This is a genomic window from Streptomyces sp. SudanB182_2057 (genome assembly GCF_964272715.1).
Taxonomy (GTDB): Bacteria; Actinomycetota; Actinomycetes; order Streptomycetales; family Streptomycetaceae; genus Streptomyces; species Streptomyces rubradiris.
This window is the reverse complement of record NZ_OZ186798.1, coordinates 1382839-1438955: the sequence shown is the minus strand read 5'-3', so window position 1 is coordinate 1438955 and position 56117 is coordinate 1382839. Positions and strand designations below refer to the sequence as shown.

At 73.4% G+C, this 56117-nt stretch carries 48 protein-coding genes and 2 pseudogenes (2 of these 50 only partly in view); 24 read left to right on the top strand and 26 right to left on the bottom strand.

Going from position 1 to position 56117, the window contains the following annotated elements; all coding sequences use genetic code 11:
* Positions 1–419 carry the 3' portion of a TetR family transcriptional regulator gene (locus tag ACSURM_RS05905; RefSeq protein ID WP_436953889.1) on the top strand. 163 nt of this gene lie to the left of the window's left edge, so 419 of the gene's 582 nt are visible here — the last part of the coding sequence; the start codon falls outside the window, past its left edge; its stop codon occupies positions 417–419.
* Between the two features lie 170 nt (positions 420–589).
* On the opposite strand, the gene ACSURM_RS05900 is transcribed toward ACSURM_RS05905, so the two are convergent.
* The 4 genes and pseudogenes from ACSURM_RS05900 to ACSURM_RS05885 form a co-directional block, all read right to left on the bottom strand.
* Complete coding sequence (locus ACSURM_RS05900) at positions 590–1147, bottom strand: MarR family winged helix-turn-helix transcriptional regulator (RefSeq protein WP_436953888.1); 558 nt, start codon at positions 1145–1147, stop codon at positions 590–592.
* A gap of 335 nt (positions 1148–1482) precedes the next feature.
* A pseudogene (locus tag ACSURM_RS05895) lies at positions 1483–1653 on the bottom strand (PIG-L family deacetylase); the annotation flags it as partial.
* Positions 1654–1701: 48 nt separating this feature from the next.
* Positions 1702–2355, bottom strand: coding sequence for a GntR family transcriptional regulator (locus ACSURM_RS05890; RefSeq protein ID WP_436953887.1), 654 nt, complete (start codon positions 2353–2355; stop codon positions 1702–1704).
* 319 nt (positions 2356–2674) lie between these two features.
* Positions 2675–3730 (bottom strand): YncE family protein, encoded by a 1056-nt coding sequence (locus tag ACSURM_RS05885; RefSeq protein WP_436953886.1) that lies wholly within the window; start codon positions 3728–3730, stop codon positions 2675–2677.
* A 212-nt stretch (positions 3731–3942) separates the two neighbouring features.
* Here ACSURM_RS05885 and fes (ACSURM_RS05880) point away from each other — a divergent pair, with 212 nt between their 5' ends.
* The gene (fes, locus tag ACSURM_RS05880; protein WP_436960943.1) at positions 3943–5214 is read left to right on the top strand and encodes an enterochelin esterase; all 1272 of its coding nucleotides are present in this window, start codon (positions 3943–3945) and stop codon (positions 5212–5214) included.
* Here fes (ACSURM_RS05880) and ACSURM_RS05875 read toward each other — a convergent pair.
* From ACSURM_RS05875 to fes (ACSURM_RS05830), 10 genes are all read right to left on the bottom strand, one after another.
* A complete protein-coding gene (locus ACSURM_RS05875) occupies positions 5141–5899 on the bottom strand; it encodes a 4'-phosphopantetheinyl transferase family protein (protein WP_436953885.1) in 759 nt (252 codons plus the stop codon). The genes fes (ACSURM_RS05880) and ACSURM_RS05875 overlap by 74 nt on opposite strands.
* Complete coding sequence (locus ACSURM_RS05870; RefSeq protein ID WP_436953884.1) at positions 5896–6090, bottom strand: MbtH family NRPS accessory protein; 195 nt, start codon at positions 6088–6090, stop codon at positions 5896–5898. Before ACSURM_RS05870 ends, ACSURM_RS05875 begins: the two co-directional genes overlap by 4 nt.
* Entirely contained in the window at positions 6087–9965 is a 3879-nt protein-coding gene (locus ACSURM_RS05865) for an amino acid adenylation domain-containing protein (RefSeq protein WP_436953883.1), read from the bottom strand. Before ACSURM_RS05865 ends, ACSURM_RS05870 begins: the two co-directional genes overlap by 4 nt.
* Entirely contained in the window at positions 9962–10189 is a 228-nt protein-coding gene (locus tag ACSURM_RS05860; protein WP_359042740.1) for a phosphopantetheine-binding protein, read from the bottom strand. Before ACSURM_RS05860 ends, ACSURM_RS05865 begins: the two co-directional genes overlap by 4 nt.
* 3 nt (positions 10190–10192) lie before the next feature.
* Entirely contained in the window at positions 10193–10825 is a 633-nt protein-coding gene (locus tag ACSURM_RS05855; RefSeq protein ID WP_436953882.1) for an isochorismatase family protein, read from the bottom strand.
* Between the two features lie 19 nt (positions 10826–10844).
* The gene (locus ACSURM_RS05850) at positions 10845–12473 is read right to left on the bottom strand and encodes a (2,3-dihydroxybenzoyl)adenylate synthase (RefSeq protein ID WP_436953881.1); all 1629 of its coding nucleotides are present in this window, start codon (positions 12471–12473) and stop codon (positions 10845–10847) included.
* On the bottom strand, positions 12470–13669 hold the full coding sequence (locus ACSURM_RS05845) for an isochorismate synthase (RefSeq protein WP_436953880.1): 1200 nt from the start codon (positions 13667–13669) through the stop codon (positions 12470–12472). The genes ACSURM_RS05850 and ACSURM_RS05845 overlap by 4 nt, the downstream gene beginning before the upstream one ends.
* 39 nt (positions 13670–13708) lie before the next feature.
* Positions 13709–14482: a 2,3-dihydro-2,3-dihydroxybenzoate dehydrogenase gene (locus ACSURM_RS05840; protein ID WP_436953879.1), complete on the bottom strand. Its 774-nt coding sequence runs from the start codon at positions 14480–14482 to the stop codon at positions 13709–13711.
* Positions 14479–15462, bottom strand: a complete 984-nt coding sequence (locus ACSURM_RS05835; protein ID WP_436953878.1) for an ABC transporter substrate-binding protein — start codon at positions 15460–15462, stop codon at positions 14479–14481. The genes ACSURM_RS05840 and ACSURM_RS05835 overlap by 4 nt, the downstream gene beginning before the upstream one ends.
* 95 nt (positions 15463–15557) lie before the next feature.
* Complete coding sequence (gene fes / locus ACSURM_RS05830; RefSeq protein WP_436953877.1) at positions 15558–16874, bottom strand: enterochelin esterase; 1317 nt, start codon at positions 16872–16874, stop codon at positions 15558–15560.
* A 188-nt stretch (positions 16875–17062) separates the two neighbouring features.
* Here fes (ACSURM_RS05830) and ACSURM_RS05825 point away from each other — a divergent pair, with 188 nt between their 5' ends.
* Complete coding sequence (locus ACSURM_RS05825) at positions 17063–18130, top strand: FecCD family ABC transporter permease (RefSeq protein WP_436953876.1); 1068 nt, start codon at positions 17063–17065, stop codon at positions 18128–18130.
* Positions 18127–19203 (top strand): FecCD family ABC transporter permease, encoded by a 1077-nt coding sequence (locus ACSURM_RS05820; RefSeq protein ID WP_436953875.1) that lies wholly within the window; start codon positions 18127–18129, stop codon positions 19201–19203. Before ACSURM_RS05825 ends, ACSURM_RS05820 begins: the two co-directional genes overlap by 4 nt.
* Positions 19204–19364: 161 nt before the next feature.
* Here ACSURM_RS05820 and ACSURM_RS05815 read toward each other — a convergent pair whose 3' ends face one another.
* A complete protein-coding gene (locus ACSURM_RS05815; RefSeq protein ID WP_436953874.1) occupies positions 19365–21140 on the bottom strand; it encodes a lipase family protein in 1776 nt (591 codons plus the stop codon).
* 287 nt (positions 21141–21427) lie between these two features.
* Between ACSURM_RS05815 and ACSURM_RS05810 the strand changes: the two genes are divergently transcribed.
* Positions 21428–23047 (top strand): RICIN domain-containing protein, encoded by a 1620-nt coding sequence (locus ACSURM_RS05810; RefSeq protein ID WP_436960941.1) that lies wholly within the window; start codon positions 21428–21430, stop codon positions 23045–23047.
* A gap of 40 nt (positions 23048–23087) precedes the next feature.
* Here ACSURM_RS05810 and ACSURM_RS05805 read toward each other — a convergent pair whose 3' ends face one another.
* The 4 genes from ACSURM_RS05805 to ACSURM_RS05790 are packed head-to-tail and all read right to left on the bottom strand — an operon-like array spanning position 23088 to position 28194.
* Entirely contained in the window at positions 23088–24905 is a 1818-nt protein-coding gene (locus ACSURM_RS05805) for a glycoside hydrolase family 2 protein (protein WP_436953873.1), read from the bottom strand.
* Positions 24906–24955: 50 nt separating this feature from the next.
* A complete protein-coding gene (locus ACSURM_RS05800; RefSeq protein ID WP_436953872.1) occupies positions 24956–25855 on the bottom strand; it encodes a carbohydrate ABC transporter permease in 900 nt (299 codons plus the stop codon).
* Between the two features lie 2 nt (positions 25856–25857).
* Positions 25858–26808 carry a carbohydrate ABC transporter permease gene (locus tag ACSURM_RS05795; protein ID WP_436953871.1) on the bottom strand — a complete coding sequence of 317 codons (951 nt, stop codon included), beginning with the start codon at positions 26806–26808 and terminating at the stop codon, positions 25858–25860.
* Between the two features lie 21 nt (positions 26809–26829).
* Positions 26830–28194 (bottom strand): extracellular solute-binding protein, encoded by a 1365-nt coding sequence (locus ACSURM_RS05790; protein WP_436953870.1) that lies wholly within the window; start codon positions 28192–28194, stop codon positions 26830–26832.
* Between the two features lie 263 nt (positions 28195–28457).
* Between ACSURM_RS05790 and ACSURM_RS05785 the strand changes: the two genes are divergently transcribed.
* Positions 28458–29543, top strand: coding sequence for a LacI family DNA-binding transcriptional regulator (locus tag ACSURM_RS05785; RefSeq protein WP_436953869.1), 1086 nt, complete (start codon positions 28458–28460; stop codon positions 29541–29543).
* An 89-nt stretch (positions 29544–29632) separates the two neighbouring features.
* Positions 29633–29887: pseudogene (locus ACSURM_RS05780) on the top strand (DUF7019 family protein); the annotation flags it as partial.
* Between the two features lie 174 nt (positions 29888–30061).
* Here the strand turns inward: ACSURM_RS05780 and ACSURM_RS05775 are convergent.
* A complete protein-coding gene (locus ACSURM_RS05775) occupies positions 30062–31465 on the bottom strand; it encodes an MFS transporter (protein WP_436960939.1) in 1404 nt (467 codons plus the stop codon).
* A 220-nt stretch (positions 31466–31685) separates the two neighbouring features.
* Here ACSURM_RS05775 and ACSURM_RS05770 point away from each other — a divergent pair, with 220 nt between their 5' ends.
* From ACSURM_RS05770 to lysA, 3 genes are all read left to right on the top strand, one after another.
* Complete coding sequence (locus ACSURM_RS05770) at positions 31686–32120, top strand: winged helix-turn-helix transcriptional regulator (RefSeq protein ID WP_436953868.1); 435 nt, start codon at positions 31686–31688, stop codon at positions 32118–32120.
* A gap of 226 nt (positions 32121–32346) precedes the next feature.
* Positions 32347–32688, top strand: coding sequence for an SAV_915 family protein (locus ACSURM_RS05765; RefSeq protein WP_436953867.1), 342 nt, complete (start codon positions 32347–32349; stop codon positions 32686–32688).
* A 23-nt stretch (positions 32689–32711) separates the two neighbouring features.
* Positions 32712–34046, top strand: coding sequence for a diaminopimelate decarboxylase (lysA, locus tag ACSURM_RS05760; RefSeq protein WP_436953866.1), 1335 nt, complete (start codon positions 32712–32714; stop codon positions 34044–34046).
* Positions 34047–34175: 129 nt separating this feature from the next.
* Here the strand turns inward: lysA and ACSURM_RS05755 are convergent, their stop codons facing one another.
* The 6 genes from ACSURM_RS05755 to ACSURM_RS05730 all read right to left on the bottom strand — a co-directional run bounded on the left by ACSURM_RS05755 (position 34176) and on the right by ACSURM_RS05730 (position 42056).
* Positions 34176–35609 (bottom strand): endo-1,4-beta-xylanase, encoded by a 1434-nt coding sequence (locus tag ACSURM_RS05755; protein ID WP_436953865.1) that lies wholly within the window; start codon positions 35607–35609, stop codon positions 34176–34178.
* Between the two features lie 265 nt (positions 35610–35874).
* The gene (locus ACSURM_RS05750; RefSeq protein ID WP_436953864.1) at positions 35875–37095 is read right to left on the bottom strand and encodes a metallophosphoesterase; all 1221 of its coding nucleotides are present in this window, start codon (positions 37093–37095) and stop codon (positions 35875–35877) included.
* A gap of 191 nt (positions 37096–37286) precedes the next feature.
* On the bottom strand, positions 37287–38498 hold the full coding sequence (locus ACSURM_RS05745; RefSeq protein ID WP_436953863.1) for a helix-turn-helix domain-containing protein: 1212 nt from the start codon (positions 38496–38498) through the stop codon (positions 37287–37289).
* A 200-nt stretch (positions 38499–38698) separates the two neighbouring features.
* Positions 38699–39640: a hypothetical protein gene (locus tag ACSURM_RS05740; RefSeq protein ID WP_436953862.1), complete on the bottom strand. Its 942-nt coding sequence runs from the start codon at positions 39638–39640 to the stop codon at positions 38699–38701.
* 54 nt (positions 39641–39694) lie between these two features.
* Positions 39695–41296, bottom strand: a complete 1602-nt coding sequence (locus ACSURM_RS05735) for a DUF6801 domain-containing protein (RefSeq protein ID WP_436953861.1) — start codon at positions 41294–41296, stop codon at positions 39695–39697.
* Positions 41297–41420: 124 nt separating this feature from the next.
* Positions 41421–42056: a hypothetical protein gene (locus tag ACSURM_RS05730; protein ID WP_436953860.1), complete on the bottom strand. Its 636-nt coding sequence runs from the start codon at positions 42054–42056 to the stop codon at positions 41421–41423.
* A 651-nt stretch (positions 42057–42707) separates the two neighbouring features.
* On the opposite strand from ACSURM_RS05730, the gene ACSURM_RS05725 reads away from it, so the two are divergent.
* The 14 genes from ACSURM_RS05725 to ACSURM_RS05660 form a co-directional block, all read left to right on the top strand.
* On the top strand, positions 42708–43712 hold the full coding sequence (locus ACSURM_RS05725; RefSeq protein WP_436953859.1) for an ABC transporter ATP-binding protein: 1005 nt from the start codon (positions 42708–42710) through the stop codon (positions 43710–43712).
* Positions 43709–44473 (top strand): MlaE family ABC transporter permease, encoded by a 765-nt coding sequence (locus tag ACSURM_RS05720; RefSeq protein WP_359042763.1) that lies wholly within the window; start codon positions 43709–43711, stop codon positions 44471–44473. The genes ACSURM_RS05725 and ACSURM_RS05720 overlap by 4 nt, the downstream gene beginning before the upstream one ends.
* Before the next feature lie 6 nt (positions 44474–44479).
* The gene (locus ACSURM_RS05715; RefSeq protein ID WP_436953858.1) at positions 44480–45286 is read left to right on the top strand and encodes an MlaE family ABC transporter permease; all 807 of its coding nucleotides are present in this window, start codon (positions 44480–44482) and stop codon (positions 45284–45286) included.
* Between the two features lies 1 nt (position 45287).
* Positions 45288–46541: an MCE family protein gene (locus tag ACSURM_RS05710; RefSeq protein ID WP_436953857.1), complete on the top strand. Its 1254-nt coding sequence runs from the start codon at positions 45288–45290 to the stop codon at positions 46539–46541.
* On the top strand, positions 46538–47596 hold the full coding sequence (locus tag ACSURM_RS05705) for an MCE family protein (protein WP_436953856.1): 1059 nt from the start codon (positions 46538–46540) through the stop codon (positions 47594–47596). The genes ACSURM_RS05710 and ACSURM_RS05705 overlap by 4 nt, the downstream gene beginning before the upstream one ends.
* On the top strand, positions 47593–48681 hold the full coding sequence (locus tag ACSURM_RS05700) for an MCE family protein (protein WP_436953855.1): 1089 nt from the start codon (positions 47593–47595) through the stop codon (positions 48679–48681). The genes ACSURM_RS05705 and ACSURM_RS05700 overlap by 4 nt, the downstream gene beginning before the upstream one ends.
* On the top strand, positions 48678–49700 hold the full coding sequence (locus tag ACSURM_RS05695; protein WP_436953854.1) for an MCE family protein: 1023 nt from the start codon (positions 48678–48680) through the stop codon (positions 49698–49700). Before ACSURM_RS05700 ends, ACSURM_RS05695 begins: the two co-directional genes overlap by 4 nt.
* A complete protein-coding gene (locus ACSURM_RS05690) occupies positions 49697–50968 on the top strand; it encodes an MCE family protein (RefSeq protein WP_436953853.1) in 1272 nt (423 codons plus the stop codon). Before ACSURM_RS05695 ends, ACSURM_RS05690 begins: the two co-directional genes overlap by 4 nt.
* Positions 50965–52242 (top strand): MCE family protein, encoded by a 1278-nt coding sequence (locus ACSURM_RS05685; RefSeq protein WP_436953852.1) that lies wholly within the window; start codon positions 50965–50967, stop codon positions 52240–52242. The genes ACSURM_RS05690 and ACSURM_RS05685 overlap by 4 nt, the downstream gene beginning before the upstream one ends.
* Entirely contained in the window at positions 52239–52751 is a 513-nt protein-coding gene (locus ACSURM_RS05680) for a hypothetical protein (RefSeq protein WP_436953851.1), read from the top strand. The genes ACSURM_RS05685 and ACSURM_RS05680 overlap by 4 nt, the downstream gene beginning before the upstream one ends.
* A gap of 236 nt (positions 52752–52987) precedes the next feature.
* Positions 52988–53659, top strand: coding sequence for a hypothetical protein (locus ACSURM_RS05675; RefSeq protein WP_436960938.1), 672 nt, complete (start codon positions 52988–52990; stop codon positions 53657–53659).
* A gap of 26 nt (positions 53660–53685) precedes the next feature.
* Complete coding sequence (locus ACSURM_RS05670) at positions 53686–54234, top strand: hypothetical protein (protein WP_436953850.1); 549 nt, start codon at positions 53686–53688, stop codon at positions 54232–54234.
* A 44-nt stretch (positions 54235–54278) separates the two neighbouring features.
* Positions 54279–55073 carry a hypothetical protein gene (locus ACSURM_RS05665; protein ID WP_436953849.1) on the top strand — a complete coding sequence of 265 codons (795 nt, stop codon included), beginning with the start codon at positions 54279–54281 and terminating at the stop codon, positions 55071–55073.
* A gap of 109 nt (positions 55074–55182) precedes the next feature.
* Positions 55183–56117, top strand: partial view of a lytic transglycosylase domain-containing protein gene (locus ACSURM_RS05660; protein WP_436953848.1) — the 5' portion only. 481 nt of this gene lie beyond the right edge of the window; only the first 935 of its 1416 coding nucleotides appear in the window; its start codon is at positions 55183–55185; its stop codon lies beyond the right edge, outside the window.

Here is a 56117-nt window from a genome sequence, read left to right as displayed (position 1 = left end):
ATGTGGCCGACGCCGTGGTGGAGCACGCACGCAGCGTGATCGTGTCCGTCCTGGATGATGTGGGCTCGAGCGGCGGTGACGCGCCGCTCGATCACCTGGGCCGGCTGGTCGTCGCACTGGCCCGGACGCTGCACGACAGCGTGGAGGTGCGGGGCGCCGCCCGCCTGGAATACGACCGGCCGGAACACGCCGTCCGCTGGTCGTCCGACTGGTTTCCGGTCATGCGTCACCTCGCGGTCGCGGCGTGCCGCTCGGGTGAGGTGTCGGCGGAGATGTCGGCGGACCGCGTCGCCCGGCTGGCGGCCCTGCTCGTACGGGCCGCCGAGGTCGAGCGGCGGATCGGCGCCGACGGCGACGGATTAACCCCACAGCAGTTCGCCGGGCTGTGGGACGTGGCCGTCCGTGGGATCCGGGCCTGAGGGCTCGGACACGCGAGCCTGTTCGGGGGATCTCGCGGCGCGCGAGGGTGTGACGGACAGCGGCCCTGGGGAGTGCGCGACCCTCACCTTCGCGATCTCGGGCGCGGACACGCGCCCTTCCCGGCAGGGGCCGCGGGGTGGGAGAGAAGGGGGAGCGGCGGTGCGCCGCGTCAGCCCCCCGCGGCGGCCAGCCGCCGCCGCGGGGGACGCCGCTCGCCGGTGGAATCCGCGGCGTACCACGACTCGTCGAGGGCCTGCGCCAGCGCGGCCCGATAGGCGGGGCGCGCGGCTTCGTACAGGGTGCGCCCCTGCTCGGTGGCGCCGGCGTGCACACTGCGCCGGTCGTCGACGCCCGGCTGGCGCACGGCCAGTCCCTCGCGGACCAGACGGTCGACGACCCGGGACGTGGAGGAGGGGCTGAGACGGATCTTCTCGGCCACCTCCGCGATACACAATTCGCCGGCGTTCAGGGCCAGTTGCTCCAGTGCGAGATACATGGATCCGGACAGTCCGAGTCGGGCCAGCTGCTGGGCCATGGCCCGCTCGAAGCGCTCGCGGAGGTTCTCCATCGCCTGCCACCAGGCGACTTCGTGGTCGGACGCGAGACGTGCGCCGAGGTGGTCGAGGTGTCTGCCGGTCACGGCGCCGGCGGCCGGGATGCGGGGTTCGAGACGGCTGAACTCGCGCTGGGCACGGTTGAGCGCGGAAGAAGACGAACGAGGCTCCATGGCCGGGAACGTAGTTGCGTGCGTCCGCGTACTTCAACCAAGGCGGGGGTGGGAAAAGTGGGTCTCCGCCCGGTTCGCGGAGCGGCGATTCTGCCGAGTCGCCGCACCGAGTCCCATGTGACCTGGGCTTTTGCCCCAGGTGCAGCGGGACTTCGCAAAGTATCAGCCAGATGGCGCGGAAGCGATTCTGGCAGGTTCCGCGTGCTGGCCTCGGCGGAGGTGTGGCGGGAGGGGGAGGAGCTTGACGAGATCGTGGCGGTCCGTCGTGCGGAGGCCGAGCGCGCCGCCGCGACACTCGGCGCGGAGGTCCGCTTCTTCGACGCCGGGGACTACCCGCTGGCGCCGCGCTCGCCGAAGGTCAGGCACGCGATGGTGACCTGCTCGCCGCGGGAGGCGGCCAGGGCGATGGCACCGCCCGCCCGCCACACGAAGCCACCGGCGTGTGCGGTGACGACGAGGGTCGATCGGGGCGGGGCGGCGGCGGGTGCGCCGTTGCCGTGGGTCATGCCGCATCTCCTCGGTGACAGGTACCGCACCCGCCCCAGGAGCGCGGTTCAGTCGGCGCGCAGGGCGTCGATCACGCTGCCGAGGTGGGCACGCACGGCCGTCTCGGCCGCTTGCGGATCCCTGGCCCTGATCGCTTCGATCACGGCCAGGTGCTCACCCAGGGACTGCTGCGGACGGCCCGGCCGCAGCGCCAACTGGAAGCGATGACGCACCAGTTGCGCGTTGAGCCGCTCCAGGAGGCCGACGGCCGTGTGCTGGCCGGAGCTGTCCCGGATCAGGGCGTGGAGGTCGTGGTTGAGGCGGGAGTAGGTGACCGGATCGCCGTCGGCGACCGCCTTGGCCATGGCCTCGCCCAGGCCGGTCAGCTCGTCGAGCTGCGCGTCGGTGGCCTCGGTCGCCGCCTTGGCCGCGCACAGCCCTTCGAGCGCCATCCGGCACTCCGTGATCTCCACTGCCTCCTCGACCGTGACCACCCGCACCCGCGAACCGCGGTTGCGGATCCGCTCGACCAGCCCCTCGGAGGTCAGATCCAGCAGCGCGGCACGCATGCTGGCACGCGTGACGCCGTACGTCTCGGCGAGCTCGTTCTCCACCAGCCGCTGGGCCGGCGCCATCTCGCCCCGCAGGATCGCCCCCCTGAGGCGTTCCAGCGCGTACTGCTTTGCCTGCTCTCCGGAGCCTGGACGGGCTTCCATCGGCATCTGCCCTCCCTGAGTGAGTGCCTGTCGACGCCAAATCTAGGCGAACAGAATTGTCAACGATTCTGTTCTCATTTTTCAGGGGGTGGGCGACGGCCGCGGACGGCCGCGCTGGGCTGGTCGGAAAGTCTCGATCACCTGCACTTCGGTGCTCATGCCGGCACGACTGCGGGCGGTGCGCCCGGCTGCGCGGCATCGCCGTCCGGCACCGGGAGGCCGCTGGTCCGGCGAGAACCCGCTGCCGCCGGTCCCGACCCGTGCGCCCGGCACGCGCCGCCGCTTGCCGTGGCGGTGCGTACCGGGCGCCGGTGCCGGGGGAAGGTCAGCGGGCGAGGCGGATCTCGGTGAGGGTGTCCTCGGCCGCGCCGGCGCCCGACTTGTCGACCACGTAGGCGGTGCCGTCGGCGATCTCCACGTGGTTCGGGTTGGCGCCGGTGGTCACGGTCTCCTCGACGACGCCCTTCTTGACGTCGACGCGGGTGACGTCGGCGGCGGTGCGGTTGACGACCAGGACGTCGCCGGAGCGCTCGTCGGTGGCGACCGACAGGGCACCCGCGCCGGTCGCCACCGGCTTGGTGACGACGCCCTTCTTGAGGTCGATCACGGACACGGTGCCCGAGGTCTGGTCGGCGGTGTAGGCGGTCCTGCCGTTCTTCGACAGGGAGACGGAGATCGCGCCGTCCCCGGCCGGGACGAAGACCGGCGCCGTGGAGCCGCGCTTCACCGCGATGAGCCGGTCGTTGGTCATGTCGGCGGCGTAGACCGTGCCGGTCCTCTCGTCGACGGCCAGGCCGGCCGGGCCGGAGCCGTCGACGGTGACGCGCTTCTTCTCCTTGAAGGTCTTGCTGTCGAAGGCGACGAGGCTGCCGTCGCCGAAGGCGCTCGCCCAGACGGTGTCGTGCCGCTCGTCCACGACGATCTCGCGGGCGTGAGCGACGTTCGGCAGGGTGGCGAGGTGCTTGCCGGTGCGCTGGCTGTAGACGGACACCGTGTTGTTACGGGTGTTGGTCGTCCAGACGGTGTTGTGCTCGTCGTCCACGGCGACGCCGTAGACGGCCTCGACGGCACCGGTGGCGGTGTCGGTGACCGGCGGGGTGATGTCCGACTTGACGGTGAGGGTCCTGGGGTCGACCTTCAGCAGGTGCGACTCGGTGACCGGCGGGCGGCCGACGGCGGCGGTGACCCACAGCACGTGGTTCCGCTCGGAGTAGGCCGACTGGTACAGGCCCTTGGTGAGCTTCGCCGTGCTGACGGACGAGCCGCCGGTGTGCGCGGAGGCGGTGCCCGTGAGGGTCAGGGCGCAGCCGGCGGCGACCGCCACGGCGACGGCCGAGGTGATCGCGGTACGGCGGTGGGTGCGGGTGCCGATGTGGGACATGGTGGGAGTACTCCCTTGTCGTGTGGGTTGGCGTCCGGGATGCGGAACCGATCGGGGCAGGCGGGGCGGGCGGGTCGCGGGCCGCGCGGTGCGGCGGCGTCGCGTCCGACGGAGGGGGAAGGCACGTAGAAGGCGGCGAACGGCCGGCCTGCGAAGCGACGTGCGATCAAGTAAGGTAAGGCTAACCTAACTTGAAGATCGTGAGCAGTCAAATGGATTCCCCGCACACCGTTCTCACCGTTCCGCCCCGGCCCACCGCGACCCGCCCGCCCCGCCTGCCCCGGCCGCACCCCGTACCGCGGCTCACCGAGCCGGTCCTCGCGCCGCCCGGGCCGGACGGTGCGGAAGCGTTCTGGAGGGACGTGCGACGCCTGGGCACACCGCTGGTGGGGCCCGATCCACAGGGCGACCCCGAGCACCGGGCGGTGACGTTCCTGTGGCGCGGCACCCCGGCCACCCGGGCCGTCGAGGTGCTGCCGAACAAGCTGGGCGACCCCCGCGACCCGGCGGGCAACCTGATGACACACCTGCCGGGCACGGACGTGTGGCACTGGACCCTGCGGCTCAGGCACGACTGGCGCGGTACGTACGACTTCCACGTCGACGAAGGGGACGTGGAAGCCGCGGACACCGAGGACGGGTACTGGCGCCGGCTGCGGTCCCGGCCCCGCCCCGACCCGTTCAACGACCGCGCCCTGCCGCGCCGCTGGGGCGGCGGGCGGGTGTCGTACGCCGAACTCCCCGCCGCCCCCGACGCGGACGACTGGCGGCCCCGGCCGGACATCGCGCACGGCACCCTCACCGAGCACCGGATGCCGAGCGCCCGGCTGGGCGGAAACCGGCGGGTCTGGCTGTACGCGCCCGCCGGCGAGGCCCCGGCCGACGGGCTCCCGGTGCTGGTGCTGCTGGACGGCGAGCACTGGGGACCCCGGCTCGGCCTCGCCCACCTGCTGGACAACCTCGTCGCCGACGGACGCCTCCCGCCGCTGGCCGCCGTACTGCCGGAGGCCGTGGACGAAGCCACCCGCTGGACGGAACTGAGCTGCCGCCCCGAGTACGTCGCCCACCTCGCGGACGAACTGCTGCCGTGGGCGGCCGGGCACCTGCCCGTCACCGCCGACCCGGCGCGCACCGTCGTCGCCGGGCAGAGCCTGGGCGGGCTCACCGCCGCCTACGCGGCCGCTGCCGCCCCGCACCGCTTCGGCAACGCCCTCGTCCAGTCGGGCTCCTTCTGGTGGCCCGCCGGGGAGGACGCCGAGTGGCTCACCCGGGCGCTCGCCGCCGCGCCCCGGCTGCCGGTGCGGTTCCGGCTCTCCTTCGGCGAGCAGGAGTGGGTGGCGCTGCCCGCCGCCCGCCGGCTGCGCGACACCCTGCGCGAACGGGGGTACCACGACTCCTCCTACCGGGAGTTCAACGGCGGTCACGACTACCTGTGCTGGCGCACCGAGCTGGCCGACGGCCTGGTGGAGCTCCTGGGCCGCTGACCCGGGTCCCCTCGCGCACCGCGCAGGCGGCGGCCCAGCCGGGCGGTACCTCGACGTCGGTGACGCGCAGGCCGGGCAGCGCGGCGGGCCGGGGGCCGGTGCCGAGGTAGCGCCCGCGCAGGGCCTCACCGGAAAGGCCCTCGCCCGTCGCCTTCAGCCACGCCTCCTTGCGGGTCCAGCAGTGCGCGAAGGCGCCGGGGCGGGCCCCCGGCGACAGCCGCGCCAGCTCTTCCCGTTCGGCGCGGTGCAGCGCCCGGGCGGCGTCCTCGGCCGGGCGCGGCCCGGGCACCCGCTCGACGTCGACGCCGACCGGCCGACCGGCCAGGGCCAGCAGGGCGAGGCCGGCGGTGTGCGAGAGGGAGAAGTGCAGGCGGTCACCGGCCGGTCCGGCGACGGCGGGACGGCCGTGCGGCCCGCCGCAGCCGGGGCACGGCAGCCGGGTCAGCGCCACCCCGGCGGGCGGCAGGCCCAGCCGGTCGCCCAGCAGGCGGCGCAGCGTGCCGTGGGCGGCCACGTACAGCGCCCGGTCGGCGGGCCGCCGCAGCGCCGCCGCCCGCCGGCGCTCGACCGGGTCGAGGACGCCCAGGAGGGCGGCGTCCGGCGGTGCGTCCGGGACGGGGACGCGCACCAGCCACAGGGACACGTCTGGCAGCCCGGCCGACCGCACCGCCGTCACCGTGCTCATCCCCGGTCCGCCTCCACCACGCGCAGGCACGCCGCGTGCGGGGCCGGGCCGAACCGGGCCGTCCAGCCGGCCGGCACCGCACGCCAGACCGGCCACAGGGACCGCTGCCCGTCCGCGTTCTCCAGCACCAGATGGCCGTCCGCGCCGTCGTCGCACGGGGCGTCGAAGGGTCCGGTGGTGTCGGCGCTCATGCGTCCAGCTCCTTCAGCCGGGCGGCCAGCACCGCCGCGATGTCGTCGAGGTAGCGGTCCCGCATCAGCTGCGGGTGGGTGCACGGCAGATCCAGGTTGACGATCCGCCCGGTCACGTACGGCCGCCACGCCTCCCGGGTCAGCCAGTCCTCCGCGCGGGGCGCGGCGGCGGTGAAGAACAGCATGTCGCCGTCGTAGACGCGGTGGTCGTGCTCGCGCATCATCCGGGCGTGGTTGGGGACGATGTCGACGATCCGGGACAGGGTGCGGTCGGTGAGCCCGGCCAGCGGGCTGCCGGCCGCGCGCAGCGTGGCGAGCACGTCCTCGCGGGTGCGCTCGGTGGTGCGGTCGAAGCCCGCCATGCGCAGCACCGCGGTGAGCGCGTCGCCCTCCTCGGGCGCGGGCCGCTCCCGCCACTGCTCGGACGGGAACGCGTCGAGCAGCGCGAGGAGTTCGACCCGCTCCCCGGCCTCCTGGAGCAGGACGGCCACGGTGTGCGCGAGGACCCCGCCGACCGACCAGCCGACCAGGCGGTACGGGCCGTGCGGCTGGATCTCACGGATGCGCGCCGCGTAGTCCTCGGCCTCCTCCCGGAGCGTGCGCGGCAGTTCCTCGTCGCCCGCCAGCCCGCGGGCCTGGAGGCCGTACACCGGCCGGCCGGGGCCGAGCCGCGCGGTCAGTCCCGCGTAGCACCAGGCCAGGCCGCCCGCCGGATGGATGCCGAACAGCGGGGTGCCCCCGCCCTCGGCGCGCAGCGGCAGGACCACGCCCAGCGCGTCGTCCGAGGCCGGGACGGCGGTGTCCAGCCGGGCGGCCAGCGCGGCGGGCGTCGGCGCCTCGAACAGCGACCCGAGGGTCAGCTCGGTGCCGAACTCCTCCCGGACGCGGCCGACCAGGCGCACGGCGAGCAGCGAGGTGCCGCCCAGATCGAAGAACGCGTCGTCGGGACCGACGCCCGCCGCGCCCAGCACCTCGGCGAACAGCCCGGTCAGCGCCTCCTCGCGGGCCGAGGCGAACGGCCGCGCCCCCGCCCCGCCGGCGAAGACCGGGGCGGGCAGCGCACGGCGGTCCAGCTTGCCGTTGGGCGTGAGCGGGAAGGCGTCCAGCGCCACCACGGCCGCCGGGACCATGTGCTCGGGCAGCTCCCGGGCCAGCGCCGCCCGGACCTCCACCGGATCCGCGCCGCCCGTCACATACGCCACGAGCCGGTCCTCGCGGACCAGCGCGCACGCCGCGTCCACGCCCGGCAGGGCCGTCAGCGCCGCCTCGGTCTCACCCGGTTCGACGCGCTGTCCGCGCAGCTTGACCTGGTGGTCGGTGCGGCCCAGGTACTCGACCTCGCCGTCGGCCGTCCAGCGCGCCAGGTCGCCGGTGCGGTACATCCGGCCGCCCGCCGGGCCGAACGGGTCCGCGACGAACCGGGTCGCGTTCAGCTCCGGCCGGCCCAGATAGCCGTCGGCGAGCTGGACGCCCGCCAGGTACAGCTCGCCCGGCACTCCGGGCGGGCAGGGCTGGAGTGCGGCGTCCAGGACGTACAGGCGGGTGTTCCACACCGGCCGGCCGATCGGCACCGCACCGGAGCGGGCCGGATCGCACGCGTGGTACGTGACGTCCACCGCGGCCTCGGTCGGCCCGTACAGGTTGTGCAGCGCCACCTCCGGCAGGACACGGGCGAAGGCGTGCGCGGCCTGGCGGGGCAGCGCCTCGCCGCTGCAGAACACCCGGCGCAGCGCGCCCGCGCACCCCGCGGCCTCCGGCGCGCCCAGGAACACCTGGAGCATTGACGGCACGAAGTGGCAGGTGGTGACGGCCTGTTCGCGGATCAGCCGGGCCAGGTACACCGGGTCCTTGTGCCCGCCGGGCTCGGCGACCACCAGCGTCGCGCCCTCGCGCAGCGGCCAGAAGAACTCCCACACCGACACGTCGAACGACGACGGCGTCTTCTGCAGCACCCGGTCGGCGGGCGTCAGCCCGTACTCGGCCTGCATCCAGCGCAGCCGGTTGTCGATGGCCCGGTGCGGCACGACGACGCCCTTGGGGCGGCCGGTGGAACCGGAGGTGTAGATGACGTACGCCGGGTGGGCCGGGGTGAGCGCGCGGCCCGGGTCGGTCCGCGCGTACCCGGAGGTGTCGAGCCCGTCCAGCACGACCACGTCGGTGCCGGTGCCCTCCGGGAGCCGGCCGGCGCGGTCGGCGAGCGCGCACACGGGCGCCGCGTCGGCGAGCATGTACGCCAGCCGCGGCGCCGGGTAGTCCGGGTCCAGCGGCAGATAGGCGGCGCCCGCCTTCAGCACCGCCAGCAGCGACACGACCAGCTCCGCCGAGCGCGGCACGGAGACGGCGACGACCGTGCCGGGCCGGGCGCCGCGGGCCTGGAGGTGCCGGGCCAGCCGGTTGGCGCGCGTGTTCAGCTCGGCGTAGGTCAGCGCGGTGTCCCGGAAGACCACCGCGGTGGCGTCCGGGGTGCGGGCGGCCCGCGCCTCGATGGGGCCGATCAGGGTGGTCGGCGGCAGCGCCCGCTCGGTGCGGTTGAACTCCTGGACCACCAGGTCCCGTTCGGCCGGGGTGGCGATCGGGTGGACCGCGAGCGGGGCCCGCGGGTCGGTGCCGGTGAGCCGGTCCACCAGGTGCAGGAACCGCTCCTGGTGCGCGGCGAGACCGGTGTCGTCGTACAGCGCCGGGTTGCCGTCGTGGTCGATGCGCAGGCCCCGGCCGTCGGCCCGGTCGTAGATGTTCACCGTCAGGTCGTCCACCGGGCCCGCGGACAGGTTCCGGGCCCGGGCGGGGGCGCCCGCGAAGTCCACGCCGTAGTCGAACGGCATGACGTTGACGAGCGGACCGGCCAGGGCCCGGCCCTCACCGAGCAGGCCCAGGTCGCGGCAGATGTCCTCGTAGCGGTAGCGCTGGTGGCGGCGGATCTCGCGGATGCCGAGCACCACCTGCCGCACCAGGTCGGCGAAGGCCGTTTCGGGAGTGACGCGCAGCCGCAGCGGCAGCACGTTCATCACCATGCCGGGGACGCGCAGCGCCACCGATCCCATGCGGCCCATCATCGGCAGGCCCAGCACCACGTCGGTACGGGCCGTGGCGCGGGCGGTGTACAGCGCCTGTGCGGCGATCAGCACGTCCGGCCAGGTCGCGCGGAGCCGGCCCGCCAGGTCCTTCAGCCGCCCGGTGGCCTCGGGGGAGAGGTACGCCGTGCGGCGCAGGAACGTGCGGGAGGGCAGCGCGCCGCGCCCGGCCGGCCGGGGCGCCTCGGGACGGTCGCCGAACGCCTGAGACCAGTGCGCGCGGTCCGCCGCGAAGGCCGGCGAGGACCGGTAGGCCACGTCGTCCTCGACGAGCGAGGCCAGCGTGCCGAAGGACCGCGGGGCGGGCCGCTCGCCACGCGCCAGCGCCGAGTAGACCTCGGCGGTGCGGCGCACCAGCAGCGAGTGGCCGTAGCCGTCCATGACGAGGTGGTGGACGCACTGGTACCACAGCCAGCGGTCCTCGCCGACCCGGAACAGGGCGTGCCGGAACAGTGGCCCGGCCGACAGGTCGAACGGCTCGGCCAGGTCGGCGCGCATCCACGCCTCCGCCTCGGCGGGGGTGGCCGGCTCCCGTACGGTCAGCGGCGGTTCGACGTCCGCCGCGATGTGCTGCCGGGGCCCGTCCGGGGTGTCCTCGACACGGACCCGCAGCGCCTCGGCCTCGGCGGCCACCCGGCGCAGCGCCTCGGTGAACAGCGCGGGGTCCAGCGGCCCGTCGATCTCCAGGCACTCGGCGGTGTTCTGCGCGGGGCTGAGCGGATCGAGGGCCTGCGCGAACCACATGCCCGACTGGGCGGCCGTCAGCGGCAGCACCGGCGGGGCCGGTTCCACGGCGGCGGTCATGCCGCCCCCAGCAGCGCGGCCCACGCCTCGATGGCGGGCCGCTCGGCGAGGTCCGCGAAGCCGGCGGTCACGGCGTGCTCGTGGCGCCACCGCTCCAGCAGCGCCATGACGCGGACCGAGTCCAGGCCGTAGTCGACCAGGTTCTCGTCGACGGGTATGTCCGCCGGGTCCTCACCGAGGCAGTCGGCGACATCGGTACGGATCTGTTCGACGGTGAGCGCCATGCCTCAGGCCTCCTGGAGCAGTGTGTCGGTGGTGGTCACGACCGCGCAGCGGCCGGCGGCGTAGCGCAGGGCCATGTCGTGGTCCGCGCGGGAGAAGTCCGCGACCGCGTCCGCGACGACGAAGGCCTGGATGTCCCGCTGCCAGGCGTCGGCGGCGGTCATCAGCACCCCGATGTGCGCGTAGACGCCGGTGATGACGATCTGGTCGCGGCCCTTGTCCCGCATCAGCTCCGCCAGTTCGGTGCGGACGAACGCGCTGTACTTCCATTTGGTCAGCACCGTGTCGCCGTCCGCCGGGGCGACGATGCCGGGCGCGGCGAGCCTCTCCGGGTCGTTGGCGATGCCGGGACCCCAGAAGTCCAGCTGGAGACCGCGCTGTTCGGGTGTCTGGCCGCCGCGCTGGGCGGTGTGGACGACCGGTACGCCGAGCCGGCGGTACTCCTTCAGCAGCCGCGCGGTGTTGGCGAGCATGCCGGTCAGGGGCTGCTCGCCGGCCGGGAAGGCGTCGAGGAAGTGCTGTTGCAGGTCGTGCACGAGCAGGACGGCACGCGCCGGGTCCACGGTCCAGGCCACGCGGCCCGCGGGCAGCTCGTCCGGTGCCGGGAGCGGGTAGGGGGCGATGGCGGGAAGTGCCATGGGGGAGCCTCTCGAAGGGTCAGGACTGTCCGGCGGCGGACCGCAGGTGCTTCTTGCTGGTCTTGCCGACGCCGGTCTGCGGGAAGGCGTCGACGAACTCCACCAGGTCGGGGATCTTGTACGCGGCGATGCCCCGCTCGCGGACGAACCGCTTGAGCGCCACCGGCTTCGGCGGCTCGGCGCCCTCGCGGAGGATGACGTAGGCGAGGGAGCGTTCGCCGAGGTACTCGTCGGGGACGGCGACCACGGACACGTCGTGCACGGCCGGGTGGGCGAGGATGATGTTCTCGACCTCCTCCGGCGCGATCTTCTCGCCGCCCCGGTTGATCTGGTCCTTGGCCCGGCCCTCGACGACGAGGTGGCCGCTGGGCAGGCGGCGCACGATGTCGCCGGTGCGGTAGAAGCCGTCCTCGGTGAACGAGCGGCGGTTGTGCTCGGGGGCCCGCCAGTAGCCGCGGATGGTGTACGGGCCGCGGGTGAGCAGGTGCCCGGACTCGCCCTCCGGTACCTCGTCGTCCTCGTCGTCGACGACGCGTATCTCGTCGTCCGGGGAGATGGGCCGGCCCTGGGTGGTGACGACGGTCTCGGTGTCGTCGTCCAGCCGCGTGTAGTTGACCAGGCCCTCCGCCATGCCGAAGACCTGCATCAGCCGGCACCCGAGCGCGGGCTCCAGCCGGCGGGCCGCCGACTCGCTGAACTTCGCGCCGCCCACCAGGACCAGCTCCAGGCCGGACAGGTCGTGCGCGGTGGCGGGAGCGGCGTCCGTCCACACCAGGGCCAGCGGCGGCACCAGGCCCGTCATGGTGATCCGCTCGCTCTCCACGAGCGGGAACGCGGTCGCCGGGTCGGGCCTCGGGCAGAGCACCACCGTGCCGCCCGCGTACAGCACGCCGAGCCAGCCCGGGGAACTCATCGGGAAGTTGTGCGCGGCGGGCAGCACGACCAGGAACCGGGTGCCGTCGTCCACCCCGCAGATCTCGTTCGAGCCCCGCAGCGAGTACATGTAGTCGTCGTGGGTGCGCGGGATCAGCTTGTTCAGCCCCGTCGTGCCGCCGGACAGCTGGAGGAAGGCCAGCTCGTGCGGCTCGGGCCCGTCGAACGGCCCCGACGGCTCGCACGGCACCTCGCTCAGCGCGGTGTGCCCGCCCGGATCACCGGCCACGAAGACGTGCCTGAGGGACGGCGTCCGCTCCAGCATCAGCGCGGCCAGCTCCCGGTGGTCGTAGCCGGCGTGCCGGTCCGGGACGACGTAGGCGACGGCCTCGGTGAACGAGCAGAAGTGCGCGATCTCCGTCTCGCGGTGCGCGGGCAGCGCGTACACCGGCAGCGCGCCGATCCGGAACAGGGCGAAGACCACCTCGACGAACTCGCCGGTGTTCGGCAACTGCACGACGACCCGGTCGCCCTTGCGGATGCCGCGCGCGAGGAACCCGGCGGCCAGCCGGTCGGCCCGCTCGTCCAGCTCGCGGTACGTCCAGGTACGGCGCTCGGGGGCCGGGTCGACCAGCGCGGTCCGGTCGGGGTGGGCGGCGGCCCGCTCGCGGAGCATGTCACCGAAGGTCTGGCCGCGCCAGTAGCCGGCGGCGCGGTAGCGCTCGGCGAACTCGGGCGGCCAGGTGGGGGCGTCCACCCCGGGGGTGAGGGTCACAGGGAGGCTCCGACGGCGTGCAGGAAGGTACGGAACTTGGCGGCGGTCTCGGCGGTCTCGGCCTCCGGCGTCGACGCGGCCACGACCCCGGCCCCGGCGAACAGGCGCAGGGTGGTGCCCTCGGCCTCGGCGCAGCGGATCGTCACGACCCACTCGCCGTCACCGTCGGCGTCCTGCCAGCCGACCATCCCGGTGTAGGCGCCCCGGTCGAAGGGCTCCGACTCGGCGATCACCCGCCGGGCCAGGTCGGTGGGGGCGCCGCACACGGCGGGCGTGGGGTGCAGCGCGGCCGCCAGGTCGAGCGCGCTGGTGGCGCCGGGGTCGGCCAGTTCGCCGGTGACCGTGGTCGACAGGTGCCACATCGCGGCGGTGCGCACCAGCGTCGGCCGCTCGGGCACCTGAAGGGTGGTGCAGAACGGCGCCAGCGCGTCCCGTACGGCGGCCACCACCACGGTGTGTTCGTGGTGGTCCTTGTCGGACTCCAGCAGCGCGACCGCGCGCCGCACGTCCTCGGCCAGGTCCTCGCTGCGCGGCGCCGAGCCCGCGAGCGGGTTGGCGGTCAGCCGGCCGCCCTGCCGGGCCACCAGCAGTTCCGGGCTGGCGCCGATCAGGGTGCGGCCCGGGCCGCCGGGCACCGCGAAGGTGTAGCCGGACGGGTCGCGGCGGGCCAGCCGGCGCAGCATCGCCGGCAGGTCGGGGGCGCGGTCCGAGGTCAGTTCCAGGCTGCGGGCGAGGACGACCTTGTGGAGCTCGCCGGCCCGCATCCGGGCGACCGCCGCCGCGACGGCGGCGCCGTACCGCTCGGGCGGGGGCACCTCCTCGATCCGCCAGCGGGGCCGGTCCTCGTCGTCCGGCACCGGCAGCGCGACCAGCGGGTCCTCGCGCAGCGGCGGCGCCCAGTGCACCGCGTCCGGCACCGCCAGCGCGGCCGGGCCGTCGGGGGCGAAGGGCAGCGCGCCGACGACGACCGGCGCCGTGGCCCCGGGCCGGCGCAGCCCGTCGAGGGTCTCGCGAACCCGTACGGCCGGCGGGCGGGAGTCGTCGGGTATGACGGCGGCGGTGCCGCGGCCCAGCAGCGTCCGGTGGGGGGTGGCCACGAACCGGTCGGTGGCCGGACGGTACGCGTCGAGCAGGGAGGTGGCCGCGCCGGGGGAGACCGGCGCGAACGCGGTGGGTGCGGGCAGGGAAACGGACATCTCAGTCTCCAGTGAGGGAGGGGCCGGGCCGGGGTGCGGTCAGGCCCGCAGGGTGGCGCCGCCGTCGACGTACAGGTCGTGCATCGTGATGTGCCGGGCCCGGTCGGAGGCCAGGAAGACGACGGCGTCGGCGATGTCGGCGGGGTCGGCGATCCGGCCGAGCGGGATGCCGGTGCGGTAGGACGCCGGGTCCCCCTCGATCACCCGTCGCGCCGAGGACTCCTCGTCGCCCCCGGCCCACAGGGCGCGCTGCATGTCGGTCAGGGTCGAGCCGGGGGAGACCGTGTTGCAGCGCACGCCCTGCCGGGCGACCTCCAGGCCGAGGCACTTGGTGAACATCACCGCGGCCGCCTTGGAGGCGGCGTACGCGGCGAGGTTCGCGCGCGGGACGCCGGCCGCGTTGGAGGCGACGGTGACGATGCTGCCCCGGCCGCGTCCGGTCATCCGGCGGGCGACGGCGCGGGAGACGTGGAAGACGCCGGTGGAGTTGACCGCGAAGTGCGCCGCCCAGTCCTCGTCGGTGAGTTCGGTGACCGGTGCGTCGCGCAGGACGCCGGCGACGTTCACGGCCACGTCCAGCGGGCCGAGGCCGTCCTCGGTCTCGGCGACCAGCGCCTCCACGGCGGCGGCGTCGGTGACGTCCAGGGTCCGGGCGGTGACCCGCTCCCCGGGCGCCGCCGCGTCGCCGAAGGCGAGGTCCGCGGCGACCACCCGGGCGCCCTCCGCGACGAGGGCCGCGACCACCGCCGCGCCGATGCCCCGGCCGGCCCCCGTCACGAGGGCGAGGCGGCCGTCGAGACCGGTGGCGCTCATGAGGCGAGCGCCTTCGTCAGGTCGTCCAGGACGATCCGCGCGGCGAGCGGACCGCCGGCGCTGTTCCAGGCGGAGCCCTGGACGACGATGACGTGACCGTTCCGCTCGGCCTTCAGCCTGCCGAAGTTGGGGACCTTCTTCGCCTCGGCGTACGCCTTCTCGCCGTCGGCCTTGTCGCCGAGGGTGCCGAGGACCAGCCAGTCGGCGTCGATGGCGGACAGCTTCTCCAGGCTCACCGGCTCGCTGTGGCCGCTGCCCACGCCCCGCTGCGCCTCGGGCCGGCCGAGGCCCAGGTCCGAGAGGGTGGAGCCGACGTGACCCACGCCGCGGCCGACCGCCGACGGGGCGCCGTTCTGCCAGCGGACCACGCTGACCGACGCGCCCGCGTTGCCGCCGAGCCTCTTCTTGGCGGCGGCCAGGTCCGCGTCGAAGCCGCTGATGATCTTCTGGGCCTCGGACTCCTTGTTCAGGGCGCCGGCCGTGGCCGTGAACGCCTTCTTCCAGTCCTCGTTGAGCTTGGCGGTGACCACCGTCGGGGCGATCGACTCCAGCTTGGAGACCTGTGTCTTCACGGCCGTCGTCTCGTCGAGCAGGATCAGGTCGGGCCGGAGCGCGGCGACCTTCTCCATGTCGGCCTCGGCGACCGTGGCGACCACCTGTGCGGCGCCCGCCTTGCCGGCGAGGTAGGTGGAGACGCCCTTCTGCCCGCGGCCCGCGGTGGCGCCGACCGGCTCGACACCGAGCGCCAGGGCGGCGTCCAGGGTGGGCTCGCTCAGCGTCACGACCTTCTTGGGGGCGGACGGCACGTCCACGTCGCGGCCCGTGGCGTCGGTGAGGTGACGGGTGCCCGGCTCCTTGCCGCTCGCGCCGTCACCGCCGTCGCCGTCGTCGCTTCCGCAGCCGGTGAGGAGGACGGCTCCGGTCAGTACCGCGGCGGCGGAGGTCAGGAGGGTTCTGCGGGGGGAACGTCGGGTGGACATGGAAGGAGAACTCCTGAGTCGAGGGTGAGGGGTGGGACATGGTTCCCGGTCCCCGGCCGGTGGGCCGGGGACCGGGGAACGGGCGGGCCGGGGGCTCAGCCGGCCAGCAGCCGGGCCAGGCCGTCGGCCAGCGCGCCGTGCCAGCAGGCGTAGTCGTGGCCGCCGTTGAAGGCGTCGAAGGTCACCCGGTGGCCGCCCGCGCGCAGGGTGTCGTACAGGGCGCGGGCGTGGTCGGCCATGGCGCCCTCGTGCAGCCCCACGTCCAGGTGGACGGTCAGGGGGCGTGGCGGTTCGGCCTTGAAGCGGGTGACGAGCCACGGGTCGCCGTGCACGGGGGGTTTGGGGCCGGGCGGGGACGGCAGCCCCGGCCGCCACCACAGGGAGGGCGACTGGGCCAGGACGTTGCCGAACCGGTCGGGCCGCAGGTATCCGGCGTACAGGGCGGTCATGCCGCCGAGGCTCTGCCCGGCGACCACCGTCCGGCGCGGGTCGGTGGTGATCGGCCAGCGGCCCGCCGCCCAGGGCAGCAGGACGTCGGCCAGGAAGGTGACGAACGGTTCCCGGGCGCCGAGGTCGCGCCAACGGGCGGTCCGGTCCACGGCGTCCGGCGCGAGGACGGCCAGAGGCGGCAACGCCCCGTCGGCGATCATCGCGTCGAGCGTGTCGGCGAGGCCGAGCCGCCCGAACCACATGTCGCCGTCGCAGACCACGGCCACCGGCAGCGGTGTTCCGTCCCGGCGTCCGGTTCCCGGCGGCAGGTAGACCCAGGCGTCCCGGTCACCGGCCGGGGCCGCGGCCGTCACCCGGTGGCGTTCGACCCGCCCGGCCGGCACGGTGCCCCGGCGGCCGGACCACGGCTGGGCCGGGGCGTCCGGCAGCGCGAAGACCGAACTGTCGGCGGACTGCCAACGGGTCGCGATTCTACGGGGGTTGAGCGGGTCGGCCGCGGCGTGCGCGGCGAGCGAGCGCAACCGCCGCTGGAGGGCGTCCGGGTCGGCCGGCGGCTCGCGCAGCGAGATGTCGGCGGCCAGCCGGTACGAGCCCCGGTGGTCGGCGCGCAGCCGCAGCCCCAGGTGCCAGACGTCGGTCCCAGGGACCCGCTCCAGGAGCGAATCGGCGAGCCGGGCCCGGTCGGTGATGCGGTTGCCGCTGAACAGCACCTGCCGGGTGGCGCGGTGGCCCCGCCACAGGAAGGTGACCGCGCGATGCCGAGGATCACCGTCGATCTCCTCGACCAGCGGAGTGCCCGAACGTTCCGCCGCGCGCCAGAACTCGGCGGCCGACGCGGCGCGGCGGGCCGCGTCCGCCCCGGCCGTCTCCGCCAGCAGGCGGGCGACGCGCGGGCCGGTGACCCGCACCGGACGGACGTCCGACGCTGTGACATTCGGGGCGGAACTGGACAGGCTGGTCATCGGTGTTCTCCGTGAACCGCGGTGTGGGCGCGCAGGAGCGACCGGTTGTCGACGTGATCGTCAACAACCCTGGTTAGGTTAGCCTAAGCTAAGCACATGTCCATTGGAATGTGTGCACACCATCGGCCGAAAACGGTGTCCGCCCCCCGGCGCCGGCCCCGGTGCCGGGCCCGCGCGGCGGCGGCCTCATGAGCGCCGCCACCGCGTCCGCCCCGCCGCCGGACACGGCCCCGGACGCGGCACCCGGCTCCCGGGCCGCGCGCACCCGGGCCGCGCTGCGCCCGGCCGGTCTGCTCCTCGGACTCGTGCTGCTGGCGGCGGCCGCCGCCCTGTCACTGGCCGTGGGCACCAAGGCAATCCCCCTCGACCAGGTCTGGTCCGGCCTGTTCACCCCGTCGGGCACCGAGAACGACGCGATCGTGCGGGACTTGAGACTGCCGCGCACGCTGATCGGCGTCGCGGTCGGCGCGGCCCTGGGCCTGGGCGGCGCGATCATGCAGACCCTGACCCGCAACCCGCTCGCCGACCCCGGTCTGCTCGGCGTCAACGCGGGCGCCTCCGCGGCCGTGGTCACCGCGATCGGCGTCCTGGGCATCACCTCGTTCACCGGATACCTGTGGTTCGCCTTGACCGGCGCGGCCGTCGCCGCCACCGCCGTACACGCCCTCGGCGGCGGCCGGTGGGCCACCCCGGTCCGGCTCGCGCTCGCCGGAACCGCCGTCAACGCGGCCCTGTTCGGCTACGTCAACGGCCTCTCGCTGTGGCACCTGAGCACCCTGGACGAGATGCGGTACTGGTCGGTCGGCACCCTCGCGGGGCGCGACGCGTCCCTCCTGCTCACCGTGGCACCGCTGCTGCTGGCCGGCGCGCTGCTCGCCGTCGCGCTGGCCCGGCCGCTCGGCGCGATCGCGCTCGGCGAGGACCACGCGCAGGCGCTCGGCACGCGAGTGCGGCGGGTACGGGTGCTCTCCGTCGTCGCCATCACCCTGCTGTGCGGCGGCGCGACCGCCGTGTGCGGCCCGATCGCCTTCATCGGCCTGATGATCCCGCACGCCGCCCGCGCCTTCTGCGGCCCCGACCCGCGCTGGCTCATGCCGTACTGCGCGGTGTTCGCCCCGGTGCTCCTGCTCGTCTCGGACGTCGTCGGACGGGTCGTCGTCCCGCCGTCGGAGATCGAGGTCGGCACCGTCACCGCGTTCCTCGGCGGACTCCTCTTCATCCATCTGGTGCGGCAGCGGAAGGTGGCCCAGTTGTGACTTGGGTGCGGGAAGAGAAGCGCCCGGCCGTCCACGTCGATCCGCGGCGCGGGCTGCTGCGCACGGGGCGCTGGTCGCTGCGGTACGACCCCCGGGCGGTCCTGGTCTGCGTGCTGCTGGCCGCGCTGGCCGCCCTCGCGATGGTCCTCGCCCTCGGCACCGGGACGTACGCGCTGTCCCCGGCCGAGGTGGTGCGTACCCTCTTCGGCGACGGGCCGCCGGGCGCCGGGTTCGTGGTCCTCGACCTCCGGCTGCCGCGCGCCCTGGTCGCCGCGCTGGTCGGGTTCGGGATGGGCATGGCGGGCGCGGTGTTCCAGTCGCTCACCCGCAACCCGCTCGGCAGCCCCGACGTCATCGGCTTCGGCAACGGCGCCTCCGCGGGCGCGCTCGTCGCCATCATCGTGCTGGACGCGGGCACCACGCAGACGGCCGTCGGCGCCGTGACCGGCGGCTGCGCCACGGCCGCGGCGGTCTACCTGCTGGCCTGGAAGCGGGGGGTGCACGGCTACCGGCTGGTGCTCGTCGGCATCGGCGCCTCCGCGGTGCTGGGCGCGGTCACCAACTTCCTGTACCTGCGCGCCGACATCGGCAAGGCGGCGCAGGCGGCGAGCTGGACGATCGGCTCGCTCAACGCCCGGGACTGGAGCGACGTCACCGTCGCCGCGCTCGGCGTGGGCCTGCTCGGGCCGGTCGTCCTGGGATACGCCCGGCGCCTGACCATGCTGGAGATGGGCGACGACACCGCCGCCGCGCTGGGCGTTCCGCCGGAGCGCAGCCGCCTGGTCCTGCTGAGCGCCGGCACGGGACTGACGGCGCTGGCCGTCGCGGCGGCCGGGCCGGTCCCGTTCGTGGCCATGGCCGCGCCGCAGCTCGCGCGCCGGATGACCCGCGCGGCCGGCCCCAACGTCCTGCCCGCCGCCTGGACGGGCGCCCTCCTGCTCACCGCGGCCGACCTCGCCACGCAACGCCTGACCGGCTCGGCCCTGCTCCCGGTCGGCGTCCTGACCGGCGTGGCCGGCGGCGCGTACCTGGCGTGGCTCCTGCGGGGCGAGCGGAGGGGGGCACGGCTCTGAGGGCGGGGACGGGCGGCACGTTCGAGCAGCGGCCGGACGTGCCGCACGCCTGGCTGGTGGAGGATCAGCCCGGAGACCGGGCGCGCCCGCTGGGCCGGGAGCGCCCGCCCCCGATGCTCGACGGCCGTCGGGCGCGGCCGGTCGGCCTCGGCGGGAGTGGCTCAGTACGGCTTCGGTGCCGGGGGCACGACCGTGAAGGTGTAGCCGTTGCCGGGACCGGAGAAGGCCAGGCTGAGCGCCGGCCCGAAGAGTCCGCAGCCGGTCAGGGAGGGGAAGGCGGTCGTTCCGGAGAACGTCAGCCCGCCGCCGCCGAGCGCGGCGACCGGTCCCTCGAAGTCCAGCGCGAACTCGACGGGTTCGGCGGTCCGGCAGCCGACCGGGATGTGGACTCCCAGCTCACCGGCGGACACGATCTCCACGGTGGCGAGCGCCTTGCCGTGGACGGCCAGCCGCCCCGCGTCGTCCAGCGAGACGGTGCCGCTCGTCCCCTCCGACGTCAGCCCGATGCGCGCCTGCACCGGCAGCCCGACCACCCGCAGGTGTTCCAGGAACGTCGGCACGGCGAGGGAGCCGTCGAGCCGCCGGGCCGTCAGGTCGGTGTCCGCCGTGAAGGTGGACCCCTCCGGCATGAGCACGGTCTCGCCCAGCGTTTTGAGCTGGAGGCCGCCCTTGAGCAGCCACTTGTTCAGCGAGACGACGAAGTCGCCGCCGCCGGGGTTGGCCGTGGAGCGGGGCGGCGGAAGGATGTTCAGGCAGTCGCCGACGAGCTGCGGCTTGCCGTCGAACCGGTCGGTGAGCCACTTGGTGACGTGCGGCGCTGCCTGGAACTGGGTGGCGATGTGCTCGCTCGGGTAGACGTCGAACTTCACTGCCGTGCCGCGCGAGCAGTAGCGCTTCTTCAGGCTGATCGCCTGGTCGAGCGGCAGGATCTCGTCCGCCTGCCCGTGGTACTGGTACACCGGTGCCTGGATCTTCGTGCCGCCCAGGTCCTGCTCGCCCAGCACCTCCCCCACGGACCCGATCGCCATCAGCTCGTCCAGCGTGCGGCCGCCCGCCGTGTACTGCTTGATGTCGTCGTTGATGTAGTCGAAGAGCGTCTCGAAGACGCACTTGCCCTTCGCGTCCGCGACGGCCGCCCGCCCCGCGTCGTTGACCAGTTCCTCGAAGGGAATCTTGTCCGGGTACTCGGCCGCGAGCCCCACGACCCCCTGGAGCAGGAAGGAGGCGCCGGTGCTGCCGTTGAGGTAGCGCGCCGACGCCTTGAAGTCGCCCGGCACGCCGCCCGCGACCACACCGGCCAGGTTCAGCGACGAGGCGTACGACGGTTCGAGCTGACCGGCCCAGCCGGCCGACTGCCCGCCCTGCGAGTAGCCCCAGACCGCCGTCATCGCGCTGCCGCTCAGCCCGCTCCCCGGCACCTGGAACGCGGCGAGCGCCGAGTCCAGCACCGCCTGCCCCTGGGACCGGCCCGCCAGGTACGTCGGTGTCCGCCCGGCCCCGTATCCGGCGTAGTCGGTGACGACCACGGCCCAGTTCTTCTTCAGCAGCGCCACGATGTTCGCCGTCTCGTAGTCCGTTCCCGCCGCGAGCTGCGCGGACGGCGCGCACTTCGACGCCAGCCCGTGCGTCCCGGGCGCGTACGCGACCAGCGGCCGCGCCGAGCCGCCGGACCAGGCGGTGGCGGGTACGAGGACCGTCCCGGTGACGGTGTTCGCGCCGCCTCGTGAGTCGGTCGACGCGTACGAGATGTGCCAGGCGTTCACGGCGGGTGCCCCGGTGCCCAGCTGCACGGCCGCCGGGGCGGACGTCAGCAGGGTGCCGTGGGCGGGCGCGGCGGCAGCGGCCGAGCCGGTCGTCACGGGCAGGGCGGCGATACCGGCGGCGGCCAGCGCCAGGGGTAACGCTCTTGCCGTCAGCTTTCTGACCAGGCGTTTCACCGTTGATCTCCTTCTGTGGGAGCGCGTTCGGTTGCACCGGATCCTTACTTACTCCGGGGTAAGTTACCGCCGGTAAGGCTGCGTGGGAACCCCCGTGCCGGGACCCGCGCCGAGCCCGTACGACCCCCGCGCCCGACTGGGGAACGCCAGTGCGCAGGCCTGTTTACATCGATGTACATCCGGCTCTAGCCTGGCGCGGATTTCGCTGCGCAGAAAAGGAGAACGCGTTGACGCACCGCCTCTTCCACGCCCTCAGACGTCTTCCCTCGCGCGCCGTGCTGCCGGTGATGGCCGCGGTACTCGGTACGGTGCTAGCCACTCCGGCCGTCGCGGCGCCCCCCGCTTCCCCCGCCCCCGTCGCGACGGCCGGCCCCTCGGCCACCGGCACGCCGTTGCGCGACGGCACGGGGCTCTACCCGCGTGCCGTCCGACTCGCCCACAACGGTGCCGCCAACGGCCGCGTCCTCGCCAGTGTCGTCACCTTCGACGGGAACAACGGCATCGGCGCCATCCACGAGAGCACCGACAACGGCGCGACCTTCCACGAGGTCGGCCGGGTCTCCGACCCCGACGCCGCGGCCGGCCAGGGGCTCTGCTGCGGAACCCTGTACGAACTCCCCCGACAGGTGGGCGCGTTGCCCGCCGGCACCCTGCTGTGGGCCTCCTCCGTCGGGCAGGACGAGCCGGACCGCCGGATGGCGCTGCGGATCTGGCGGAGCGGCGACGTGGGCCGCACCTGGTCCTACCTGTCGTCGTGCGCCGTCGCCACCGGCACCGGCGGCCTGTGGGAACCGGAGTTCTCCATCGCCTCGGACGGCGCCCTCGTCTGCCACTACGCCGACGAGACGGACCCCGCGCACAGCCAGAAACTGGCCGCCGCGCGCAGTTACGACGGCGTCAACTGGCAAGGGCGCCACGACATCGTGGCCAGCGGGTTGCAGACCGACCGGCCCGGCATGCCGGTGGTGCGCAAGCTGCCCAACGGCACCTACTTCATGAGCTACGAGATCTGCACCCCCGGCGGCCAGTACCAGTGCGTGGTGCACTACCGCACCTCCGCCGACGGCTGGAACTGGGGGAGCATCACCGACCTGGGGATCCGCCCCGAGACGGTCGACGGCAAGTACTTCCGCGCCACGCCGACCATCGCCTGGGCACCCGCGCCGGACGGTGGCGCGAACGGGCGGCTGCTGCTGACCGGACAGCGCCTGCTCCGCAAGGACGGCAGTGTCGCCGCGGAGAGCGGCCGGACGATCCTCGCCAACACGGAGAACGGCAGCGGGCCCTGGTACGAGATCGAGGCACCGGTCGACGTGCCCGACCCGCAGATCAACTACTGCGAGAACTACAGCTCCCCGCTGCTGCCCTCGGCGGACGGCCGCCAAGTCCTCCAGATCGCCACGGACTTCGACGGCACGGTCTGCAAGCCGTACTTCGCCACCGGCTCCATCACCGGCAGCGGTGACGCCTCAGGAATCGTCGACGGGGCGCTCTACCGGCTGGTGAACGCGAACAGCGGCAACTGCCTCGACGTGGCCGCCGACTCCCGCGCACCGGGCGGCAACGTCCAGCAGTGGACGTGCAACGGCCTCGGTCCGCAGGACTGGACGCTGAAGGCCCGCGGTGACAGCCGCTTCACGCTCACCGGCCGCAACAGCGGCTACTGCCTGGACGTGGAGAACGGATCCGGCACGCCGGGCGCCAACGTCCGCCAGTGGTACTGCAACCAGGCCGCCGCCCAGGACTGGCGACTGGAGAACGTGGGCCGGGGCTACTACCGGCTGGTCGTCCGCTCCAGCGGACAGTGCCTGGATGTGGCCCAGGGCTCCCGGCAGCCCGGAGCGAACGTCCAGCAGTGGACGTGCAACGGGCTCCAGCCGCAGATCTGGCGGCTGGAGCGGGTGTGACGCGAGGCGGGGGCCCGGTCGCACGACCGTGGCCCCCGGTTCACGACTGTTCCTCGATGGCGGCCGGCCGCGACTGCGCGGCACGGACGCGGGCGACGTCGAGCTTGGCGGAGCGGTCGAAGCGGTAGATGCCGTTCTGCTCCTGGAAGACGTCGGTCAACTGGGTGTAGCAGTAGCCGAACATGCCGGGGTCGCGCAGCAGCACCTCGGTGAGGCCGCTGAACCGGGCGTGGAACTCCTCCTCGTCCCTCACCCGTTCACCGTAGCCCCAGGACCGGGTGCGGTCCTCGCCGGACAGCCCGGCGGCCGCATCCGGGTCCCACCAGATACCGCCGAACTCGCTCACGAAGTACGGCTGTCCCCCATACGGCAGCGAGTAGGCGGCTCCGTTCTCGTAGGTGTTGACGAACGGTTCGCCCTTGGCGAGCCCGGACATGAGCTTCCCGAACACCGCCGGATCCTGCTCGTAGTTGTGGGCGTCGTAGATGTCCGTCTCGGCCACCCGGTGCGCGTAACCGGACGCGTCGATCACCGGTCGGGTGGTGTCCATGGCCTTGGTGGCCAGGAACATCGCCCGGGTGACGTCGTCGAGCTGGGTGATGTGGTCGTGCAGCTTCTGGTACGTCTCGTTGAGCGGGCACCAGCCGATGACGGCGGGGTGCGAGTAGTCGCGTTCCAGGGCCTCCAGCCACTGGGCGACGTAGGAGGCGTCGGGTTTCTGGTTGTCGCCCGAGGAGCCGCCCGTCTCGCAGCCCCAGTCGCCGAACTCGCCCCAGACCAGATAGCCGAGGCGGTCGGCGTGGTAGAGGAAGCGCTCCTCGAAGACCTTCTGGTGCAGCCGGGCTCCGTTGAAGCCCGCCTCCCGGGCCAGTTCGATGTCCCGGATCAGTGCCTCGTCGGTCGGCGCGGTCATCAGCCCGTCCGGGTACCAGCCCTGGTCCAGGACGAGCCGCTGGAAGACCGGGCGGCCGTTGAGGAGGACGGCCCGGCCGCGCAGGCCGACGGCGCGCAGACCGGCGTAGCTCTCCGCGCTGTCCACCACCTCTCCCTCGCCGTCGAGGAGTTCGAGCCGCAGGCCGTACAGGTGCGGGTCGTCCGGGCCCCACTCGCGGCGCCGGTCCGCGGGCACCGGAAGGCACAGGCGCGGGGCGAGGTCGAGGTCGGCGCGGGCCTCGGCGCGGCTGACCTCGCCGTCGCCGTCGGTCAGGACGGCACGGACCCGGTGGCCGGGGCGGTTGCCGGACAGCGGCAGTTCCAGGTGGAAGGCGCCGCCGGCGAGGTCCGGGGTGATCCGGGGCCGCCGCAGATGCACGTCGGGGACGGGCTCCAGCCACACGGTCTGCCAGATACCGGTGACACGTGTGTAGTTGCAGTCGTGGTTGGCGTACCGGACGGCCTGCTTGCCCCGTGCCTGCGGGCCGGACTTGGGGTCGCGGGCCCGTACGGTGATGACCACCTCCTCGCCCGCCCCGGCGATGTCGCCGAGGTCCGCGGTGAACGGCGTGAAGCCGCCGCGGTGCCGGGCGACCTCCTCGCCGTTCGCCCAGACGGTGGCGTCGTGGTCGACCGCGCCGAAGTGCAGCAGCACCCGGCGCCCGGCCCACTCCGACGGCAGGGTGAGCACCCGCCGGTACCAGACGGCGTGCAGGAAGTCGGTGTCACCGATGCCCGACAGCTCGGACTCGGGTGGAAAGGGCACGGTGATCTCGTCGTGCAACTCCCGGTCGAGGAGACCGCGTTCCAGGCCGCTGTCCCCCCGGTCGGTCTCGAACTGCCAGGTGCCGTTCAGATTGAGCCAGTCGCGGCGCGTGAACTGCGGTCGTGGGTACTCCGGTCGCGGTACGGCGTGAATGGGCACACATGCTCCATGTGGATCGGTCGGGTACGGCGGGTCGGGCGAGGGAGGGGTCAGGAGCCGCCGAGGCCGGTGGTGGCCACGGAGTCGACGATGCGGCGCTGGAAGAAGAGGAACACCACGATTAGCGGCAGCGCGGCCAGCAGCGCGGACGCCATCCCCGACACGTACTGGACGCCGTGGGAGTCCCGCACGGTGGCCAGCCCGACCGGCAGGGTCATCAGGTCCGGGTCGTTGGTCACGATGAACGGCCACAGGAAGTTGTTCCACGCCCCGATGAAGACGAAGATCGCCACCGCGGCCACGATCGGCCGCGACAACGGCAGCACCACCGACCAGAAGACCCGGAACTCGCAGGCACCGTCGATCCGGGCCGCCTCCTCCAGCTCCCGGGGGACACCGTCGAAGAAACGCTTGAGGACGAACACCATCATGGGGGCGACCACCTGCGGCAGGATGACCGCCGCGTAGGTGTCCACCAGGTCGAACAGCAGCATCTGCCGGAACAGCGGCACGATGAGCAACTGCGGCGGGATCATGATGGCGGCCACGGTCACGGCGAGCAGGGCCCGGCGCCCGCGGAACGTGCCGCGCGAGAAGCCGTACGCCGCGAGGGTGGAGACGGCCACCGTGACGACGGTGACCAGCCCGGCGATCAGGAGGCTGTTGAACGCCCAGGCGGGCACGTCCCCGCGGTCCAGGATCCGCCGGTACGCGTCCAGGGTGAAGGCGCCCTTGAATGGTGAGAGTCCGGGGGCGGACACATCCTGTTCGCTCTGCAGGGAGGTGGCGATCGCCCACACAAAGGGCAGCAGCCAGACGGCCGCCAGGACGACGAGTGCGGTCCCGGCCAGGACCCGGGGCAGCCGGCCGTGGCCGAGGAGCAGCGGGGAACCGGCGCTCTCCCGGGGCGGCCTGCGCCGTGGGCGCGGGGGCGTTGCGGTGACGGACACGGTCAGTCCTCCCGGCGGAAGAGGCGGAGCTGCACCAGCGAGACGATGATGATCAGCGCGAAGAAGAGATAGGAGACCGCCGAGGCGTACCCGAGCCGGTAACCGGTGAAGCCGACGTCGTAGACGTACTCCAGGACGGGACGGGTCGAGCCGTTGGGGCCGCCCTTGGTGAGGATGTAGATCTGGTCGAACACCTTGAGCGACGCCAGGATCTGGAGCATGACCACCAGCGCGGTGGTCCGGCGGAGCTGCGGCAGGGTGATGGACCACAGGCGGCGCCACGCCCCGGCGCCGTCCAGCGCCGCGGCCTCGTCGAAGGTCGTGGGCAGGGACTGGAGGGCGGCGAGGTAGAGCAGGAAATTGAAGCCGGCCGTCCACCAGACGGTGAGGGCGGCGATCGACCACATCGCGACGGACTCGTCGGCCAGCCAGCCCACCGGTCCCATGCCGAGGGTGTCCAGGAGCTGGTTGGCGAAGCCCAGGTCCGGCTGGTAGAGCCAGGACCAGATCAGCGTCACCACGGTCACCGGCAGCAGGTACGGGGCGAAGAACGCCAGCCGCCAGGCCCATTGCCCCGCGATCCCGCTGTGCACCAGCAGGGCGATCGCCAGCGCGACCAGCACCAGCGGCACGCTGGAGACGGCGGTGAAGAAGACCGTGTTGCCGAGGCTGCGCCAGACGTCCGGGTCGCCGAACGCCTCGGCGTAGTTGTCGAAGCCGACGAAGGCCGTGTCGCGCAGCGCCAGCGAGGAGTCGGTGAAGCTCATCCAGAGGCCCTGCACGACGGGCCACACCAGGAAGAGCACGAACAGGAGGAGGAACGGCAGGACGAAGACCAGACCGGAGCCGGGGGCGCCGAGGGAACGCCGCCGGCCGGTGCGGCGGGGGCCGTCCCCGCGGGGGATGCCCGGACCGGTCCGTGAGCCGGTGCCGGGAGGTGCGGTGGTGGTCACGGGGATCACTCCTTCTGCTCGTCAGGCCACCGGGTTGGGCTGCCGGAGCAGCGCGTCCGCCTCGCGGACCATCTGACGCACCGCTTTCTCGGGGGTGGTGTCGCCCAGCAGCGCCGACTGGAGCGGCTGGCACATCCGGCTCTGGAAGTTCGAGCCGGCCCCGGTGAACCAGTTCGGCGGGTCGAGCACCGCCACCTTCCCGGCGTCCGCGTACGAGGACTGCGGTTCCAGGGCGGCGTACTCCGGCTTCGCGAGCACGGGCTGGTAGGCGGGTATGTGCCCGGCGCTCGCCCAGGTCAGGCTCTGCTTGATCATCTCCGCGACGTACCGGTGGGCCTCGCGCCGACGGGCCGGGTCGGGGTCGTCCTGGTGCGGGAGGACGAAGCTGTGGCTGTCGGTGTAGACGGCGGGCCGGTCGAAGACCTGCGGGAACGGCGCGGCGCCGAGCGGGATGCCGGACTTCCGCAGGGTCGGCAGCTCCCACTCGCCAAGCATCGCCATGCCGCCGCGGCCGGAGGAGAACATGGTGAGGCCCGCGTAGTAGTCCAGGTCGTTGGGGTTGGTCCGGCCGTCGAAGAGCTGCCGCAGGAGTGACACCACACGTATCGCGGCGTCGACGTCGATCTGCGCCGGGCCGCCCTCCGGGAGGCTGAAGGCGGCGCCGGTCTGGGCGTAGAGGGCGGCGAACAGCCGCCAATTCTGCGCGGTGTCGTTGACGTGGCCGAACACGATGCCCGCGTGGCCGGTGGCATCGGCGAGCGCCCTGCCCGCGTCCAGCAGGGCCTCCGGGGACCCCATGGGCGCCAGTTCTCCCGAGGGGTCGAGCAGCCCCGCGGCGTCGGCGGCGTCCTTGTCGTAGAAGACGATGAAGGGGTGGACGTCCAGCGGGATCGCGTAGACGGTGCCGTCGTGCCGGGTGCGTGCCCACACCGCGGGGGTGAAGTCCCGCTGGGTGACGCCGAATTCGGCGAGCAGGTCCAGGTCGAAGGGGGCGAGCAGGCCGCCGGGGGCGTAGCCCGCCAGCCGGGACAGGTGCAGGACCGCGACGTCGGAGGCCCGGCCGCCGGCCGCCGACATGGCCAGCTTGGTGTAGTAGGACGGGCCCCAGTCCAGGATCGTCCGGTCGACGTCGAAGCCCCGGCTGCCGCCGGTGACGGCTTCGATCATCTCGTCCATCAGCAAGCCGTCGCCGCCCTGGAACAAGTCCCACACCTTGAGGGCCGAGGCGTCGGAGGCCGAGGCGGGGGAGGCGCAGCCGGACAGCGCGCCCGTGGCGAGCAGCGCGCCCGCTCCGGCCAGGCCGGTGCCCAGCAGGCGACGGCGGGTCGGGCCGCGGTCCGCGGCGGACCGCGCGGGACGGGCGGGGACAGGTGGGCGCGCAGTCATCGTTGACCTTTCGACGGCCGGACACGCGTGGCGGACCGGCGGCAAACCAGGGGGAAGACGGCCCCCACCGGGTTCGGCAGGCGGGGCGCGCACCGGCCGGCGCGGTGCGGTGGCACGTTTTTACATCGATGTACATTGGCTGTAAAGAGTCCGCGGCGCAGGGCCGGTGTCCCGGGGGCCGGCACCGGACGGGCGCTCGCCCGCCGGTCCCCGGCGTGCCCGCGCACTACACTCGGGGCCCCAGGGAGGGCAGGGAGGTCGTGGTGGCACGCGTCAGGATCAAGGACGTCGCTCGGCACGCGGGGGTGTCCGAGAAGACGGTGTCCAACGTGATCAACGACTACGTCCACGTCTCGGACCGGACCCGCCGCGTGGTCCAGGAGGCCATCGACCACCTCGGCTACAAGGTGAACCTGGCAGGCCGTCATCTGCGCAAGGGCCGCACCGGCATCATCGCGCTGGTCGTCCCCGAACTCGACGTCCCCTACTTCGCCGAACTCGCCCGGCACGTCATCCGCGAGGCGGAACAGCGATCCCTCACCGTGCTGATCCACCAGACCGGCGCGGACCGCGACCACGAACTGGCGGCCCTGGCCGGGTTCGGCTCCGCCTTCGTCGACGGGGTCATCCTCAGCCCGCTCGCCCTGACCGCCGACGATCTGCGGGACCGTGCGGACGCACCGCCCACCGTGCTGCTCGGCGAACTGCTGGAGGAGGGCGCGGACCACGTCGCCATCGACAACGAGAAGGCCGCGCGGGAGGCGACCGAGCACCTCATCGGCCTCGGGCGCCGTACGATCCTCGCCGTCGGCGGCCGGGACGACGCGGGCCTCGGCACCGCGGAGGCCCGCACCCGCGGCTACCGTGCCGCCCTCGCCGAGGCGGGCCTCGCCTTCGACCCGGCCGCGCTGCTGCCCGTGTCCTCCTTCCGGATGCCCGACGGGGCCGAGGCCGTGGCCCGGGCACTCGACGAGGGCGCCCGGCCGGACGCGTTGCTCTGCCTCAACGACCAACTGGCGCTGGGCGCGTTGCGCACCCTGTACGAGTACGGGTTGCGGGTGCCCGAGGACGTCGCCGTGATCGGCTTCGACGACGTGGAGGGAGGACGTTTCAGCACGCCGACGCTGAGCACCGTGGCTCCCGACAAGGCCGCGGTCGCCAGGATCGCCGTCGAACTCCTGCGGCGCCGGATGGACGAGGCCACCGAGCGGGCTCCCGCGGACGCCTCCCCGTCCGGTGTCCGCTCACCCCAGGACCTGGTCGTGGAGCACCGGCTGGTACTGCGCGAGAGCACCGAGGGCGTCGCGCGGGGTTCGAGGGGGCCGCGGGGCGGAGGCCGGCACACGTAACCCGCTACGGCCGCGCGTCCCCGGCCTGAGAGCCCAACTGCGAATGCTGAAACGGCCGTTGCGGTGAGGGGGCGGAGTTGCGGTACTACGTGTACGTGTCCGGGGCGAAGGTGGAGATGCTCCACGCGCAGATTCCGCAGAAGCTCCTGTCGCGGTTGACGGCGAAGGCGAAGGTGGACCTGAAGGTCGCCGGGGTGTCCGTGCAGCGGCCCGCGTCCCAGGACGCGGGGTTGTATGAACGGCTGGACGTGGTGGAGGACTTCCTGGAGCGGGAGTACGACGTCGGATGGATGTCGTCGGGGGCCGAGGAGGAGCCGGGGTCCGGGTTCTGGTTCCGGGGTGAGGCGGGGCTGCCGCTACCGGGACGAGGCAACGGGAGGCGCTGCGCGTCCTGCGGCGGGCGGCGGCGCCGTAGGCCCGGCACCACCAAGGCGCCGCCCCGGCCCGACGGGGTCGGCCAGGGCGGCGCGGCGCGGGGACCGGGTGTCCGGTCGCTCCCAGGGCGGTACGGGTGGTGGCTAGACCTCGACCGGCGCGGGCGTGGGCGTTCCGGGCACGTCGTCCGCGCGCTTGCGCAGGCCGAAGGCGCTGATCAGCGCGGCCCCGAGCGCGGTGACGAGCGGCACGGCCAAGGCCGCCTGGTAGCCGTCGAGGAGTTCACCGGGTGAGGAGCCGTCGGTGGCCGCGATGTCGATGGCGGCGGCCGCGGACAGGCCGATCGCGGCGCCGAACTGGAAGCTGGTGTACAGCAGACCGCCGGCGACGCCCTGCTCTTCCTCCTCGACGCCCTCGGTGCCGGCGATGGTGAGCGGCCCGTACGCGAGGGAGAAGGCCAGGCCCAGCACGAGCAGGCTCGGGAACATCAGCGCGTAGCTCCAGTCCGCCCTCAGCGGCAGCATCAGGGCGTACGCCAGGCAGGCCAGCACCAGCCCGCCGAAGATGACCCGGGCGTTGCCGAACTTGTCGACCAGCTTGGGGGTGAGCGTCGGCGACAGCACCGTGTCGACACCGATCACGAGCATCGCGAAGCTGGTCTGGAGGGCCGACCAGCCGCGCAGTTCCTGCAGGTAGAGCGTGACGACGAACTGGAAGCCGAAGAACCCGCCGGAGAAGAGCAGCGCGGCGAGGTTGGCGCGGACCAGCCCGCCGCGCCGGAGCAGGCCGAGCCGCACCAGCGGCGCCGACGACGCGCGCTCGACGACGGCGAAGGCGGCGAACAGCGCGAGGCTGACGGCGACCGTGCCGATCGTCCATGTCGCGTCGACGTGCGCGGCGCGTTCGACGGCGAACACCAGCAGCAGGATCGCGCCGGTCACGGTGACGGCGCCGGCCAGGTCGACGGGCTGGCCCCGCCGGTCGGGGCGGGGCGAGCCGGGGATGAGGGCGACGGCGGCGAGCAGGATGACCGCCGAGAGGATCACCGGGGCGAAGAACACCCACCGCCAGCCGACCGCGGTGAGCAGGCCACCGATGACCAGGCCGACGGAGAAGCCGCCGGCGGCGGTGCCGGAGTAGACCAGCAGGGCCTTGTTGCGCTGGGGGCCCTCGGCGAAGCCGGTGGTGATGATCGACAGGCCGGCCGGGGCCATGAAGGCCGCGGCGACACCGGTCACGAACCGGGCGACGAGCAGCATCCAGCCCTCGGTCGCCAGCCCGCCCAGGCCCGAGAACAGCAGGAACACCGTCAGCCAGGACACGAACATCCGGCGCCGGCCGAAGAGGTCCGCCGCCCGGCCGCCGAGCAGCATGAACCCGCCGTAGCCGAGGACGTAGGCGCTCATGACCCACTGCAGCGTGCCGGTGGACATCCCGAGGTCGTCACGGATCGACGGGAGGGCCACATTGAGCATGGCCACGTCGATGCCCTCCAGGAAGATCGCGCCGCACAGCACGAACAGCACGCCCCGGGCGCGCCCGCTCATGCGACCGGTGTCGCCGCCCGACGGGGATGGCACTGTGGACACTGGGGTTCTCCTTGCGAATGTCTGAGGGACGGACGCGGGGGGAACTCCGCCGCGTCCGGACATGGATGAGGGAAATCGAAGGGAAAGGGCTCGATTCCACGGGTGCGCACCCCGGTTACGCGAGAGCCTGTCGGTTCCCTGTTGTAACTGCCGGAATCATCCGACAGGCTGAGGTCCCATGGAAGAAGGCACTTCGAAGTCACCGAGGCACTGCGCGGGTACCGACGACTACAACGTCCTTCAGTGGGACGTCCGTGAGGGCTGCGAGGTCCGCCAGATCCTGGACCGCGTCGCCGACAAGTGGTCGCTCCTGGTCATCGCCCTCCTGGAGAACCGCAGCCTGCGCTTCAACCAGCTGCGCCACAGCATCGAGGGCATCAGCCAGCGGATGCTGACGGTGACCCTGCGCCAGCTGGAGCGGGACGGGCTGGTGCGCCGCACCGTCCACCCGGTGGTGCCGCCCCGGGTCGACTACGAACTGACGCCGCTGGGCGTGACGTTGCACGACACCATCCAGGCGCTGGTGACCTGGACCGAGCAGCACCAGCAGGAGATCGCAACGGCCCGCGCCGAGTACGACCGGCGCACGGAGCTGAGCGAGAAGGCGTCCTGAGGGCACGCATCCCCACGGCAGTCGGTCGGTGAGTGCGCTCCGGCCGGTCCGGCGAGCCCGGGTGCCCGCCCGGCCCGTCAGCGACCCGTCAATGTCCTCCCGGTCGCCGTCAGCGTTCCGTCAGGAAGGGCCGGTGACCGGGCGCGGACGGGCGTAGCGTCGACGGCGAGCCCCGGTCCGCCGTCCCGCGACCGGGGCGCCCCAGCACTCTCCAGGCAGGTGTCCCATGGAACAACTCCTGTACGGCGACGACCCCGAGCCCTCCGATCGGTTCCCGGCCGGACCCCTGTACGTCCCGGTCCGGCCGGGCCCCTCCGGGTCTGTGGTCCGCCTCTTCCGCACCCCGCTCGGCGACCGCTCGGCCGTCGGCTTCACCTCCGAGCGCGGGCTCGTCGCGGCCCTCGGCGCCGGCCAGGCGTGGATCCGTCTGGCCGAGCCCGCACTGCGCACACTGACCGCACCGCTCGGCGTCACCACCGTCACGATCGACCCGCCTTTCACGGCCTGCGCACCGGCGCCGGCCGGACCGGCCGTCCCGGCGGCGGCCCTGGCCGCCTCGGCCCGGTGAACCGGCTGAGAGGAGAGCAGGCGATGACCACCGTTCACGAATCCGCCGTCCCCGCGGCCCTCGCCGGACTGTCGGTGTGGCCCGCTTCGGCCACCGAATCCCGCCCCGGCGACCTGACCGTGGGCGGAGTACCGCTCACGGAGATCGCCGACCGCTTCGGCACCCCCGTCTACGTCCTCGACGAGGCCGAGGTGCGCGACCGCTGCCGCACCTACCTGAACGCCTTCCCGGACGCCGAAGTCCTCTACGCGGCCAAGGCGTTCCTGTGCCGGGCCATGGCCCGCTGGATCGACGAGGAGGGCCTCGGACTGGACGTCTGCTCGGCCGGTGAGCTGGAGCTCGCGGTCACCGCCGGCTTCCCGCCGGAGCGGATGGTGCTGCACGGCAACGCCAAGTCCCCGCGGGACCTGGAGACCGCGCTCCGCCTGGGCGTGGGCCGTATCGTCATCGACAGCCCCTCGGAGATCGCCCGGCTCGCCGCCGCCGTGGGCCCGGGCGGCCACCAGAAGGTCATGGTGCGCGTGGTGCCCGGCATCAGCGCGGGCGGCCACGAGAAGATCCGCACCGGCACGGACGACCAGAAGTTCGGGCTCTCCCTCACCGACGGCCACGCCCAGCACGCCATCGCCCGCATACTCGGCCGGCCACAGCTCGAACTCACCGGGCTGCACTGCCATCTGGGCTCACAGATCACCAGTGTCAAGCCGTATCTCGCGGCCGTGCGCCGCATGGTCGGCCTGATGGCCCGCCTGCACGAACAGCACGGGCTGGTCCTGCCCGAACTCGACCTCGGCGGCGGGCACGGCATCGCCTACCGCCCCGGCGAGGACGCCCTGGACCTGACGCGACTGGCCCGCAAGGTGCGCAAGGAACTCGTCGGCGCCTGCGCCGCCGCCGGACTCCCCGTGCCGCGGCTGGTCATCGAGCCGGGGCGGGCGATCGCGGGCCCCGCCGGTGTCGCGCTGTACCGCGTCCTGTCCGTGAAGAGCTCGGACGGAAACATCTTCGTGGCCGTGGACGGCGGCATGAGCGACAACCCCCGCCCGGCCCTGTACGGCGTTCGCTACGCCCCCCGCCTGGTCGGCCGGCACAGCACCGCGGAACGGGCCCGCGTCACCGTGGCGGGCCGGCACTGCGAAGCGGGCGACATCCTGGCCGCCGACGCCGAACTGCCCGCCGACGTCCGCCCCGGCGACCTGCTCGCCGTACCCGTGGCGGGCGCTTACCACCTGTCCATGGCCTCCGGCTACAACCTGGTCGGCCGCCCGCCCGTGGCCGCCGTACGCGACGGCCTCGCCCGCCTCCTGGTCCGCCGCGAGTCCCTGGCGGACATCCGGGGCCGGGACGTCGGCCTGTAGCGGCGCGGACAACGAAGTGGAGCCAGGACCATCCGTCCTGGCTCCACTTCATGGTGCGGGCGAGTCACGTCGGCCCGAGCGGGCGGTGGTGACGTCCGTCCGGCTGACCTCCGTCGGCGGAGGGGTTCCTCAGGTGCGCGTCCAGCGCTGGTTGCCGCCGCCCGAGCAGGTGTAGAGCTGGATCTGGGTGCCGTTGGCGGTGCCGGCTCCGACGGCGTCGAGGCAGAGGCCGGACTGGACGCCGACGATGGAGCCGTCGGAGTTCAGGCGCCACTTCTGGTTGTCGGCGCCCCAGCAGCTGTAGATCTGGACCTTGGCGCCGTTGCCGGTCCCGGCGGCGTCCAGGCACTTGTTGCCGTAGACCCTGAGCTCACCGGCGTCGGTGGACGTCCACTGCTGGTTGGTCGCGCTGTTGCAGTCCCACAGCTGGAGCTGGGTGCCGTCGGTGGTGGCCGCGTTGGGCACGTCCAGGCAGCGGCCGGACGCCACCCCCTTGATCTGCCCGCCGGTCGTGGGGGGCGGCGTGGTGGTGCCGCCGTTGAGGGCGTTGAGGACGGCGGTGTAGGCGGGCTTCTTGCTGCCGTCGTTGTTGAACAGCAGCGGCGTGTCACTCGCCCGCCAGGAGTCGCTGTCGCGCACGCCCCAGACGGTGATGCCGAGGCAGCGCGAGACGGCCAGGCAGTCGTTGGTCACGGCGGCGTAGGTCGAGGACGAGGCGCCCTGGATGTCGAGTTCGGTGATGGCCACGTCGACACCGAGGGCGGCGAAACTCTGCAGGGTGGTGCGGAAGTTGCTGTTGTACGGGCTGCCGCTGTTGAAGTGCGACTGGAAGCCGACGCAGTCGATCGGCACGCCGCGCTGCTTGAAGTCGCGGACCATGTTGTACACGCCCTGGGTCTTGGCCCAGGTCCAGTTCTCGATGTTGTAGTCGTTGTAGCAGAGCTTGGCGGCCGGGTCCGCGGCGCGCGCGGTGCGGAAGGCGACCTCGATCCAGTCGTTGCCGGTGCGCTGGAGGTTGGAATCGCGTCGGCCGCCCGAACCGTCGTCGGAGAAGGCCTCGTTCACGACGTCCCACTGGGCGATCTTGCCCTTGTAGTGCGCCATCACGCCGTTGATGTGGTCGATCATCGCCTGGCGCAGTGTGCTGCCGCTGAGGCTCTGCATCCAGCCGGGCTGCTGCGAGTGCCAGGCCAGGGTGTGCCCGCGCACCTTCTTGCCGTTCTGCACCGCCCAGTTGTAGACGCGGTCACCGGAGGTGAAGTTGAACTGGCCGCGCTGCGGTTCGGTGGCGTCTATCTTCATCTCGTTCTCGGCCGTCACCATGTTGAACTCACGGTTCGCGATCGACGTGTACGTCGAGTCGCCGAGCCGGCCCGAGGCGATGGCGGTGCCGAAGTAGCGGCCGCTCTGCGCGGCCGCGGCGCCGAGCGTGCTCTCGGCGGCGTGCGCGGTCGTCGGCGCGGCCAGTGCGCCGACCGAACCGAGGGCGCCGACGAGCAGCGCCATGAGCGGGCCGCGGAGCCTGCGGCGGACGGCTGGTCCGGGAAGGGCGTATGAGCCCATGAGTGTGCCTCCAAGATGGACATCGCGGAAGGACTGAAGGGAAGGGGGTCGCGTCTGGGACGGGCGGTCTCGACGTCGCGCGGCTGTGCCTGAGGTGCCGTGCGGCACGGATCAAGCGGGGCCGATGCGGTTCGGCATGTCGAACTTTGGTCGCTCTCTCAGACAGGGATGATCGAGCCATGACGGTGCACCGTCAATACTCCCCGCAGGAAAAGATTCCGATTTTCGCTCGAAAGTTTCGTAATTCCGCGGTGTGACACCCGTGTTACGACAAGGTCGACGGGCGCGGGGAACGGAGCACGAGCAGGGTGATCTCGCTGGGGGCGAAGACGCGGAACGGCGGACCCCAGAAGCCGGTGCCCCGGCTGGTGTAGAGGAGGGTGCGGGCGCCGTGGTGGCTGAGGCCGGCGAGGGCCGGCTGGTCGAGGCGGACCAGGTGGTGGAAGGGCCAGATCTGGCCGCCGTGGGTGTGGCCGGAGAGCTGGAGGTCGATGCCGGCGGCCGCCGCCCGGTCCACGAACTTGGGCTGGTGCGCCAGGAGCAGGACGGGCAGCTCGGGGTCGGTGCCGTCCAGGGCCCCGGCGAGATGGGCGCGGTGGCCCGCCAGGCCGGAGGACTCGGCGGTGACGTCGTCCACACCGGCGACCACGAGGGTGTCGCCGCCGCGTTCGAGCAGCACGTGGCGGTTGCGCAGCGGTTCCCAGCCCAGCTCGTCCATCAAGTCGACCCAGCCCTGGGCCTCGCTGTAGTACTCGTGGTTGCCGGTGACGTAGACCCGGGCATGGGCGGCCCGCACGGTACCGAGCGGGGCGGCCTGGGCGCGGCGCTGTCCGGCCGTGCCGTCGGCGATGTCGCCGGTGTGGCACACCAGGTCGGGCTCCAGGGTGTTCACCCTCTCGCACACCCGCGCCGACCAGCGGGCGCGGTCGAGCGGGCCGTAGTGGGTGTCGGTGATGAGGACGACCCGCAACCCGTCCAGCCCGGCGCCCAGTCGCGGGAGTTCCACGTCGAGCCGCCGCACGCGCGGCACCCGGCGGGCCTCGGCGTATCCCCAGGCGAGCAGGGCGGCGGTCACACCGAGGACGGCCCACGTGACGACGCGGGCCCGGTCCTGGCTCTCCCCGGCACCGGCCACGGCCAGGGCGGGCCGCAACAGGACGCCGAGCAGGACGGACCAGGTGAACAGCACCCAACTGGCGCCCAGCAGGGTGTCACCGATGATCGCCGCCCGGTCCTGCCGGCGCCGGCCGTGACCGCGCGCCATCGCGAGCGGCATGCCGACGAGACCGGCGGCGAGCAGGGCGGTGCCGGCCGCCGCGCCGGGCAGCGGCCAGTGCTGGCCCGTGTACAGGAGCACCCAGCAGGGCACGGCCCACAGCAGGACGGGGGCGATCAGGGGGAGGTGACGCATCAGGCGGCGCGGCAGGCTCCGCCGCGGTGCTCCCGCCTCGCCCCCGGCGGGCCGGGTGCTGCTGGTGTCGGTCACGCTTCCCCTCCCTGACCGGGCTGCCGTCTCGCCGCACTGTATCCGGTCGGCCCCGGGCCGGCCGGACCGGTGCTCGGGGGAGCGGCCGCCGGGTGAAGGGCTCCGGCGGGGCGCGCACGGCGCTGCCGTCCGACGGCCGGGCCGCCCCGGCTGTCAGGCCGTCGGCCCCCGCGCACCCGTACCCCGCTCCCTCACCGCGAGCCGTCGTGCCCCCGCAGGTGCAGGGCGCGCAGGGCGGCCTCCAGGGCGAAGCGGTGCTCGGGGTCGGCGAGCCGGTCGCCGAGGTGGGAGTCCAGGGTGCGCAGGCGGTAGCGGACGGTCTGGGCGTGGACGCCCAGCATCTCGCCCACCTGCTCGGCGGGCGCGCGGGTGGAGATGTGGACCCGCAGGGTCTCGATGAGCCGGCCGCGCCGGCTGGGCGGGAGCCCGTCGAGCGGCGCGAGTTCGCGGGCCGCGAGATGGTCGACCAGGGCGTGGTCGGACAACAGCCACAGGGTGGTGAGGTGGTCCTCGCAGGCGATCAGCGGGGCGTTGGGGACCACTCCGTCGTCGACCAGCTGGAGGACGCGGCGCGCCCAGCGCACCGAGTCGGCGGCCTGGCCGAGCGGGACGGTGAGACCGAGCACGGCACGGGTGCCGGACAGCGCCTTGCGGAGCATCGCCAGGCGCTGCGGGGTGAGGCTGCCCGGGACGAGCAGGTGGGGCTGGGGCATGTCGAGGTCGACGAGGACGTCCTCGTCGAGCGCCGCCTGGATGCGGTCGGCCACCGGGGGGCGCAGCGCGACCAGGGTGCACCGCGGGGGCAGCTCCCAGCCGGCGGCCTCGGCCAGCTCGGTGACGGTGGTCCCGGGCAGCGGCGGCGCGGCCAGGATGAGGTGCAGCAGGCGTCTTCGTAAGGCGGACACCTCGGAGGCGGCCCGCTCCCGCACCTCCGCGTACCCCTCGCGGGTGACCGCCTCCAGTTCGTCGACGTAGGCGAAGAGGGCGTCGGCGAAGGAGAGGATGAGGGTGGGGGAGAGGTTGTGCTGCCGCCCGATCGTCTTGGCGCGGCGCAGCGTGATCCGCGCCCCGAGGCGGTAGGCGCCTTGCAGGGTGTGCAGGTCGCGCCCCTCGTACGCCTCCACCCGGCCGAATCTGCGCAGCAGTTCGTCGCGGGCCTCCGAGCGCCTGCCGGGATCGGCCACCCGGTCCACGAAGGTCACCACCGCCAGTTCCACGCCCTGGCGGATCGCGTCCCCGCTCGGGCCGTTGAGCAGCCGGCCGTACACCGGGTAGGCGCGGGTGACCTCCGCTCGTATCTCGTTGAGCAGGCCCGGCAGTTCGGGCCGTATGAAGGCCGCGAACCTCTTGGGCAGGGGGCCGAGCGGTTCGCCGACCTCGGGGGACCGTGCGATCGAGGGCATGAGTCACCTCTTGCGCTCAGAAGTGTCCGGCGAGGTGGCCGGCCGGGCGTCGTCCGCCTCGCGCGGAGGGCGCCCGGACCGGTCCACCAGGTGTCACACCGGTCTGGGTGCTGACACTTAATCAACTCGGCCGCCCGGTGTACACCGCTCAGGCGGATTACGGCGGGGCCCGCCGCCGGGAAACGGCCGGGCGGTGGCCGTCACCGGACGGCGGAGTGCCAGTTGCGGGCGAGGACCTTGCCGGCGTCGGGGACGACGGTGCCGGGCGCGGTCAGGCCGGCCAGGAAGGTCTGGGCGCTGTTCAGGGTGAGGGCGTTGTTCCCGGCGGCGGAGGGCAGGCCGGTCTTGGCGTTGACGGCGGCGTTGATCAGGCCGACGTTCAGGCCGCAGCCGGTGGCCCCCGGCACCGCGAAGGCGCTGTCGTTCTGCGGGGCGCCGGTGAGGTCGACCCGGCTCATCTCGCCGGCGTCGTCGGCCGTGCCGTCCCCCTTGAAGAAGGTCATCCCGAACGCCGGGTAGTCGAGGTTCTTCGGCCGCAGCACGATCGGCGCGGACGCCGACCCGATGTAGCAGTTGTCGCCGAGGAGCGGGTTCCGCAGGTGGACGCGGACCGGCAGGGCGATGATCGGCATGTCCTTGAGGACGCCCGCGGTCTGGTCGAAGGCGTACGGCGCGCCGACGGACTCCATGGTGGCCGTGATCTTGTTCAGCTTGGCGTCGCTGAGGGTCTGGCAGATGCCGGTGATCACCGGTATGTCGCTCGGACACATCAGGCCGAACAGGCCGCCGGGGACGGTGGCGGAGTCGGCGACCAGCGCGCCGGCGGGCGGGGCGACGACGGTGCTGGTGCCGTCCGCGTTCTGCACGACCCCGAACTGGAGGTTGGTCCGGCCCGTGACCACGGTGGTCTTGCCCAGCTTGATGGAGCCACTGGCGGAGCTGGAGACCACGCACTGCGGGGTCTGGTCGGAACCGTCGGCGGCCAGCATCGCCGGGGCGTCCACGGGGCAGCGGGTGAAGGGGGCCCACTGGCCGTTCAGCGTGGGGTCGGCGGCCGTCGCGCCGCCGATGGAGGCGAGGGTGCCGAGCGCGGTGAGGGCGGCGACGGCGGAGATCCGGGTGCGGGTGGAGAGCCGGGGCATGGTGGTGGCCTTCCGGGGAGAAGGGGACGGGGGCGAGCGCCGGGCGCGGGCGGCTCAGCGCTCGGGGACGGGAATGACGAGGGGTTGCAGATCCTTGGTGCACTGGTCGGGGTTGAAGACCTGCACCGCGCAGGTCTGGCCCTGCGTCTGCTTGACGTAGTTGCCGGGGCCGGACACCGAGGCGGTGAGCAGGCGGTCGAGGTTCTCGCCCTTGCCGCCGCAGTGGGTGAACGCGGGGATGGTCACCTCGCCGGTCAGCGGGCCGCCGGAGCTGAGCAGATAGCCGACGGGCAGGGCGGGGGGCTGGTGCGAGCTGCGGCCGGTCAGCACCAGGTGGTCGCCGGGGAACTTCGCGGGCTCCGGCTCCTCGGAGCGCAGCGGGGACCGCGTCCGGCAGCCGGTACCGACGTCCAGCGGGGTCCCGTTGACCTCCAGGGCGGTCACCCGCAGGACCAGCGGGACCCGGATCCGTGTCTCCAACTTGGTGAACTGGGTGCCGAACCAGGTCTCGCCCTTGCCGTCCATGGTCATGGGCCCCGTCTGCTCCAGCACCATGGTGGCCTTCGTCGGCACGAAGCCGAAGGTGAGGAAGGTCGCCTGGAACGGCGGGGTCTGCGGCTCGCCCCGGTACCAGAGCGTTCCCCGCGAGTGCTGGGTGATATGGCCCCCGCTGTAGTCCGGGAAGAGCTCGATGTCGGTGGGGCCCTGCTCGATCAGCGCGCAGGACAGGGGGATCAGCGTGGCCCCGGCCAGCTTGCGCACGTTGCTGTAACCGGTGATGTAGGCGTTCAGCGATGCCGAGGTGGACGGGTGCCGCTCGTCGTAGCGGCAGGGCGGGGCGTCCGGGCGGCGGGTGGCGGCACCTCGCGGGGCACGTTCCGTCACCGTCGGCGCCCGGCCCCCCTGGTCGTCCCGGCCGGCCTGGTCGTCCGGGGCCCGCGGGGTGCCGGACGCGCCGGGTGTGCCGCCGTCCGGCGCCGGGACCGAGGGCGTCGGCGAAGCGGGGGTGGTGGCCGGGGGCCCGGGGTCCGGCGCGATCGGTACGGTGGCCAGCAGGCCCCGCTCCGGCGCGTCCTCGGCGAGCGAGCAGCCGATGGTCAGCGCGGCGGGGTCGGCGGCGGCGCCGTCCGGGGTGTCGAGCGCCAGGTCGAGGTCGAGGGCGCGGGCGGAGAAGGCGAGGTCGCCGTCCACGCGGGCGGTGACGGAGGGGACTTCGCCCGTCGCGGTCAGCGTCAGGGGCCCCGAGGCGGGCAGGGCGGCCGGCCGCGCCGTACCGCGCCAGGTCGCCTCGGCCGCCGCCTCGCCCTGCGTGATGCCGACCCCGAGACGGGTCACCGCGCGCACGCCGGCCGCCCGGCCGCGGGCGAGGTCCGCCACCGCTTCGGCCGGCAGCTCGACGGTGGTGGTGACATCGGTGGGGGTGAACGCCCTGCCCGCCTCGGCCGCGGCGGGGAAGTCCGCCGTGACGCGTACCGTCGCGGGCAGTTCTCCCGAGGGCAGCCGGCAGACGTAGGGGAGCGCGACATCGGCCTGCTGGGTGCCTGCGGCCGAGACCGCGGCCGGGACCATGGCGGCGAGCACCACGAACGCGCCGATGACCGAGGTGCGGGCACGGACCCGGGGCAGCCGCGGCGCGGCGGTGCGATGGCCTCTCATACAGCTCCAGTCAGTCGTACACCGGTGGGGACAAGGGGGAACGGCGGCCGGGGGCGGGGCCGGGCAGTCCGCGTCCGCCCGGCCGGGGTGCGTGACCGGCCGGGCGGACGCGGACGGCGGCGCCTTACGGGTTGGAGCCGACGATCTTCGGGATGGTGCCGTTGGAGGCCTTGATGACGTAGTTGCCCTTGAAGGTGGGCTTGGTGGAGGTGGTGACCACCGTGCCGCAGTTGACGGGGGCCGGGTTGGAGCTGACCACCAGATCGCCCGCGACGCTGTTGACCGCCAGGACGCCCGAGGAGTTGGTGTAGGTGCCCGACGCCTTGCCCGTCACGGTGAACTTGCACGCGCCCGCGGTCACGTTGGCCTTGACGTTGCCGACGTAGCCCGTGGTGACACCGGTCGTGGCGTTGTAGTCCTGGGCGACGACCGTCCAGGGGGTGACCGCCACGGTGCTGACGTTGCCCAGGACGCTGGTGCACGGCGAGGCCGAGGTGCCGAAGGTGATCGCGCTGATGGTGGCGACCGTGGCCGGGTTGCCGGTGGCGTTGGACATGGTGCCGGACGCGCCGGAGGTCGTGCACGTCATCGGAATGGTCGCGGTCAGCACGATGTTGCCGCTGTTCGTCGCCGTGTAACTGCCCGTCGGGGTGACGGTCCAGGTCGTGGAGGGAACCGCCGAGGCGGGACCGGCGGTGAGACCGAAGGCGGCCGCGGCCGCACCCGCCACGACGGCGAGCCTTCTCGTGTGCTTCTTCATGGCGTCAGGGCTCTCCTTGTGGTTGAACGGCAGGGATGGGCCGCCGCCGAATCGTTCGAGGGTGTGCGGCCCGCGGCTCGGTGTTCCCCGTCCGCGAACCATGACGTTACTGGCGGGAAACTTCGCCGAACAATGCCGTTGTTCATGATTCTTTGAAAAGAGGAACCATCTCTTTCCGGGGTGAGTGATCCATGGCCGGTCTTAGTCATCCGCTGCCAAACCCGGGGGCCTTAGGCGGTGGGGGAGGGGGTGCCCCCGGCCTGCCCGCACGGGGCCGGATCGCTCACTCGGCGACAAGTTCCGCGGGCGGGTTTGTCTGCGCCGTGACAGATTTCGCATGGCCGAACCGGGACTCACCGAAAACCTGCAACCCTGTATTGCCCACCGCGGTTACTGGGCCGTAACGTGCCGGTGCGGTGCTCGGTGCCAGGTCGGCGACCCCGCCGGCCGAGCCGTGGCGGACGCTCTTCGGCCGCCGGCCCGCCCTGTCTCCGCCGAGGCACGGACGGACGGAGCGGGGTTGTCTGCGCGGTGACAAACACCGGGACGGCGGCGGGAGTTGCGGCACCGCACCCGATGCCGGCGTGCCGCGCGCCGAGTCGCGGCGCGTACCCGCGAACACGGAACCGACCTGCGTCCGCTGGAGGTGATATGGGCGTCGAAGTGGTGGTCGAGGGCCTGACCAAGTCCTTCGGTAAGCAGAGCATCTGGCGGGACGTGACACTCACTCTTCCGGCCGGAGAAGTAAGCGTCATGCTGGGGCCGTCCGGCACCGGGAAGACCGTCTTCCTGAAGTCGCTCGTCGGACTGCTCAAACCCGAGAAAGGCCGGGTGCTCATCAATGGGGTGGACATGGTGAACAGCCCCGAGCGGGAAATCTACGAGACCCGTAAGTTATTCGGGCTCATGTTCCAGGACGGGGCCCTGTTCGGATCCATGTCGCTGTTCGACAATATCGCCTTCCCGTTGCGCGAGCACACCCGCAAGAAGGAGTCCGAGATCCGCCGCATCGTCATGGAGCGGATCGAGATCGTCGGACTGCTGGGCGCGGAGGGCAAACTGCCGGGGGAGATCAGCGGAGGCATGCGCAAACGCGCCGGACTGGCCCGCGCGCTCGTGCTGGACCCGCAGATCATCCTCTGCGACGAACCGGACTCCGGCCTCGACCCGGTCCGCACCGCCTACCTCTCCCAGCTGCTGATCGACCTGAACGCGCAGCTCGACGCGACGATGCTGATCGTCACCCACAACCTCGACATCGCCGCCACCGTGCCCGACAACATGGGGATGCTGTTCCGGCGCGAACTCGTCACCTTCGGCCCGCGCGAGGTGCTGCTCACCAGCGAGGAACCGGTGGTCGCCCAGTTCCTCGACGGCCGGCGCGAAGGCCCCATCGGGATGTCGGAGGAGAAGGACGCGGCCACCCTCGCGGCCGAGGCGAGCACCGCCCGCGCCGCCGAGCCCCGCAGGATCGTCCCGCAGCTGGAGCCGTCGCCCGGCCTGCCGCACCGCCGCGCCGTCACCCGGCGGCGGGAACGCGTCCTGCGCATGATCGACCAACTGCCCTCCGCCGCCCGCGCCGCCATCCTGCGGACCTACGCGGACGGTGCCGCGACACCCACCCGGCCGATCCCCGCCGCCGGGGGCGGCGCATGATCACCGGAGCGCTGCGGCAGACCGGGCGGCTCTTCGCGCTCGCCGTCGAGGTCGGCCGTGCCATCTTCCGGCGGCCCTTCCAGTTCCGCGAGTTCATCGAGCAGTTCTGGTTCGTCGCCGGAGTCACCATCCTGCCCGCCGCCCTCGTCTCCATCCCCTTCGGCGCGGTCATCGCGCTCCAGGTCGGCTCGCTCACCCGGCAACTGGGCGCCCAGTCCTTCACCGGCGGCGCCAGCGTGCTCGCCGTCGTCCAGCAGGCCAGCCCGCTCATCGTCGCCCTGCTGATCGCCGGCGCCGGCGGCTCCGCCATCTGCGCCGACCTGGGCTCCCGCAAGATCCGCGAAGAGCTGGAGGCCATGGAGGTCATGGGCGTCTCGCCCGTGCAGCGCCTGGTCGTGCCCCGGGTGCTGGCCACCATGGGCGTGGCGGTCCTGCTCAACGGCCTGGTCTCCGTCGTCGGCACCCTCGGCGGCTACTTCTTCAACGTCATCCTGCAGGACGGCACCCCCGCCGCCTACCTGTCCAGCTTCTCCTCCCTCGCCCAGCCGGCCGACCTCTACATCAGCGAACTCAAGGCACTCGTCTTCGGGTTCATCGCGGGCATCGTCGCCGCCTTCCGGGGACTCAACCCGCGCGGCGGTCCCAAGGGGGTCGGCGACGCCGTCAACCAGTCCGTGGTCATCACCTTCCTCCTGCTCTTCTTCGTCAACATGGTCATGACGGTCCTGTACCTCCGGATCGTCCCGCCGAAGGGGGGCTGACCCGCGATGGCCTCCCCGCTCGCCTGGCTCGACCGCTCCGGTGACCACCTGCTCTTCTACACCCGGGCCCTGCTGTGGGTCCCGCGCGCCCTGCGCCGCTATCTCAAAGAGGTCCAGCGTCTCCTCGCCGAGGTCGCCTTCGGCACCGGAGGGCTCGGCGTCATCGGCGGCACCATCGGCGTGATGATCGCGATGACCCTGTTCACCGGGACCGTCGTCGGACTCCAGGGGTACGCGGCCCTCGACCAGATCGGCACCGCCGCGTTCACCGGATTCGTCTCCGCCTACTTCAACACCCGCGAGATCGCCCCCCTCGTCGCCGGACTCGCCCTCTCCGCGACCGTCGGCGCCGGTTTCACCGCGCAGCTCGGCGCCATGCGCATCAACGAGGAGGTCGATGCCCTCGAGGGCATGGGCATCCGCTCCATGCCCTACCTCGTCACCACCCGCGTCATCGCCGGGGTCGTCGCCATCATCCCCCTCTACGCGATCGGCCTGCTCTCCTCCTACCTGTCCTCCCGCCTGGTCACCGTCCTGTTCAACGGCCAGTCCCGGGGCACGTACGACCACTACTTCAACCTGTTCCTCTCCCCGACGGACGTGCTCCTGTCCGTGCTGAAGGTGCTGATCTTCAGCGTGATGGTGATCCTCGCGCACTGCTACTACGGCTACCGCGCCGCCGGCGGCCCGGCCGGCGTCGGCGTCGCCGTGGGCCGGTCCGTACGCAACGCCATCGTGCTGATCAGCGTCACCGACTTCTTCCTGTCGCTCGCCCTGTGGGGTGCGACCACGACCGTGAAGGTGGCGGGGTGAGATGAGCCGACCACGAGGCGACACGCTGCGCCGCCGCTTCGCCGGTGTGGTGTTCCTGCTGGTGCCCGCCCTGCTGATCTGGCTGGCCGTCGCCGTCTACGACAAGAGGTTCACCGACTCCGCCCCGGTGGTCGTCGAGACCGGCAGCGTCGGCAACGAGATGCACCTGGGCGCCGAGGTCAAACTGCGCGGCGTCGTCGTCGGCGAGGTCCGCGCCGTCCACGCCACCGGCGACGGCGCCCGGCTCACCCTCGCCATGAAACCCGGCGCCCTCGACCGGGTGCCGTCCGACGTGCGCGCGCAGATGCTGCCGACCACGCTGTTCGGCGAACGGTACGTCGCGCTCGTGCCGCCCGCGCGCCCCTCGCCCCGGCCGCTGGCCGCCGGGGCCGTCATCCCGCAGGACCGCTCCGCGAACGCCGTGGAACTCCAGCAGGTCCTCGACAACGTGCTGCCGATGCTCACCGCGGTCCAGCCGCAGAAGCTCTCCGCCACCCTCTCCGCCGTCTCCCAGGCCCTGGAGGGGCGCGGCGAGCGGCTCGGCGCCACCCTCACCCGGCTCGACGCGCACCTGCGCCGGTTCAACCCCCAGCTGCCCACGCTCAACCGCGACCTCAAGGAACTGGTGAAGGTCAGCCATGTCTACGCGGACGCCGCCCCCGACATCCTCACCGCGCTCACCGACTTCACCACCACCAGCGGCACCCTCGCCGAGCGGGAGGCCGAACTCGCCGGCACCTTGGGCGCCACCACCAAGGCGGCCGAGGACATGACCGCCTTCCTCCAGCGGAACGCGGAGAACATAATCCAGCTCAGCGCCGCGAGCCGGCCCACCCTGGAACTGCTCGCCGAGTACTCCCCGTCCTTCCCCTGCACCCTGCGCACCCTCGCCGAGTTCGTGCCCGCCATGGACAAGGCGCTCGGCAAGGGCACCGACCGGCCCGGCATCCACGTCGACGTCACCGCCGTGCCCTCGCGCGGCGCCTACCGCCCCGGCCGCGACACCCCGGTCTACGACGCCGGAGGCGGCCCCCGCTGCCACCCCGTGCCCTACCTGGGCACCGCCGCGGAACCCGCCATGACGGCGTACCCGGGAACCGGCGCCGACCTGGGCCCGGCCAACACCCCGCAGGAGAACGCCCTCATCGACGAACTGCTGGCCCCCGCCACCGGCCGGCCCCCCGGCGAACTGCCCGACTGGAGCAGCCTGCTGGCCGGCCCGGCCTACCGGGGCACGGAGGTGACCCTCGGATGACCGCCCCCGACCACGCCCACACCCGGCGGCGCTCCCTGGCCGGGCCGCTGCTGAAGTCGCTCGCCTTCGTGATGGTGACCGGCCTCGCCACCGCCGTGCTCGGCCTCAGCGTCGCCGACACCGGCATCGGCGGCGGCACCGCCACGTACCGGGCGCTGTTCACCGACGTCACCGGCCTCGACGAGGGCGCCGGCGTGCGGATCTCCGGGGTGAAGGTCGGTGAGGTGACCGATGTGCGGGTCGTCCGCCACCGCACCGCACAGGTCACCTTCACCGTCCGTGAGGACCGCCGGCTGCCCCGGTCGGCCACCGCCGCCGTGAAGTACCTCAACATGGTCGGCCAGCGCTACGTGGCCCTCGACCGGGGCACCGGCGACCTCACCGGCACCCTCCGGCCGGGCGACACCATCCCGCTGGAGCGCACCACCCCCGCCCTGGACCTGACCCTGCTCTTCAACGGGTTCAAGCCGCTGTTCGAAGGACTCTCCCCGAAGGACGTCAACGAACTCGCCGGTTCCATCGTCCAGGTGCTGCAGGGCGAGGGCGCCACCGTCGACAGCCTGATCCGCCACGTCGGCTCGCTCAGCACCACCGTCGCCGCGAAGGACAAGGTGATCGGCGAGGTGGTCGAGAACCTCGGCACCGTCCTGCGGACCCTCAACGAACGCGAGGCCGGCTTCGACGACCTGGTCGCCACCCTGCGGTCCCTCGTCACCGGCTTCGACGAGGACCGCGAACCCCTCGGCGAAGCCGTCCAGGCCATGGGCGAGCTGACCACCGTCACCGCCGGGCTCCTCCAGGACGGCCGCGCACCCCTGAAGAAGGACATCCGCGAACTGGGCCGGCTGTCGACGGGCCTGGCCGAACACACCCCGCAGATCGAGGACTTCCTCGACCGCAGCCCCGCCAAGATGTCCGCCCTGGCCCGGCTCTCCTCCTACGGATCGTGGTTCAACCTCTACCTGTGCGAGGCACGGGTGAGCGGCGTGACCACCTCCGACGGCTCGAAGGCGCCGACCGGTATCGCGCTCACCGAATCGAGGTGCCGCGGATGAGACCCTTCGCACGGCGCGCCGGCACCGGCCGCCCGGACGCGGCCCGGCGCCCGCGCTTCAAGCCGGTCAGGGAACGGGACCCCCGTGCCGTGGGCGTCGTCGGACTGCTCGCCCTCGCCCTGCTCGCCGCCCTCGTCCTGCGGCTGGACCGGCTGCCGTTCGGCGGCGGCACCACCTACAGCGCCGACTTCTCGGAGGCGGCCGGACTGGACGAGGGTGACGAGGTCCGCGTCGCCGGCGTCAAGGTCGGGGAGGTCACCGGCGTCGCCCTCGACGGCCCCAAGGTCAAGGTCAGCTTCGAGGTCGAGGACGCCTGGATCGGCGACCGGACGACCGCGGCCATCGCCATCAAGACCGTCCTCGGCGACAAGTACCTGGCGCTCGACCCGCTCGGCGCCGCCCGCCAGGACCCCGGCCGCCGCATCCCGCTGACCCGCACCACCTCCCCGTACGACGTGACCCAGGCGTTCCAGGACCTCGGCGGCACCATCGACGCCCTCGACACCCGGAAACTCGCGGACAGCTTCGAGACCATCTCCAAGACCTTCGCCAACTCCCCGCCCCACGTGCGCAAGGCCGCCGACGGCCTGTCCGCGCTGTCGGAGACCGTCTCCCGGCGCGACACCGAACTCGCCGAACTCCTGCGCGGCAGCGCCCGGTTCAGCCAGACGCTGAAGGACAAGAAGTCCAGTTTCGAGATCCTCCTGCGGGACGGCGGCTCCCTGCTCGGCGAGTTGCGCGACCGCCGCGACGCCATCCAGGCGCTGCTCGAAGGGAGCCGGGACCTCGGCACCGAACTCGGCGGCCTGGTCGAGGACAACGACCGGCAGCTGGGTCCCACCCTCGACGCGCTCGGCCGGGTCACCACCGTCCTGGAGAAGAACAGCGCCCAGCTCGGCAAGACCCTCGCGCTGGCCGGCCCCTACTACCGCCTCGTCGGCAACACCCTCGGCAACGGCCGCTGGTTCGACAGCTACCTGTGCGGCGTCGTCCCCCGCGCCTATCTGCCCGAGGCGTCCCGGCCCTCGACCGGCTGCGTGCCGCCGAAACAGCCGGCCGCGGCCGAGCGGAAAGGTGAGCGATGAGCACCCGCCGGAAACTCCTCGCCTGCGCGCTCGCCCTGACGGTGCTGATCGCCGCCGGGCTGGCCGCCGCAGGGGTCCTCGGCTCCGACGGCACCCGCCTCACCGCCTACTTCGACCGCGCCGTCGGCGTCTACCCCGGATCCGACCTGCGGATCCTCGGCGTACGGGTCGGTGAGGTCGAGTCGGTGCGGCCGCAGGGCACCACGGTACGGGTCGGGCTCCGCCTCGACGAGGGCGTCAAGGTGCCCGACGGCGCCCGTGCCGTCGTCGTCGCACCGAGCGTCGTCTCCGACCGGTATGTGCAGCTCACCCCCGCCTACCGCGACGGCCCGGCCCTCGCCGACGGCGCCGTCCTGCCCGCCGCCCGCAACCGCACCCCCGTCGAGATAGACCAGCTCTACGACTCGATCACCGAACTCAGCCGGGCGCTCGGCCCGGACGGCGCCAACTCCACCGGCGCGCTGTCCGGCCTGCTGCGCACCGGGGCGGCCAACCTCCACGGCAACGGCGAGGCCATCGGCGACAGCATCGAGCAGTTCGGCAAGGCGGCCAAGACCCTCGACGGCAGCAGCGACGACCTGTTCGACACGCTGAGCCGGCTCCAGACCTTCACCACCATGCTCAAGGAGAAGGACGACGACGTGCGCACCGCCCAGGAACGCCTGGCCGAGGTCGTCGGCGTCTTCGCCGACAACAAGGACGACCTCGCGGGCGCCCTGGCCGAACTCGGCACCGCCCTGGGCCGGGTCAAGACCTTCATCGAGGACAACCGGGGCGCGCTGAAGGAGAACGTGGACCGGCTCGTCCCCCTCACCCGGACCCTGGTCGAGCAGCGGGCCTCCCTCGCCGAGGCCCTGGACGTGGCGCCGCTGGCCGCGGGCAACGTCGTGAACGCCTACAACCCCGACACCCGCACCCTCGACGGCCGCGCCAACCTCAACGAGATCAGCCTGGGCGGCCCGCTGCTGCCGCTGTACCCGGTGGACGGCACCACGGCAACCGGGAAGGGACAGCGATGAAACTCCTCACCCGGCCCACCGACCCGCCGGCCGAGGCGGTCCGCGGGCGGACGCTGACCAAACCGGGCGCGGCCCGCCTCACCGTCGGCGGACTGCTCGCCCTCGGCCTGGCCCTGACCCTCGGCGCGGCCACCCTCGGGCTGACGCGCTTCGACGGCGTCCAGGAACTGCCGCTGCCCGGCGGCGCCGACCTCGGCGACCACCCGTACACCGTCACGGCGGAACTGCGCGACGTGCTCAGCCTGGTGCCGCAGGCGGCGGTGAAGGTCAACGACGTCGCCGTCGGCCGGGTCACCGGCATCGAACTCGACGGCTGGTCCGCCCGCGTCACCATGAAGATCAACGGCGCGGTACGGCTGCCCGCCGACGCCACCGTCCGGGTGGAGCAGTCCAGTCTGCTCGGCGAGAAGTACATCCAGCTCACCGCGCCCGCCCGGGAGACCGGCGCCGGGCGGCTGGCGGACGGCGCCGTCATCCCGGTCTCCCGCACCAGCCGCAACACCGAGGTCGAGGAGGTGTTCGGCGCGCTGTCCCTGCTGCTCAACGGCGGCGGCGTCAACCAGCTCAAGACCATCACCCGGGAACTGAACCAGGCGCTCGGCGGCCGCGAGGGCGACGTCCGCTCCGTACTGAAACGGGTCGACACCCTGGTGACCGACCTCGACGACCACCGGGGCGACATCACCGACGCGCTCGACGCCGTCAACCGGCTCTCCGCGACCCTCGCCACCCGCGAGGACGACGTCGCCACCGTCCTCACCGACCTCTCCCCCGGACTGAAGACCCTGGACCGGCAACGCGGCTCGCTGCTGACCATGCTGCGCTCCCTCGACACGCTCTCCGAGGTCGCCGTCGCCACCATCGACGCGAGCAAGGACGACATGATCGCCGACCTCAAGGCCCTCGCGCCCACCCTGAAGGCCCTCGCGGACGCGGGCACGGACCTGCCCGACTCGCTCCAGGTGCTGCTCACCTACCCGTTCACCGACGAGGTGCTCCGCGGGGTCAAGGGCGACTACCTCAACGTCTACCTGGAGATGACGGCCGCGCCGGGAACGCGGATCATCCCGCCGCTGGTGCCGCGGAGCACGCCCGCCCCGACGGCGAGCGCACAGCCCGGCACGACCGCCCGCGACGGCACCGGCAAGGCACGCCGCACCGCCCCGGCCCCCACCTCGCCGCTGCCCCTGCCCGCCGTCTCCGCCCCCGCCCCCGCCTCCACCGGCACCGGCTCCGGGGCACCCACGCCGGGAGGTGAACTCGGGTGATCACCCGCGCCGTCCGGCTGAAGAACCTCGCCTTCCTCCTCATCGCCGTGCTCGCCTGCTCCTACCTCGGCATCCGCTACGCCGACCTCGGCCGGTACGCCGGGGTCGCCGACTACTACACGGTCGATGTGCTGCTGCCGCAGACCGGCGGCCTGTTCACCCACTCCGACGTCACCTACCGGGGCGTCTCCGTGGGCCGCGTCGGACCGATCGGCCTCACCGCGGACGGTGTCGTGGCCGAACTGCGCATCAAGAAGTCCGCCCCGCGCATACCCGCCGACGCCCGTGCCGTCGTCGCCGGACTCTCCGCCGTCGGCGAGCAGTACATCGACCTGCGCCCGCGCGGCGACGACGGCCCCTACCTCGCCGACGGCGCCCGGATCGAACAGACCGACACACAGGTCCCCGCACCCGTCACGGACGTACTCGCCGGCATCGACGACCTGACCCGGTCCGTACCGCTGGAGGACCTGCGCACGGTCGTCGACGAGTTCGGCAAGACCTTCGAAGGGCACGGCGACGACCTCCAGGCGCTGCTCGACAGCGGTGACGCCTTCCTGCGGGCCGCCGACCGCAGCCTGCCCGCCACCACCCGGCTCCTCGCCGACGGCGAGACCGTGCTGCGCACGCAGGCCGAAGAGGCCCGCGCCATCCGGGACTTCGCCGGCGGAGCCGAGGAACTGGCCCGCACCCTCAAGGGCTCCGACGCCGACCTGCGCCGCCTCCTCGCCACCGCGCCCGAGGCCGCCACCCAGGTCAGCGCGGTCCTGCGGGACCTCGATCCGAGCCTCGGCGTCGTCCTCGCCAACCTGCTCACCACCTCGGAGATCGCCGTCACCCGGCAGCGCGGCCTGGAGGAACTGCTCGTGAAGTACCCCGCGGCCGTGTCCGCCGGGGCCACCGCCGTCGACGGAGGGAAGCTGAACCTCGGCATGGCCGTCACCTTCTTCAAGCCCCTGCCCTGCACCGCCGGTTACGGCGCCACCCGCTACCGCAACGGACTCGACCTCGGCACCGCGCCCGCCCTCAACACCGGCGCGGCGTGCACCGCCTCCGCCGCGGACGGCTACAACGTACGCGGCTCGGCACACGCCCCCAAGGGCGGCCCGGTCCCCGACCCGGCGAGGCCCGGCTCCCTGCCCTCCGGCGGCGCGACGGCACCGGGCGGCACCGCCACCGCGCTGCCCGGCGCCCTCGCCCTGCCCGGCCAGGACGGGGCGGCGCCGAACGACCTGGCGGACCTCCTCCTGCCCGGCACCGGGAGCATACGGTGAGGGCGGCCAGGCTCCTCGCGGGCGCGGGGCTCGTGCTGGCGGCCGGCTTCTGCGCGACCGGCGCGTGGACGTACGCGCAGGCCCGCACCGACGACGCGGCCGCCTACGGCCGGCAGCGGGACCGGGCGCTCGCCGAGGGCCGCGCGGGCGTCACCGTCCTCACCACCCTGGACGCCTCCACCCGGCAGCGGGCCGAGGCGGGCGTCCGGGCCTGGCGCGCCGCGTCGACCGGGCCGTTGCGCGACGCACTGGGCCGCACGGAGCCGAAGGCGGGCGCCTCGGCCCGCGGCACGGTCACCGAGGCCGCCGTCACCGCGCTCGACACCCGCGCCGGCACGGCCAAGCTCATCGCCACCGTCAGCGTCGAGGTCACCCCGGCGGGAACCGGGCGGCCGGCCACCGACCGCAAACGCCTGGAGGCCGTCCTGTCCCGCACGGACGCGGGGGAGTGGAAGGTACGGGCCCTGAACGCCGTGCCGGTGACCGGGCACGGGGAGGAGCGCCGATGAGACTCACCCGCCCGCGACGCGCCCCGGCGCCGGCGCTCACGCGTACCGGGACGGCCGGCTCCGCCGACGACGTGACGGCGCCTGGCGCGCCCGCCACGGAAGCGGCCCGGCCGGGCCCCGCGTTGCCGGGGGGCGAGCCGGCCGGTTCCGGTCCGGCCGGGACGGACGAGGGTGAGCCGGCCGAGGCGCGCGAGGCTGGGCCGGCCGAGGCCGGGGCGGATTCCCGGCCGGAGCCCGTGACGCCCGTCGGCGAGTCCGCCGGGCCGGAGGCGGACGAGCGTCCGCAGGGCGAGACGCGCGAGGGCGGGCCCGCCGGGCCGGAGGCGGGTTCGGAGGCGGAGCCGGAGAGCCCCGTGGACGGGGCCGCCCCGTCGGAACCGGGCGGGAGCGTGTCCCGTCGGCCGGCGCGCGGCCGGCTGCGCGGGGCTGCCGCGGCGGGGGTCGTCGCCGTACTCCTGTGCGGCGGGGGCGGCTTCCTCTACGGCGCCCACCAGCTGAGGTCGACGGAGTCCGCTCGTAACCGCGCGCTCACCGACACCGAGGCCACCGCCCGGGTCGCGGGGGAGATCGACAACGCCCTCGCCCGCGTCTTCTCCTACACCCCCGACGGCGCCGCGACCGCCGAGCGCTCCGCACGCACCGTGCTCGACGGCCGCGCGGCCCGCCAGTACCGGGAGCTGTTCGCCCGGATCCGCGACGACCTCGCCGGCCAGCGGATCACCCTCGGCACCAAGGCCGTACGCACCGGCGTGATCGAACTCGCCGGAGACCGTGCGCGCCTGCTGGTGTTCCTCGACCAGACCTCCCGCCGCGGCACCGGCAAGGCCACCACGGCCGCCGCCCAGCTCACCGTCACGGCCCGGCTGGTGAAGGACCGTTGGCGGATCGTCGACATCAAGGCCCGCTGACCGTGCGCGCGAGACGGGAGAACCTCATGCCACGCACCCCGCGTGTCCTCGCCGGGAGACGTCCCCGGCCGCTGACCGCTCTGTCCCTCGCCCTCGCCCTCTGCGCGGCGGGCTTCGCGGGGTGGGCGGGCGAGGACTGGTACGAAGCGGCCCACGACGACCGGTCCGCGTACGCCGCCCAGCGGGACGAGGCGCTCGCCGCCGGGGAACAGGCCGTGCAGAACCTCAACACCCTCGACCACCGCGACCTGGACCACGGCCTCGACCTGTGGGAGTCGTCCACCACCGGCGAGCTGCGCGAGCAACTGGCCTCGGGGCGGAAGCGGTTCGCCGAGCAGGTGAAGGCGGCGAAGACGGTCACCACGGCCCGGGTGCTGTCGGGCGCCGTCACCGAACTCGACGACCGTGCCGGGCGGGCCCGGGTGCTGGTCGCCCTCCGCGTGACCGTCAAGGCGTCCGACGGGGCGAAGACCGAGAAGGACAGCCGGATGTTCGGCGAACTCACCCGCACCAAGAGCCAGTGGCGGCTCAGCGCCCTGGGACAGGCCCCGGTGGGCGGCGCCTCGGCCGGCTGACCGTTCCGCCCGCGCCCGCCGCCCGCACGAGAGGACACCGCACGATGTCGACGACCCGCCACCACATCAACCGCGAGCGGCGCCGCCAGTCGCGCGACACCCGGCCCGCCGCCGCCCCGGTCCAGCAGGACCGACCCGGGCAGCCGGGGCAGGCCGAGCCGCCGGGTCACTCGGAGCGCACGGCACCTCGCCCCCGTACCCACGTCACGGCCGTACGCCCCCGATCCGCACGAACGGCCGTCAGGGCCCCGGACACGGCACGGGACCGGAAGCCGGAGGGCGCCCCGCCCCCCGCCGGAAAGACGACCCTCTCCCGTCACCGCACGACCTTGGCACTCCTGTGTGCCCTCACCCTCCTCCTCGGCGGCTTCGCCGGCTGGGCGCACGCCAAGGCCGAGGCCCTGCGGGACGACCCCGCGCTGCGCAACACCGCGCTGACCGACCTCGCCCGCACCAGCGAGATCAAGGGGCAGGCGGCCAAAGCCGTCGACCGGCTCTTCTCCTACGACCACACCGACCCCGGCGCGCTCCGGAAGGCCGCCGGGGATCTGCTCACCGGTAAGGCCGTCGCCCAGCACCGCACTCTGCTCGCCGACGTCCGCAAGCGGGCCGACGCGCAGAAGGCGGTGATCACCACGACGGTCACCGACAGCGCGGTCGAACGCGTCGACGGCGACCGGGCCCGGGTCCTGGTCTACGCCGACCAGAGCAGCGTCAGCACCTCCGGGACCCGCGGGAAACAGGACGAGGGCGTGTACGCGGGAGCGATGCTCGCCCTGGACGTCGTGCTCCGCGACGGGCGGTGGCTGGTCTCCGGCATCGACACCTTCGGGCGCTGAGGACGACGCGACCACGCGACCACGCGCCCACTTGACCACGCGTCCACTCGACCACGCCATCGAGCGCACGACCGCGAAGCCCACGACAACCACGGGAGTGACACCAGCGATGTCCATGCGCCGCGTACGACGCCCGCTTCCCGGCCGGACCCGCAAGGGGCTGCGGACCACCGCCCTCGTCGCGACGGTCGTGGCGGCCCTCACCGCGTCCCAGGCACCCGGCCCCGCCGGCCTCACCGAGGAGGTGAAGGACGCCCACGCGGCCCCGCCGGCCGACGGCGAACGCCGGACGGCCACAAACACCCCCTACGCCCCGTACGCCGTAGCCGCCCCGCCGGGCGACGGTTCGTACCACATCGAACTGCCGCCCCTGGCCGCCCGGTCCGGCGTGGTGTCCCCGGCCGTGCTGCGTGACACGCGCTCCGAGGCCGGCATCCCGGCCACGGTGCTGCGTGCCTACCGGGCCGCCGAGGCCGCGGTCGGCCGGTCCGATCCCGGCTGCCGGCTGCCCTGGGAACTGCTCGCGGCGATCGGCAAGGTCGAATCCGGTCACGCGGGCGGCGGCGCGGTCGCCCCGGACGGCACCACCACGCGCCGGATCACCGGCCCGGCCCTCGACGGCCGGGGTTTCGCCCTGATCCGGGACACCGACGGCGGGGCCCATGACGGCGACCGGCGCTACGACCGCGCGGTGGGTCCCATGCAGTTCCTGCCCTCCACCTGGGCCCGCTGGGGCACGGACGGCAACGGCGACGGCCGGGCCGACCCGGACAACGTCTTCGACGCGGCCCTGGCGGCCGGACACTACCTGTGCGCGGGCGACCGCGACCTGGGCCGGAGCGCGGACCGGGCCGCGGCGATCCTCAGCTACAACCACTCGCGGCCCTACCTCGAACTGGTGGGGCGCTGGCTGGAGTTCTACAGCGGGGGAGTCCACGCCGTACCGGACGGCACGGGGGTGCCGCCCCGGAGCCCGGGCGCGGGCGGCGACACACCGGCGACCGAGCCCGCCGACGGCGCGAACGGCGGCGGTGCGGACGGCGG

What these genes read in the sequence shown, in the direction of transcription:
- ACSURM_RS05900 (WP_436953888.1), bottom strand. Translation starts at nt 1,147, where the DNA reads ATGGAGCCTCGTTCGTCTTCTTCCGCGCTCAACCGTGCCCAGCGCGAG.
- ACSURM_RS05890 (WP_436953887.1), bottom strand. Translation starts at nt 2,355, where the DNA reads ATGCCGATGGAAGCCCGTCCAGGCTCCGGAGAGCAGGCAAAGCAGTAC.
- ACSURM_RS05885 (WP_436953886.1), bottom strand. Translation starts at nt 3,730, where the DNA reads ATGTCCCACATCGGCACCCGCACCCACCGCCGTACCGCGATCACCTCG.
- fes (WP_436960943.1), top strand. Translation starts at nt 3,943, where the DNA reads ATGGATTCCCCGCACACCGTTCTCACCGTTCCGCCCCGGCCCACCGCG.
- ACSURM_RS05875 (WP_436953885.1), bottom strand. Translation starts at nt 5,899, where the DNA reads ATGAGCACGGTGACGGCGGTGCGGTCGGCCGGGCTGCCAGACGTGTCC.
- ACSURM_RS05870 (WP_436953884.1), bottom strand. Translation starts at nt 6,090, where the DNA reads ATGAGCGCCGACACCACCGGACCCTTCGACGCCCCGTGCGACGACGGC.
- ACSURM_RS05865 (WP_436953883.1), bottom strand. Translation starts at nt 9,965, where the DNA reads ATGACCGCCGCCGTGGAACCGGCCCCGCCGGTGCTGCCGCTGACGGCC.
- ACSURM_RS05860 (WP_359042740.1), bottom strand. Translation starts at nt 10,189, where the DNA reads ATGGCGCTCACCGTCGAACAGATCCGTACCGATGTCGCCGACTGCCTC.
- ACSURM_RS05855 (WP_436953882.1), bottom strand. Translation starts at nt 10,825, where the DNA reads ATGGCACTTCCCGCCATCGCCCCCTACCCGCTCCCGGCACCGGACGAG.
- ACSURM_RS05845 (WP_436953880.1), bottom strand. Translation starts at nt 13,669, where the DNA reads ATGTCCGTTTCCCTGCCCGCACCCACCGCGTTCGCGCCGGTCTCCCCC.
- ACSURM_RS05840 (WP_436953879.1), bottom strand. Translation starts at nt 14,482, where the DNA reads ATGAGCGCCACCGGTCTCGACGGCCGCCTCGCCCTCGTGACGGGGGCC.
- ACSURM_RS05835 (WP_436953878.1), bottom strand. Translation starts at nt 15,462, where the DNA reads ATGTCCACCCGACGTTCCCCCCGCAGAACCCTCCTGACCTCCGCCGCC.
- fes (WP_436953877.1), bottom strand. Translation starts at nt 16,874, where the DNA reads ATGACCAGCCTGTCCAGTTCCGCCCCGAATGTCACAGCGTCGGACGTC.
- ACSURM_RS05825 (WP_436953876.1), top strand. Translation starts at nt 17,063, where the DNA reads ATGAGCGCCGCCACCGCGTCCGCCCCGCCGCCGGACACGGCCCCGGAC.
- ACSURM_RS05810 (WP_436960941.1), top strand. Translation starts at nt 21,428, where the DNA reads ATGGCCGCGGTACTCGGTACGGTGCTAGCCACTCCGGCCGTCGCGGCG.
- ACSURM_RS05790 (WP_436953870.1), bottom strand. Translation starts at nt 28,194, where the DNA reads ATGACTGCGCGCCCACCTGTCCCCGCCCGTCCCGCGCGGTCCGCCGCG.
- ACSURM_RS05775 (WP_436960939.1), bottom strand. Translation starts at nt 31,465, where the DNA reads ATGAGCGGGCGCGCCCGGGGCGTGCTGTTCGTGCTGTGCGGCGCGATC.
- ACSURM_RS05770 (WP_436953868.1), top strand. Translation starts at nt 31,686, where the DNA reads ATGGAAGAAGGCACTTCGAAGTCACCGAGGCACTGCGCGGGTACCGAC.
- ACSURM_RS05765 (WP_436953867.1), top strand. Translation starts at nt 32,347, where the DNA reads ATGGAACAACTCCTGTACGGCGACGACCCCGAGCCCTCCGATCGGTTC.
- lysA (WP_436953866.1), top strand. Translation starts at nt 32,712, where the DNA reads ATGACCACCGTTCACGAATCCGCCGTCCCCGCGGCCCTCGCCGGACTG.
- ACSURM_RS05755 (WP_436953865.1), bottom strand. Translation starts at nt 35,609, where the DNA reads ATGGGCTCATACGCCCTTCCCGGACCAGCCGTCCGCCGCAGGCTCCGC.
- ACSURM_RS05745 (WP_436953863.1), bottom strand. Translation starts at nt 38,498, where the DNA reads ATGCCCTCGATCGCACGGTCCCCCGAGGTCGGCGAACCGCTCGGCCCC.
- ACSURM_RS05740 (WP_436953862.1), bottom strand. Translation starts at nt 39,640, where the DNA reads ATGCCCCGGCTCTCCACCCGCACCCGGATCTCCGCCGTCGCCGCCCTC.
- ACSURM_RS05735 (WP_436953861.1), bottom strand. Translation starts at nt 41,296, where the DNA reads ATGAGAGGCCATCGCACCGCCGCGCCGCGGCTGCCCCGGGTCCGTGCC.
- ACSURM_RS05730 (WP_436953860.1), bottom strand. Translation starts at nt 42,056, where the DNA reads ATGAAGAAGCACACGAGAAGGCTCGCCGTCGTGGCGGGTGCGGCCGCG.
- ACSURM_RS05725 (WP_436953859.1), top strand. Translation starts at nt 42,708, where the DNA reads ATGGGCGTCGAAGTGGTGGTCGAGGGCCTGACCAAGTCCTTCGGTAAG.
- ACSURM_RS05720 (WP_359042763.1), top strand. Translation starts at nt 43,709, where the DNA reads ATGATCACCGGAGCGCTGCGGCAGACCGGGCGGCTCTTCGCGCTCGCC.
- ACSURM_RS05715 (WP_436953858.1), top strand. Translation starts at nt 44,480, where the DNA reads ATGGCCTCCCCGCTCGCCTGGCTCGACCGCTCCGGTGACCACCTGCTC.
- ACSURM_RS05710 (WP_436953857.1), top strand. Translation starts at nt 45,288, where the DNA reads ATGAGCCGACCACGAGGCGACACGCTGCGCCGCCGCTTCGCCGGTGTG.
- ACSURM_RS05705 (WP_436953856.1), top strand. Translation starts at nt 46,538, where the DNA reads ATGACCGCCCCCGACCACGCCCACACCCGGCGGCGCTCCCTGGCCGGG.
- ACSURM_RS05700 (WP_436953855.1), top strand. Translation starts at nt 47,593, where the DNA reads ATGAGACCCTTCGCACGGCGCGCCGGCACCGGCCGCCCGGACGCGGCC.
- ACSURM_RS05695 (WP_436953854.1), top strand. Translation starts at nt 48,678, where the DNA reads ATGAGCACCCGCCGGAAACTCCTCGCCTGCGCGCTCGCCCTGACGGTG.
- ACSURM_RS05690 (WP_436953853.1), top strand. Translation starts at nt 49,697, where the DNA reads ATGAAACTCCTCACCCGGCCCACCGACCCGCCGGCCGAGGCGGTCCGC.
- ACSURM_RS05670 (WP_436953850.1), top strand. Translation starts at nt 53,686, where the DNA reads ATGCCACGCACCCCGCGTGTCCTCGCCGGGAGACGTCCCCGGCCGCTG.
- ACSURM_RS05665 (WP_436953849.1), top strand. Translation starts at nt 54,279, where the DNA reads ATGTCGACGACCCGCCACCACATCAACCGCGAGCGGCGCCGCCAGTCG.